The organism is Arcobacter cryaerophilus gv. crypticus (assembly GCF_002993025.1).
Classification (GTDB): domain Bacteria; phylum Campylobacterota; class Campylobacteria; order Campylobacterales; family Arcobacteraceae; genus Aliarcobacter; species Aliarcobacter cryaerophilus_B.
The window spans coordinates 1-57,671 of sequence record NZ_NXGI01000001.1 but is presented as its reverse complement, the minus strand read 5'-3'; the positions used below and the strand labels follow the sequence as shown (position 1 = coordinate 57,671).

Here is a 57,671-nt window from a genome sequence, read left to right as displayed (position 1 = left end):
ATAGAAGAGAAACAAGGTGACTATGATGTGTTTTGTATCACTGGAGATTTTTTAGAAGATTCTAAAAAAGAAACACTACCTAAACAAATAGAGTGGATAACAAATTGGATGAACAATTTTAAAAAGCCACTATTTGTATGTAGTGGAAACCATGATATAGAAGAGTTAGATAATGAAGAATGGTTAATTAAAATACCAAATATTTATAGTGACAATAGTATAAAAACAATAAATGGTATAAAATTTGGATGTATACCCTATATAGCACCTGATTTTATAGAGTTTGATGATTGTGATATTATCTTATATCATCTACCACCAGCTAAAACTAAAACAGCTATACATAAAGAAAGTGTCGATGATTGGGGTGATAAAGAATTATATAGACTGCTAAAAAATAAAATTATCACTCCAAAATATATTTTATGTGGACATATGCATCATCCAATTAATTCTAGTGATATAATAAATTCAACTACTATTAGTAATCCTGGAAGTAACAAAAATAAAATTACTCCAAACTATTCATCTTTTTCTTTAAAAGAATTAAACACTATTAACTATATTGATTGAGACTATTCAGCACTTTCTATAAGTCTCTGATAGTTCTAGATTTTAGCAGAGTTAATCTTACATATCTTTACATTTTGATCAATTTTTATCAAATAAGAGTTTTTCCACAAAGAGTAATTTTTGGAGCATATTCCAAAAGTAAGGTTTTTAAATTACATAACTCAACGTACTTTATTTTCTCTAAAGATGTTTAAACAATATAATTTAATATATTTTATATGCTTAATAATTTGATTTCTTTATTATATAGATAAATATTTTTTAGTACCAATTACTATATATAGCTATCTTTTGATTAAATAATCAGACTTTTAGTAGTGGTATAATTTTAAAATGATATTTTTCAAAATGTATATTTTAATAGACTAAAAATAAATATAAAATTTATTACTAATTAATTTTATTTAACCTAAAAAAGGTAGAATATAGTTCTACCTTTTTTTTTAATTTTATTAAAACTAATCAATCTCTAATTAAAGGAATAGAAATATTTATATTTTTATAGCCTTGTTGACCTTCTATTCCATCAATTGGATTTACATATTCAATTTTATTACTTATCAATGCCGAACGAATAAAAATATTTATATTTTTTAATTCTGAAGCATCATTAATAAAAACTGAAAAATTCATGGTTTTTATTTGACTTTGCTTCCAATCAGTTTCCCAACCTTCAATCATAAAATACTCAGATGAAATTGTTTGTTTGATATTTCCATTCCAAAGTTTACTTTTAGAAGGATAATTTTTTGTAGCTAAGGTCGAATTATTTTTGATTATATCTAAATTTTTATATTGAGGAAAGCCAATAGATATACCACCTTTTGTACCTAGATATGGTAGATTATTTGTAACAGTTATTTTAAAATCTACATAAGAATTAGGTATTATATTTGAAGGATATTCAATTTCCAATAGTATACCATTTTCATTATATTGTTTTTTTATAACACTGTTTTCAATCTTCTCAACAATTTGTTGACTACTTGAATCATTATATACTTCTTTATTTTGCCAAATAGCTTTTACTACAACTTTTGAAACACCATCAGCATTTGTATATCTGTATTCACCATCTCCTTTTACTATTATATCGATTAACGTACCTTTAGCAACTGTAGTTCCTTTTGGAATACCTTCAACATAAATAACTGTTTCTTTGGATACTGTTGAAATATTTTCAGTTCCTGAAACTAACATACTATTTGCATCAATCCTTTGAATAATTTTTCCAACTAACTGATAATACTTACCTTCGCTATTATATGGTAATTCGTTTAGAATAATTTCTGGAGGAGCGACTTTATTCCCGTTATATTCTTTCAAAGTTTCTGCATTTAAAAAACTATAAATTAGGAATAAACTGAAGATAATTTTTTTTAATTTCATTATTTTTTATCTTCTTCTTTTCTTGTATTTATTTCAATTTTAAATAACACCAAAATTATTGTAAGAAAAACAAAAACTCCAAATGCTATACCTACAAATGATAATAAAGTTAGAGCTTCAGCCTTTTCAAAGTTACTAGCAAATATTTCTGAGTTGATTCTATCTTTTTCGCTTTTAAGTTGCTCTAAATATTCATTATATAACCAATCAATATAACTTCCACATCTTAATGAATTATCTTTAAAATATTGATAATTTTTTACAATATTATTACTATCTTCTTTAAGAAGTTTGAAAAATTCAATAGCTTTATCCTCATCTGAAAGAGAGATAATGTTTTTTGAAAAATTATTTTTGAATATATCTTTTATTTGTGTAGTATTATAATAATTAACTAGCATTTCTGAATCTAATATTTTTGTTTCACAAATATTAAGATTTTTTACAGTTATTTCAGTAGCTTCTTCAATAATTTTATCAAGCTCAGATTGTTCCTTTTGTACAACAGTTTTATCATCATTTGTTGTTTGAATGTTTTGTTTTATTTCTTGCTTCTCTTCTTTTTTTGTAAAATAATCATTAGAATCTATTTTTGTAATTTTAATAGTTTCATCTGGAGAATTTGAAAACTTTGCTAATGCAACAAAAGCACCAATTAATACCGCTATAAATGCAAGACCTGTAAGAAAAAGAATGAATTTTCTAGAAATCGAAAGAAATTTATTTTCCAATGTAATACCCCTATTTTTATTTTAATAATATTGTATCAATAAATAAGTCAATTTTTTATTAATTATAATCTTTTAAAGTATTAGTTTTTATTTAGTATTTTAAAATTACAATTATCTAAATGTTGACATATAATACTTATAAGTACAAAAAAAGCAGAATTATCTGCCTTTTTTGTACTTATTATTTAATACATAAGTGAAATATGTTCTTCCATCATTTTGAAGAATCTTTTTGAATCTTCTATAAGTTTCATTTTATCACTTACATATGATATTTGTTCAAATTCAATATCATTTTTTCCTGCTATTGTATTCCATGTATCATCTTTTAGTATTTCAGCTTTAAATCTATAATCAAAGCCTAGTGGTGTTCCATTTCTATTATCATAAGTTAGTTTGAACTTTTTATTGTTATGTTCAATAAATCTAATAATAGCTGTATTATTAGTTACTTCTTTAATTGTTTTCATGGGAATTCTACTCCTTTTTCTTTTATTTCTATAATCAGTAGCTCTGGTACTTCAAACACTTTTGAAAGTGTTTGAATATCTCCTTTACTGTTAAATATATTTCTATATAAAGTTTTAGGGTCTAAGTTATATTGGTCATCTTCACAAATATCAATTATATGTTTTTGTAAAGATATCTCTAATTCCTCAAAATCTAACATTTTGATTCTCCTATAATTTTTTGTTTTATATAATCATTTATTAATTCCATAAATTCATCACATAATTCGTAATATTGATTATCTAATGCTCTTAGATAATCATAATTTAGAATTTCATCATCTTCTTCTTCAATTTCAAACTTTTTAAGTATCTTCAAAACTTTTAATGATAATTCATCTTCTTTAAGTTCAGTTTTTTCAAAAAGTTTTATTAATTCATTGTGTAATGGTATTGATGAGGAGTGTTTGTAAAAACACCCTCCATCTCCATTCGCATATCCATTATCAAAATATTGAATATGTCCTCCGTTACAAATTTGTTGATTGTATTTTCCAATCAACACAGCAAATTTTGCAAATGAATCATAAGTATCTTCAAACCAATCTAGAATCTCTTTATATGTATAGCCAATATAATTAGTCTGCCACTCTTGGTACATCATATTTAATGTAGCTTGGTGGAAATCATTATCATCAACTTCCATACAAAGTAATTTATCTATTAATTTTTTGCTTGGTACTATATTCATTGTAATTCCTTTATCTGTCCAAAAGGTTGTTCTTTAAAATGTATATCTCTTTCAATATGTAATCCTAGAGGTCCTTTTATTTGTTCTAATTCTTCTAGGCTAAAATATCCCCATTCAGGATAGTGTCCATTTACAAATCCAAAGAATATTTTTTCATTTTTGTCATACTCTACTGCATACCAAGTCCAATTACTATCAGGTGTGAAGAATTTAATCTTCACAATTTTATCTTTTGTTGCAATATTTTCAGTTGCATACAATGGTGGTAGTTTTTCTGCCTGCTCGTCGCTTAGTAGTTTCATTTAATCTCCTTTATTTCTTTAATTCAATTAAATAATATCTATGGAAATGTTGTTACTATAATAAATTAATTTGATAGAAATATCTTAGAAAAATCTATTGAAAATATCTTATTTGATATTTTTATTTTTATATAGAAATTAACAAAATATAGGATGTATAGGTAATATAAGTAAATTTTAAAATTGATAATATTTTTTATGTTTAATTATATAATTTAAGTTTTCATATTTTATAATGAATCATATTTAAAAAATATTCAAATAATATTTTTTAACGGTACTGGTTTTTTGACGGTACTGAATACGGTACTGTATTCCAAGAATTCCCTATTTTATAGTTACTCTATAGTTTTTCGAGTCCTTCACGACCACCAGCTATTAATTCTTCAAAATCCAAAAAATACTATAAAGTTTTAAACTTACCATAAAATAGGAATTCTTAAGTCCTATAACATTCATCAAAATACTACTAAATTCAGTTATAACAAAAAAATTGCGGTACAATTTACGGTATAAACTTTATTAATAAGATTTGTACCGTAAAAATGCCTAAACACATTAAAACACTTACTGATACTGAAGTAAAAAATTTAAAACCTAAAGAGAAAGATTATAAATTAAGTGATGCAATGGAGTGGTAAATTAATTTTCCATCTATTATTTTACTTACTTCCACAACATCCACTAGGTGTATTTTCACTTGTACTACAACAAGCTTCATCACCTTTTAAAAAACCAACTATCGCTTCAACACTTAAAATTTTTCCTGTACTTTTTACAACTCCATCAACAACAAGTGCTGGTGTACTCATAACTCCATAGTTCATAATTTCAACTATATCTTCTACTTTTTTAACTTCGTGAAATCCACCAACTTTTGCTACTGCTTGTTTTGTTGCCTCTTCTAAAGCCTTACATTTTGTACAACCTGTTCCTAAAATCTCTATTTTCATTTTTTCATCCTATTAAATAATTAAATAAATAACCAGCTAAAAGTATAGCTAGACCTACTACTGTAAAAAAGATTGCTATTAACTTCAAGCTTAAAACTCTTTTTAAAATCAAAGCTTCTGGAAGACTTAGTGCCACAACTGCCATCATAAAAGATAGTGCCGTTCCTAAAAGCATTCCTTTTTGAGTTAAAACTTCAACTAGTGGTAAAATACCAGCAGCATTTGAATACATAGGAATTCCCATAACAACAGCAACTATTGGAGCATACCAAACATCTCCACCTGCATATTTACTTATAAATTCAGCTGGAATATATCCATGAATAAATGCTCCAATTCCAACTCCAATAATTACATATAAATAAATCTTTTTAAATATATCAACTGTATATTCCCATGATTCTTTTAATCTTGAAGATATTAAAGCTGTATCTTCATTTGAATTTCCACAACAACTATTTATTGGTTTAACTTCAATTAAAACCTCTTTTTCTAAATTCATAGCTCCAATTATAAGTCCAGCTACAATTGCTATTAACAGAGCAAAACCTACATAAAGTAAAGTAATCTTCCAACCAAAAAGTGAAACTAGTAAGGCAATTACAACAGCATCACTAAGTGGTGCAGAGATTAGATATGAAAATGTAACTCCTAAGGGAATTCTTGCTTGCAAAAAACCTAAAAAAAGTGGAATTGCACTACAAGAACAAAATGGTGTTAATATTCCAAAAAAAGCTGCAAAAATATGTCCAATAAGTTTATGTTTTCCAACTAAATAATCTCTTATTTTTTCAACAGGAAAATAGCTTCGCAAAAATGTCACTAAAAAAATAATTGTAATTAAAAGTATAAATATTTTTATAGTGTCATAAATAAAAAAGTGTAAAGCCTCACCCAAATGGCTTCCCTTTTCAAGTCCTAAATTATCAAATACAAATATCGCACTTAAATTTACTAACCAGTCAAACATATTGACCTCCTAAAATCAAATTATCTTCAAATCATATCAGAATAAAAACTAAATATCAAGATATATTGATATATTTATATTATTTTGATACAATTCAAAAATTATTCACAAAGGACAAAATATGAATGAAACTCACATCTCAAAACTATGGTCTGTGTTACCAAATAAATTATATGGAATGCCTGTTCCAGAAGAAAAAGATTTACAAAATTTAGCTCAAGCGGGAATAAAATCAATAGTTTGTTTACTTGAAGATAATAGCAATATAGAAAACTACAATAAAAATGGTTTCAAAAACCTATGGCTTCCAGTTGCAGATGATAAAGCCCCTACTTTTGAGCAAGTAGAAAAACTTGTAGAGTTCATCGATGAACAAAACAAAAACAATAATCCAGTGGCAATTCACTGTCAAGGTGGAAAAGGAAGAACGGGAACTTTAATAGCTAGTTATTTAATAGCAAAAGGTGCATTTTTTGATGAAGCTATGGAAAAAATCGAAGCGAATCAACCAAATGCTATAAAAAAAGATTTTCAAATAAACTTCTTAAAAGAACTTTCTAATAAAGTGAAATAAAAGTTCAAATTTTGGACTTTATTGAATTTATTAGTTTAATTTATTCTATCAATCCAATAATCAGGATTTCTATGATGATGAGCTATTGCAATAACTAGAATGATATCACCTTCTATAGAATACAAAATATTAAAAGGGAATTTATTTATAATACATTTCCTAATATCTTTTTTAACTTTTATAAACATACTAGGAAATTTTTGGATTCTTTTTAAGGCATTATATACTTCACTTGTAAACTTATTACCTAAATTAGTTTGATGTTCTTCATAATATTCTTGGGAATCATAAAACTCTTGTTCAGCAAGTTCTAAAAATAAAACTTTCATTATTTAAAAATATTTTCCATAGGAACAGCTTTAAGTTCACCTTTTCTATAAGCTTCCAATCTTTTATCAGCTTCATCTGCCCAGATTTGCTCTATTTCTTCATCAGGCTTATCTATGCTTTTGAAAAGTTCATCGATAAGTTTTGTTCTTTCATTTACATTTAATGCTAAGGCTTGTTCTAATAATTCATTTATACCCATAATCTAACCTTTTATCTATTCATTATTCTAAATATATTATAACTAAATACTAAATTCAAATACAATTAAATAATTAATCTGCCACCCAAGGCTTAATCAAAGTCTTAGAACTCAGACTCTCTTTTATCTCTTTGATATATTTAATCTCATTTAAGGCTTTTTGGCAAAGCAAATTATTTGAACTATTTGTCAAAGCAAAACTTCTGTTTATTACCCAAGCATAGGGTTTTATTCCTGCTCTTTTTAAATCCTCTTGTAAATCTTTTGCTTCGTGTGTTGGTGTTGCTTCTGGAAGTGTTACAAGCAGGATTTTTGTATATTTTTCATCTTTTATTCTTGGTAAAAGTTCAATTAACTCCTCTTCTAAAGCATCATTTTTATTTTTTAAAACCTCTTTATGATAGGCTTGTGAAGCATCAAGTAAAAGCAAAGTATGTCCAGTTGGAGCGGTATCAAGTACCACAAAACTATTTTTTGCTTTTGATACAGTTTTTGCAAAGGCTTTAAAAACAGCTATCTCTTCAATACAAGGAGTACTTAACTCCTCTTTTAAAAGTGCCATATCTTCAGCAGATATTTTGCCTTCATTTTGTTCTATTACTTCATCGATGTGTTTTTGGGTTTCTATTTTTGGGTCTATTTTTTCGATTGACAGATTCTCATTTGTTTTTGAAACATACTCCAAATGTGATGCTGGATCTGTTGTAGAAAGTATTACTTTATGACCTCTTAAAGCTAGTGCTAAAGCAATATTTGAAGCTATTGTAGTTTTTCCAACACCACCTTTTCCCATAGTCATAATCAAACCATTTTTATCTTTTTCAAAATCATCTATTAAACTATCCCAAGAATAAGTATCTTCTAAAATATCTTTTAAAGAGTTTTGCAGTTTTTCTTTTGCATTTTCATACTCTTTTGGAGTAGTGTTATTGATGATATTATTTAGGGCTTCAAGTCCAACTGCACCGTTTGGATAAAATCCAATGGTTGTTTTTTCTAAAGTTTTTATAGTTTCATCAATATTTTGCAAAGCTTTATTTGATTTTTCTTCAAAACTTTTTGCAATACTATCTTCATCCTTTGCTTTGAAAACTCCATTTATGATTAAGTGTTGATTTTTTATTCCTTGATTTGCCAACTCAATTGATGCTTTTGAAGCTTCAATCAAAGATAATTCCTCAGCTCTTGAAACTAAAATCAAAAGAGTTTTATCTTTATTTTTTAGATTTTCAACTACATTTTCATACAGCTTTTTATTTTCACTAAGTCCTGAAACAGCTCCTAAACATGAACTTCCCGTGCTATTATCTTCAATAAAACTATTCCAAGCACTTGGAAGTTTTAAAAGTCTTAAAGTGTGTCCAGTTGGTGCAGTATCTAAAATAATATGGTCATAATTTTTTGAAATATCCGCATCTCCAACATATTTTGAAAACTCATTAAATCCTGCAATTTCCACAGTACAAGCTCCACTTAACTGCTCTTCCATTTGCTCAATTGCACTTTTTGGCAAAATTCCCCTAAAAGGTGCAACCATCTTTTCTTTATATTCATATGCAGCAACGACTGGATTTATATTCATAGCTTCAAGATTTTCTAAACCATTGACTTTTGTTGGAGTTGAATTTAGTTTTGTTTCTAATACTTCATCCAAATTTGAAGCAGGATCTGTTGAAATAAGAAGTACTTTTTTGCCCTTTTTTGCTAATGCCACACTAATGGCACAAGACATAGAAGTTTTTCCAACTCCTCCTTTTCCTGTGAAAAAAAGAAATTGTGGTATTTTTTTTATTAAATTTTTCATATTAAAACTTCACAACAAAAGAGCCTAAACCCATTTTTGAACTAAGCTGTGGAACAGTTGGATAATCACCTTTAAAAAGTAATTCATCATCTAAAAAAATCAAAGGCAAAGACTCAACTCCATCTTCATTTAGAAGTTTAGAGACTTCACTATTTGTTACATACTCTTGTGGATTTGTACTTAAACCAAACCGTTTTACTGTAAACATATTTTTATCTAAAGAGTTTAAAAAATTTGATAATTGAACTAACTTTGTATCAACACTTGTTCCACAAACTCCTGTTGGGCAACACATCGCTGGGTCATATATTTTTAAAGTTTTCATATTTTTTCCTTTTTATTTTTATTACAAATACTTTAGTTTAAAAATATTTGTAATAAAAACTCATAAGAGGAAAAACCTCTTATAATATTATTTTAAAGCCTCAAGAACTTTTGGAAGTAAAACTTCTTCAATCTCTTTATATGTAGCTTCAAATGCTTCAAAACCTTTTCCATCTGGGTCTTCAAATCCCACATGAATTTTTGCTACTGGTTTTGGAAACATTGGGCAAGTTTCATTTGCATGGTCACAAACAGTTACTATTAAATCATACTCATTGTCTATTACTGTATCAAGTGTTTTTGAGTGGTATTCTTCTTTCCAAATCCCTTTTTCTTCAAGAAGTTTTTTAGCATTTGGATTTACTCTTCCACTTGCTTTAACACCACTACTATGAGCGATAATTCCCTCTAATTTTGCATTTATTAGGGCTTCTGCAATAATACTTCTACAAGAATTTCCTGTACATAAAATCAAAACTCTTTTTTCTAAATTACTCATTTTTTTTCCTTTTTATTAAATTAAATTTTTATTCAAATTGCCAAAAGTACTATAAATAGTACAGGCGGTGTGATAATCAAACCAAATTTACTATATTGTGCAAATGATATTTTTACACCTTTTTTCGCTAAAACATGCAACCAAAGTAAAGTAGCAAGACTTCCAAATGGTGTCATTTTTGGTCCAAGATTACATCCAACTATATTTGCATAAATCATCGCTTGATTTCCTATGTCACTTAAGGCTATATCCATAATCATAATTGTTGGCATATTATTCATAATAGCACTTAAAAATGCTGCTATAAATCCTGTTCCAATTACTGCAATTGTGTCACCTCTTAGGCTTAAATCTTTTAAAACAATAGTTAAATAATCAGTAAGTCCTGCATTTTTAAGTCCATAAACCACAATATAAAGCCCAATACTAAACCAAACAACTTGCCAAGGAGCTTCTTTTATAATTGATATTGGTTTTACAGCTTTTGATAGTGTAGCAATCATTAAAAAAATCAATCCCCCACCCAAAGCAAAGAGTGAAACTGGTAAACCATAAATATCTCCAACAAAATAACCAATAAGTAAAATTGCTAAAAATACCCAAGAAAAATAGAATAATTTCATATTTTTAATAACACTTTTTGGCTCTTTCAAAAGAGATATATCAACAGTTTTTGGAATATCTTTTCGTAAAATCAACCATAAAAAAACAATTGAAGCAATAACACTTACGATAAAAGGAATTATCATATCAAAGAAATATTGGGCAAATCCGATATTAAAATAGTTTGCAGTTACAATATTTGTAAGATTTGAAAATACAAAAGGAAGCGATGCACTATCACTTATAAATCCACCTGCAAGTAAAAAAGCGACTATTGTTTTAATATTTAGCTGTAAAATTCTCATTTTTGCTAACAAAATTGGAGTCAAAATCAAAGCCGCTCCATCATTTGCAAAAAGTGCTGAAACGAACGCCCCTAATAAAATAGAATAAATAAACATCAAAATTCCATTTCCATTTGAAAACTTCGCCATTTTCAAAGCACACCATTCAAAAAATCCTATTTCATCTAAAACCATAGATAAAATAATAATTCCAATAAATGCCAAAGTTGCATCCCAAACAATATTGCTTACAATTAAAACATCATTTAAACTAACAACTCCAATAATTAAAGCAATTATTGCTCCAATTACAGCGGTTGTTCCTATTTGTAAGCCCTTTGGTTGCCATATTACAAAAATCAAAGTTATTAGAAAAATCAAACTAGCAACTAACATTTTACTCCTTTATTGTATCTGTATATCAAGATTTATTGATATATTAAAAATCAAAAAAAATTAACTCTCACAAGACTTTTTCAACTCTGGTAAATCTATATTTAGTGTCATAATCTCTTTTATAGCACTTTGCCTAAATTCATCCAGTGGTGTTCGTATACTATAATAAGCCCATCTTCCAACTCTTTCAACTTTTAAAAACCCTGCATCTTTTAAAATTTTTAAATGTCTTGAAAGTCTTGATTGAATCATATCAAATGAATTTTCCAAATCACAAACACAACAATCACCATTGATATTCAAAAACTTGATTATTTTAACTCTTGTTTCATCATTTAATGCACTTGATGTTTTTAAAAAAATATCCATTTTTTACCTTTATATTTTTTAATGGAAATTGTATCAAAAACAGAAGAATATATCAAGACATCTTGATATATTCTTCTAAAATATTAAACTTTATTAAATTTTCTAATATAAAAAACTTTAGGTTTAGTACCTTTATGTTCTTTTAAAACTTCTGCTGGATATTTTGCGAGTAGTTTACTTGGAGCTGAATTCTCATCATTTAAGTTACCAAAAATTCTTGCATCTGCTGGACATGAATCAACACAAAAAGGAAGTAATCCACCTTTTACTCTATGATCACAAAAATTACATTTTTCTACAACCCCTTTACTTCTAATAGCAGGATAAGTTTTACCTCTTTCTGCATTATAATATGGATAAGGAGTATTTGTTTTGTCTCCCATCTCTTTAGTAGAAAAAGTTCCACCTTCAACCAAAGAATTACTTGTTCTATGATTTGTGTGAGGCTGTCTATCATTGTACGAAATAACATCATAAGGACAAGCCAAAATACAACTTTTGCAACCAATACATTTATCAGCTGCATGTAAAGTCATATCAGTATCACTATCTTTATACATAGCAGCTGTTGGACATGATCTAACACATGGTGCATCTTCGCAATGATTACATAAAGTTGGCATATATTTATATGTTACATTTGGGAAAACTCCCGTTGTTTCATTTATATGATTTGACCACAAAATTCCATCAGGTGTATTATTTTCACTTTTACATGCTAAATCACAAGCTCCACAACCTACACATTTATGTAAGTCAATTACCATTCCATATTTTTGTTTCATACTACACCTCCTTTATATTTTATTTATTTTAACTCGTGCAGTACCACCGTGTCTTGCTGTACTTCCACTTAATCTATCATATTCATGAATATGTATTGCATTATTGTTTCCACCTCTTGGTTTTTGCCCAAAAACTTCACTTGCAACACTTCCATAAGCCCAATGTCCTTGACCATAGCATTTAATTACAATTCCTGGTCTTGTTCCTTCCCATAACTTCACAACACTTTCAAGACTTCCTTGAAGTGAAGTAATTTTAATTTTATCTCCATCTTTTAATCCATACTCTTTTGCAGTTATAGGATTTATTTTTGTAACATCTTCGTTTGAAACATCACCTGGATCCACATCTTTTATCTCATAATACCAAGGTACATTTTGACTTCTTCCCTCTCTATTAAGTCTTGATCTGTGTTCTGCAAAAACTAAAGGATACTCTTTTTCATCTCCATGTCTTACAATTGGTTCATAGTGAGGTACAAATACTTTATCACCACGTGCTGTTATATTTGCAAATTGCATTGCCTCATCAACACCTGATAATTTATTTTTTTCTGCATGTTCAATAAGTACTTTTTTTAGTGTTTCACTATAAAATTCAAATTTTTTAGTTTCTGTTGCAAAGTTATCAATTTTTTTACCAGGAGTATATTTTTTAGTATTCCAAACACCTTTTTCTAATAATTCTTTCCAACTATTAATAGTGTCACCTTTGTCATTGCTACTTCCATCCCAGATTGGTTTTGTTAAAGTTTTAACAGCATATAAATCAAACTCTTCAGCAGTTGTAGCTTCTTTTCCAGTTTCAGGGTCTTTGAAATTTTCTTTATAATATTTAAATGGTGTGTCATAACCTTTTTTAGCTAAAGATTCTGATAATAACCAGAATATTTCAGTTTCATCTGTTTTAGCTTCACCTAATGGTTTTACTAAAGGTTGTTGAATTGATAAATAACTATGAAGATTTTGTTTATTTTGAACAAATCCAAATCTCTCAAACATATGCATTTTTGCTGGAAGTACAATATCAGCAAACATTGAAGTCTCTGCTAGATTTGTCGTAATATGTGTAAAAAATGGAACTTTTGCCATTGCTTTTTCCCAAATATCACTTCCATTAATTGAAAATACAAAGTTATTCCAATATCCAATAACAACTTTTAAATCATATGGATCTTCATTTAAAATAGCATTTGCAATATTTGCAGTTACAACTCCTCCTCCACTTTTTTTATTTAGTGCTGGAAATGCAGGTGTTCCTCTTTGATCAATTTTTTTATTTTTAAGAGCTTTTTCTATTTTTTCAGTTAAGTAAGGTTTTACATCTGGTGCTTTTGCACTTGGAACTTTACTTCCTTGTAAAATCCCACCAACTGCATCAACAGAACCAACAAGTCCATTTAAAGCGTGTGCAGCCATAGATGAGTATGATCCTCTTACTTGCATAGCAGCACCTGGACTTGTCCAAGAAATTGCACGGCTTCCTGCATTTGCGAAATCAAGAGCAGTTTTAATAATATCTTCTGCACTAATTCCTGTAATCTCACTAGCCCATTGAGGTGTTTTATCAAATAGCTCTAAATTCCACCATTTAACAACCCCATTTGTATGAATTTCATTAAAAATTGTTTCATCTTTTATTTGAGTATTCACAATAAAATGATTTTGTTTATCAGCAAAATTACCAACAAACTCTTTATTCCAAACTCCATTTACAAGAATAACATGAGCAATTGCAACAGCTAATGCACTATCAGCACCTGGAATTATAGGAAGCCATTTGTTTGCTTTTGCAGCTGTTGCTGAAAGTCTTGGGTCTATTATTGTTACAGTTGCATTATCTAAAACATGTCCCCAAATATTAATAAAATGTGGAACTTGTCTATTAGAAGCCAAAGGATCAGCTCCCCAACCTAAAACATACTTTGTGTTTTCTAAATCAAAATCTGCATAATCCCAAAAACCTTCTGTGTAATATCTTCCAAATTTTTCAGCCTCTGCACAAATAGCACTATGAGAGATATTATTTGGACTTCCTATTAATTTTGGGAAAGTTTCATAAGGAATAGCATTCATTCCTGTATATCTTCCTCTCATTAAACAGAATTTATGAGATTCATCATTATTAATTAATTCCATTATTTTATTTGATATTGTATCAATAGCCTCTTCCCAAGAAATAGGAACAAATTGTGGGTCTTCATATCTTCCTTTTTTAGGATTTGTTCTTTTAAGTGGAGTTTTAACCCTATCTTTATCATAAACTTGTTGAATTGCTAAATGTGGTCTTGGACAGATATTTCCATGATTTCCTTTAGCATTTTCATTTCCTCGCACTTTTATAAGTTTATTATCTAAAACATATCCCTCTACACTACACCAACTTGTACATCCTTGACATGTTGTTGCAACCCAACGACCAAGTTCTCCTGCAACTTTTGTTTCATCTGCATTTACAAAAGGAACTTGAGCAATACCAATTGTACCAGCTGTTGCAGCACTTAGTTTTATAAAATTTCTTCTATTTATCTTTTCCATTTTTTGTTCCTTATTTCACTAAATATTCTAATTGACCTAAATAAACTACCACATATTTCAAAGCAAATACACCTACAAATGCTGAAATTGCAGTAAGTTTTAACTCAAAATTAGATAAATGAACTTTTGCAAAAAGTGATTTTATATAAATTATAATTGGTAAAATCATTCCAAAAATTATTGCAATTGATATTAAAATAAAATATTCATTCATCATATAAGCTAATGCTTCTTTTGATGTAGTATCTTGTAATTTAAGTCCATAAATCCATCCAATAATAGAAACAAATGAAAGTAATAAAAATACAATCATACTTCCTTTTACAAGTTTATTTGTTACATCTTCTTGCTTAAAAAATTTAGCTATAAACATCGTTGTTAAAAAACCTGTAACCAACGAAGTTGATAAAAATAGAACAGGAAGCGAAGAGTTCCAAGCAGATCTTCCAAAGCTTGATAATAAAGCTCCATGATAAATACCAACAATAAAAGCTAAAGTCATTGTTATAAATAACAATACATTAGAAACTGTTTGCTCTTTAAATATTTTAAAAGCAATAAATAAGCTTAAAAGTATAAAACCACCTTGTAAAAATCCACCCCAAGATAAAATAGACGTTGGATTAACAGAAACTAACATAATCACAGCATGTAAAGGTCTTCCTATTTCTAAAAGAAGAAATATTAACCCAATAGCAACAAAAACTGGCGCCATAAAAAACCCAGTTTTACATACAATTTTATATTTTTCATAATCAATTGTATATAAAATAGAAGCTAATACAAAAGCTCCAATTCCAATACCTCCTAAAAATAGGTCTAATACGACCCTAATATCCCATAATAAATGCATTTTTTAACCTCCTACAGTAAAAATGAAAACTTTTTATAAAAAAATCTTATAAAAGTTTAAAACTTTATATTATTAATTTTTAAAGAAAAAGAGTTTCCTCTTCTTCTTTATTAATATAAACGATTAAACTCTTTCTTGGAAAGTCATATCTTTAATTAAACTTTCACTTCTTTCAATTCTTATGATATTTGTATTTGATTGCCAAACTTCATTTATTCTTCCTGTATTTACCCATTAATTTGTTGAGTTGCAACTTGTTTTGGAATATTAGGTTGAGAGTTGAACCCCATTATTTCAAGCTGCTTTTAAAAAGCCTCTTCTACTTGATACATTTTCTTCCATTTTAACTCTCCTTAATTGAATAGAAATTACAATAATATATTTTAGTTAGATAGTAAGATAAAAATCAATTATTTTAATCTCTCTTAAATAATCCAACATATAGGGCTTTAGAGATGTTTATATCAAGAAATTTAAAATCAACTGGTCAATTTTTAACCAGCTTTTTGCAGAAATTGACCATCATTTTTTTACTATTTACAACAAATTCGCTCTATTGTAATGAAAAAATAACACTTGGTTTAACAGGAGTTACTCTAAAAGAAGATATTTTAACTATCATGAATTTCAAGGATTACTTAGCAAAAAATGCCAATATTGATTTGAATTTGAAATTTGCAAAAAGTTATTCAATAATGGAAAGTTTTATTATAAATGAGAGCGTTGATTTGGCATATGTTTGTGGTTCTACTTATGTAAATTTGGATAAATTAAACAAAGTAGAATTAATAGCAATTCCAAGTGTTAAAAATAAGACAACTTATAGTTCATTGATTATTTCAAAAAAAGATAAACCTTATACCAAATTATTTGATTTAAAAGGTAAAACTTTTGCTATGAGTGACCCTGATTCAAATTCAGGTTCATTAATACCAATATATGAAATTTTAAAAAAAGGCTACAATAAAGAAGAATTTTTTGAAAAAGTAATTTTTACCTATGACCATGGAGAGTCTATTCAAGCTGTTTTAAGTGGTTTTATACAAAGCGCTAGTGTTGATAGTATGGTTTATGAAGCTTATATAAATAAAAATCCACAAGCAGAAAAAGAGCTTAAAATTGTTGAAAGTTTTGATGATTATCCAATTCCTCCTTTTATAATAAGAAAAAATATAAATTCTAATATAAAAGATAGACTTAAAAAAGCTCTTTTAGAAATGCATAAAAATCCCCAAGGAGAACAAATATTAAAAGCCATGTCAATAGATAGTTTGATTGAACCTGAAAATATATCTTATGATAAAATCAAAGATATTAAAGAATTCATTATAAATCGTGAAAATAAAAATGTTAAATAAATTATATTTATTATCAATAAAAACAAAAATTACAATAACTCTATTTTTGATAATTTTTCTTTTTTCAACTGGTATCTTCTTTATGATAAAAAACTCTTTATCAAACAATATAAATACCCTAGCCTCAAATACAACAAAAGATTTAATAAAAGTTAATGAAGCTTTTTTTATAAAATCACTACTTGAAGATGATGTTTGGAGTATCTATAAATTTTTAGATTCACTTACAAAAATCAATCTAATAACATCTGCTGGTTTTATTGATTCTTCAAATAAAATTATTGCTCATACAAATAGTGCTGATTTTCCAATGAATAAAGAGATTGAAATCAAAAAAGAGGAGAATTTGGTTTTTATACCTTTGATTAATAATGGATTAGTTTTAGGTGTTTTTCTAATAGAACTAGATAAATTTTCTTTGGCTTCACTATTTGAAGATTTAAAAACCAACATAGCAATTTCAATACTTATAGCTACTATTTTATCTTTTTTAATTGCATATTTTATATCAAATAGCATATTAAATCGTCTTAAAATTCTTTCACATAATGCTTTGATGATTCAAAATAAACAGTGGGATAAAATAAAATATATAAACTCAAAAGAGAAAGATGAAATAACACTTTTTCAAAATAGTATGGAATTGATTTTAAAAAAATTGCATGATTCCATAAAAAATGAACAAAATCTAAGGGATTTTTACCATGATATTTTGGAAAGTTTAGATGAGTTTATTTTATTGTGTGATTATGATTTTAAAATTTTATATGAAAATTCTCATAGCTTAAGTAACTTGATAGTTAAAGAACACTCAATTAACAAAAAAATATTAAGTAGTATTGAGATGAATATATCAAGAAATAATAGTAATTTTATGATTGATATTGAAAATAAAGATGGTAAAACTATCTATCTTTTTGTGATAATAAAAAATCTAAAAGATTCTTTAGCCATATCTTTTTCAGATATTACACTACTAAAACATCTTCAAGAAAAACAGTGTTTTACGAACTCTTTTGAAATTGTTGGTGAAATATCTTCAAGTGTAGTTCATGAAATAAAAAACTATTTACAACCTGCGAAACTTCTAATCGAACAAGATGAACTTGATGATGAAGATAAAAAAAGAATTACAAATATAATCTCTAAAATAGACTTTTTAGTAAATGAATTTTTAAAAACAGGAAGACCAATAGATAAACTTTTAGCTGAGCAAATAGATATAAATTATCAAATAAATAATATTTTAAATATACTTCAAACTCAAATAAGAAATAAAAATCTAACTATAAAAAAAGATATTTTAACTGATTTAAAACTCTTTATTGCAATTACTGACTTTGAAACTATTTTGATAAATCTAATTGAAAATGCCATAGATGAATCTTCAATCAATGGCTTAATTTATATAAATTCATATATTAAAAATAGACATACCGTAATTGAAGTAATTGATTTTGGAAAAGGAATCAATAAAAATATTTTAAAAGATATTTACAAACCATTTTTTACCACAAAAGGTGAAAAAGGATCAGGAATAGGATTATATACCACATATAAAATAGTTTATATGTATAATGGTTTTATAGAAGTAGAATCAAAGCTTGGTAAAACAACCTTTAGTATAAATATTCCAATAAAGGAAGATAATGAATATAGCAATAATTGATGACCAAGATGATATAAAATATGCCATAGAAAAAATCTTAAAAAAAGATGGACACACTTGTTATGGTTTTAATGGAAATGAAGAAGATTTAATTGATGGTTTAAATGTTTTTGATGTGAATTTAATCATCTTAGATATGATGCTTGAAGATGGATTAAGTGGAATTGATGTAATTGAAAATATAAGAAAAAACTCTTTAAATATTCCAATTATTATGATAACAGCATATACAACTCCCTCAAATATGATAAAAGCTTCAAAAACTGGAATAATTGATATTATTCAAAAACCTTTTAGTGCAAGTGATATTATTCAAACTGTAAATAAATATAACTCTAAAAATATAGAAAAAGATTCAAAAATAAACAGCAAAGAGGATGAATTTATCGGTTCATTTGAAACTATGAAAGATATATATAAAAACATTGGACTTGCTGCAAAAAATGATTCAATTGTACTAATTATTGGTGATACAGGAACAGGAAAAGAGTTAATTGCTAAATTAATCCATAAAAATTCATTGAACTCAAATGAACCTTTTGTGGCGATTAACTGCTCAACAATTCCTGAAAATCTTTTTGAAAAACTAATGTATGGAAAAGTAGAAAACTTCTCAAAAAATCAAAAAGACCCACATATTGGACATATTCAAAAAGTAGGATTTGGAACACTTTTTTTAGATGAAATAAGTGAATTAGACCAAAACTTACAAGTAAAACTTTTGAGATTTTTGGAAACAAAAAGTTTTTATCCACTTGGAAGTGCAAATGAGATTAAATTTCAAGGAAGAATAATCTGTGCAACATCGAGAAAAAAAGATGAGCTAGAAAATTCAAATATTTTTAGAAGTGATTTATACTATAGAATCTCAACTTTTGAGATAATCGTTCCTAGTTTAAAAAATAGAAAAGATGATATAAAAGAGTTGGTTTTGCATTTTATAAAACTTTTTTGTGAAAATCTAAAAATTAAACCAAAAAATATTGAAGAAAATGCAATCTTATTTTTAAAAGAGTGTGAGTTAAAAGGAAATGTAAGAGAACTAAAAAATATCATCTATAAAACTATTTTATACTCAAGAAATGAAATAATTTCTATTGATGATATAAAAAATAATATAAGTTCTAAAGATAACAAAAAATCAGAGATTTTTAATAAAATAACCCAAGAATTAGTAAACATTTATGGTTTAGAAAACTCAAATTTGATTTTTGAAGATTTTGAAAAATATATGCTAAAAGCGATTTTAGAAAAAAATAGTAATATTTCAAAAGTTTCAACCTATCTTAGTGTTACTAGAAATACATTAAAAAGTAAAATCAAAAAGTATAATTTATAAAAATAAATATAATTCTTAATAATAGAAAAATTCTAAATTAGCTTTATTATAATATCTACAATAAGTTTTATAGCTAAAATTGTAAGTAGTGTTTTTAAAATAATTATAAATTTCTTACCATCTATCAAATTCCTTACTTTTGTTCCAACAAAACTTCCAAAAACAGCCCCAAAAATCATAGCAACAATAATCCAAATAAAATCAAAAAAGACAAAACCAAAATATATAAAAACAACAACTTTTAGTAAATGAGTTATACTCATCAAAGCAGCTCCAGTTGCTACAACTTTATCTTTATCTTCATAATCTTTAAATAATAGTGTCATAGTAAGTGGTCCAGTAGCACCAACAACCATAGAAAGCCCTGTTTGAAAAAATCCAGCTAAATAGTAGTTTTCATATCTTTTAATCTTTTCATTAAACTTTGCACTCCAAAGCGAAAGTAAAATATAAACTCCAATAAATAAAGGAACATATTCAAGAGAAATAAAACTCAAAACTCCAGCAAATAAGCCTATTCCTAAAATAGAACCTATTAAAAACTTTGGTATTACTTCATATTGAATATCTTTGTATCCAAAAAAAGCACGGCTTATATTACTACTTACTTGAGTAAGTCCATGAACTGGAATAAGTGCATTTAAAGGTAAGAATGATGGTAAAATTGCTATTAGCATCATTCCTCCTCCTATTCCAACAACAGCTGCGATAACTGATGTTAAAAAAGTAATAACGCCTAAAATAATTTCTGTTGAAGTTAAAATAGCAATAAATTCTGACATATATTTTCCCAATAAAAAGATTTCGTAAAATACCGAATAAAGGCTTTATTATTGAAATATAGTTATACTTTAAATTAAAAAAAAGGGAAGAATATGAAATTATTGCTTATTACTACTATATTTTTATCAAATTTATTATTTGCAGATTCAAACTATAATAAAAATTATAGTGGAAAAATAGATATGCACGGTGGAAAAAGTGAAAACCTTTTAAATGATAAAAACAGTTTATCAAATAAAGATTTTAAAAATATTGGTATAAATAAACCAACAACACCAACACAGCCAAAAGAGCCATCAAACTTAATAAAAGATGAAAAAAAAGATATAAAGGAAATTAGAAAAAAATGACAAAAAGATATAAATTTATCTCTTGGAATGTAAATGGAGTAAGAGCTGTTGATAAAAAAGAGGCTTTAAAATGGGTTGATGAGCATGATATTCATATTCTTGGATTGCAAGAAACAAAATCAATGAAAAATCAAATTCCAAAAACAATATTTAATAAAGAGTTTAAATTTTTAACAGCTAGTGAATCTGCAATTAAAGGAAGAAGTGGAACAGCCCTATTTTCAGATATTAACACTACTTTTGATTGCACTTGTCCTAGTGTAGATGTTTTAGATGAGGGACGAATAAATGAAGTTCATTTTAATTTAGGAAATAAAGATATAGCATTTTTTAATGTATATTTTCCAAATGGTCAAAGCAAAGAAGAAAGACTTGAATACAAAATGGAGTTTTATGATAGATTTTTAAATCATTGTGAAAATTTGAAAAAAGATGGAAAATCAATAATTGTTTGTGGAGATGTAAACACAGCTCATATGGAAATTGATATTGCACGACCAAAAGCAAATGAAAATACAAGTGGTTTTTTAAAAATGGAGAGAGATTGGATAACAAAGTTTCTAAATCACGGATATATCGATACTTTTAGACTAGTACATGGTGATTTAAAAGATAAATACTCTTGGTGGAGTTATAGAGCAAATGCTAGAGAAAATAATGTTGGATGGAGAATTGACTACTTTTATGTGAGTTCTGATTTAAAAGATTTTGTAAAAGATGCTTATATTTTAGATGATATTTTTGGAAGTGACCATTGTCCTATTGGACTTGAAATAGAGATTTAAAAATAATAATCAAATAGTTTTTAAAATGATACGATTAAGATAAATAATAGGCTCATTTTATGATACTATTATAGTAATTATTCGGCTCAAAGGTAAAATATGAAAGAAAATATTATAAAATGGATATGGCAACATAAAGATTATCCAAATTTTAAATATGACAAATCAAAGCTAACAGATTTACTTACTCAAATTGAGTACAATAGAGGACAACTTGATGGTATTTCAAAACTATTTAGTAGTGATGATATAACAAAAATTGAAATTGAAACATTAACTGATGAAGCTATTAATACTTCTTTAATAGAGGGTGAGATTTTAAAAAGAGAGAGTGTTCGTTCTTCTTTTAGGAAAAAACTTGATAAAGATTTTGATGCAAGAAATGATAAGTATTCAACTATTGCAACTGATAATTTAGTAGAAATTTTAATAGATTCAAATTTAAATAAAAATGATTTAAATGTAGATAGACTTCATGCTTGGCATAACTGCCTTTTTGAGCATACTCAATATAGTAAACTAAATAAAATTGATATCGCAAAATTTAGAAGTCATAGTGATATGGAAGTAATTTCAGGTGCAATTGGACATGAAAAAGTTCACTACAAAGCAATACCTGAAAAAAATATCAATGAAGATATTGAAAACTTTTTAAAATATTGTAATGAAAGTTCTGAAAATATCTATATAAAAGCAGCAATAGTTCATATTTGGTTTGTAATTATACACCCATATGATGATGGAAATGGAAGAATTGCAAGAGCAATTACAGATTATATTCTATCTAAAAATAGTTCAAATACAGAATTTAAACTCTACTCTATTTCTACTGCAATTAATAAAGATAGAAAAGCCTATTATGATATTCTAGATAAAACTACGAACTTATTTTTAAATAAAGAGTTTGATCTTACACCTTGGCTTATTTGGCATCTAAATATATTAAATAATGCTATGAAACAATCACTAATAAATATTGAATATTTTATACAAAAAACAAAATTTTGGGATAAACATAGAAGCAAAGCTCTAAATGAAAGACAAATAAAAGTTTTAAATAAAATACTTGATATGGGTAATGAAAACTTTGAGGGTGGACTTAATACAAAAAAATATATATCTTTAACAAAAGTTAGTAAAGCTACAGCAGTTAGAGATATAACTGCTCTTGTAGAATTTGGATGTATAAAACAAATAGATGGTACTGCTGGTCGAAATGTTAGGTATGAGATTAAGTTTTAAACAGTCCTTTCTACTAAGGTCTAAAAACCTTAATATTTGTATATTTTCCTTCATCTTTTAAATATTGTCCGTGAAGTTGACTTAAAACACCTTTATCACAATATAATAGGTAAGTTTTTGAATTATCTAATTTTTTAAACTCTTTTTTTAAATCATAAAAGGGTATTTTTAAAACTTCACAAGAAGCTTTTAAAATATCGTTACTTTGTCTTATATCAACTAATATTTCGTTTTCACTAACACTATTTACAACTTCCAAAGTCCCAACTTCACAAACATCATCTAATACCTCATCAATATTTTTGATTTTTGCATTTTTAATAGCTTCATCCAAAATAGTATAATCAAACTTTTTTGACTCTTTTTCAACTCTATCGAAACTGCCAGCAGTTACAGGATTTTGAGATATAACTCCACAATATTCAGGCATTGCTTCTGCAAATTTCTTCGTACCTATTTTTGTTGCAATATCAATAATATAAGGCTTACTCATCATAGCTAGCGGTCTTAAAATCAAAATATCACTTGCACTATCTATTAAGCTTAAGTTTCGTAAAGTTTGACTTGAAACTTGAGCAACACTTTCACCTGTAATCAAAGCATCAATTTTCATATCTTTTGCAACTTTTTGGGCTGCCATTATCATAAGTCTTTTTAACATAACACCCATATATGAGGGACTAATATCTTTGAAAAGTTGTCCTACAACATCTTCAAAAGGAATAGTAATAAATGAAACTCTGTGAGTTGAGGCAAATTTATTCCACAAATACCAAGATACTTGTTTAACACCTATTTCATGAGCAATTCCACCTAAATTAAAAAATATAAAATGTGTTTTAAGCCCTCTTTTAATAGATAAATATGAAGCAACAGTTGAATCAAATCCACCTGACATCAAAGATAAAATCTCACCTTGACTACCAAGTGGAAAACCACCCAATCCAGTATATCTTTGTGTAATAATATTTAATTTATTATGTTCTAAATCAAGTTTTATAGTAACTTCAGCATTTCTAAGGTCAACACCTTTAGTTTGATTGTGTGCTAGCATATAGCCACCAACAGTTTGCTCAATATCCATAGATTTAAAATCTTGAGTTCCAACTCTTTTTGCTCGTATTACAAATGTTTTATCAATTATCTCATTTGACATATATCTGTTTACTTCAACTTTTATCTTATCTAAACTATCCATATCATTTATTTGTATAGCTTCTAAAACTTGATCTATTCCAGGAGTTTGTAAAAGTTTCTCTTTAAGAACTAAAGAGAACTCTAAAGGAGTAACGAGTTCAATTTTATCAAAAAACTTTTTTAAAACTATCTCATTTGAAATATCTTTTGAAAGTTTATGCAAATTCATTAGAAGTTGATTTAACATCTGTTTTTTTGCTCTATCACCTTTTATCATAATCTCTGTAAAATATTTAACTATAAATTTTTGTGTTTTTATCTCTTTTTCTATCATTATTTACTTACCTATATTTTTTTAAGTTGCGATTATAACATTTTTTGAGATAATACAGCTTTTACAATATTTAAAAGGCGAAATATGGTTTTAGAAACTTTAGAAGATTTAGCAAAAGAGCTAAAAAATGAAGACAATAAAAATGTATATAAAATCTTTGATGATTTTGTAGAAAACTCAAATTTTAGTGCGGAAGAACTAGAACAAAAATTGGCAAAAGAGTACGACTGTTTTAAATGTGATAGCTGTGAAAAATTTTATTGCTATGAAGAGTACTCATTTTTTGATGAAGAGTGTATTTACTGCTTTGATAGTGAATCTGAAGAAGAAGATGAGTTTTAATCGTTAAACTCAGCTTCAAGCTCATCTTTTATAATCATAGCGTCTATTTGTCTTGATTTTACATTTAATACTTTTGACTCTCCAAAACACTTAACCAAAATTTCATTATCTACTTTTTCTAGTGTAATTTCACCAGCACCTTGAATCACAAAATCTGTAAAAATTCTATTTGCAACTCTTTTAAAACTAAATTTCTTTGGAAAAATAATAAATTTTGAAGATGTAATAATATATCTAGACTCTGTCACAAAAGAGCCTAAAAGTTTATCTCTTAAATCCTCTGTTGTTTTACCTTGTATTAAATCGCATTTCAAATCTTCATGTAAAAGACAAATTCTATCACTATTTAATTTTACAAAACCAAACTCATTTGGTTTTACTTTTTCTTTATAAAACTTTTTAAAAACTTCAATGTGGTCAAATGCATTTGAAAAAACTATCAAACTCTTATTTGTCCTTGCAAATTTAGCAAAATTACAAACCATTTTTTATTATCCTTATAAAAATATAAAACATAAACTAGAAATTATTGTAGGGACTAATGCTCCTAAAAATAAAAATCTAGGGTCAATAGAGTTATCTTGAAAATGACTTTTTAGTATTGCAGCCCCTGCTGGATTTGGTGCATTTGCAATAATTGTCAATCCACCACCAGTAACAGCTCCAGCAACTAAATAATACTTAAACTCATCGCTTAACCCTTCAACTAAAGAACCTAAATACGTAATAGCAGCATTATCAGTAAATGCTCCTAATGTTATTGCTCCTAAAAATGCTTCTGGGTTACTCAAATTTGATATAATATCTTTTAGCCACCACTCTTGCTGACCACCCAATATTACCAAACCACCCAAAAAGAATGCAACCAAAAGACCTTCTCTTAGCATCAGTCTATCTTGATATTGTTGATAAGCATATGTAACTCCCAAAAATAGCAAAAATATACTCATAAAAAATGCTGGATAATGCCCAAAATATACCACTAAAAAAAGAAATATAAAGTGAACTAGAATTATAGCAAAAGGTATCTTTTCTCTATCACTAACTGTTGTTCTTATATTAATATTTGAAAGTTCTTTATAAAACACAACTATAATCAAAACTGTATTAATAAAAGTAATAATGATTGCCTTCCAACCAAAAGTTGTAAACATAAAAATTGTATCCCAATCCCAAGTTTTTGCAACCATTAAAATAGGAGGAGCTGCAAAATTTGTCAAAGTCCCTCCAACAGATATATTTACAAATAAAGCTCCCAAAGTTATATATTTCAATTTGTTTGAAATACCTTGTGAAAATAGTTTATCACTTAAAATCAGTGCTGCTAAAGTCATAGCAGCTGGTTCTGTAATTAGTGAACCCAAAAGTGGAACTAAACACATTACAACAAAATAAAATGCAGTAGCTCCTTTGAGTGGCAAAATATTTGATACTTTTTTTACCAAAGACAAGACTGTATTTAAAATAGGTCTAGTTGCTGCAATAACCATGATTACGAATACAAACATTGTCTCTTCGTAATTTCTGTTATTTACATAGTCCATTGTCTCTTCTTTTCCCAGAAATATAAACATAAATAAAACTAAAAGCATAGCCCAAATACCAAATACAACCTCTATTTCTCCAAGAAGATGGAAAAGTCCAGAATGTTTTTCGCTTCTGTGTGCTAAATGTTCAAAATATTTAACTGAAAAAATATGAATAATTGCTAGTGCAAAAATAGTAACTGCGATAATCTGCAGTGTTGATGGTGACATATTTTGATCCTTAACGCAAATTTTGTTCGATTTTACAAAAAAAATATTAATAGTAATTAAACAAAATATATTTTTTTATCTTTTTCTAAAATTTAGACTTTTTAATAAATCACTTTTAGATATAAATTCATTATCATTTATATCAGCAATTGTTCTTGCTACTTTTAAAACTTTATTTATACTTCTAAATGATAAAGAATAATTTACTCTAGCTTTTTCAAGTATATCAGAACTCTCATTATCCAAAATACAATATTTTTTTATATCTTTATCACTTAGTTTTCCATTTAACTCTTTTTGCCCTCTTTGTTTTTGTCTTATAAAAGCTTTTATTACACTTTCGTGAAGCTCTTTTGAACTTACGATATTTTTATTATCACTAAAACTATCATTCATAACTACATATAAATCAATCCTATCTAAAAATGGCTCACTAAGTCGGTTTTTATATCTTTGTACTTCAAAATCACTACATCTACACTCTTTCATACTTGAAAGTTTATTTCCACAAGGACATGGATTCATAGCACTTACAAATATAAATTTTGTCTCATATAATATCTTACTATTTACTCTTGATATTAATATTTTATTATCTTCAAGTGGTTCTCTTAAAGCTTCTAAAATATTACTAGGAAAGTGGGGTAATTCGTCAAAAAACAAAACTCCATGGTTACTCAAAGCAACTTCACCCATTTTTGCATTTGAACTTCCTCCACCAAATATAGAAGATTTTGTACTTGAATGATGTGGATTTCTAAAAGCTCTTATAGGACTAAAATCAACATCTTTTAAATCCAATGCCTGAAGTTTTGCTTTTTCAAGTATCTCTTCAAGATTCATAGGTGCTAAAATATATTGCAACCTTTTTGCAATCATTGATTTTCCACAACCTGGACTTCCTTCCATCAAAAAATTATGATTTCCAGCTGCACAAATAAGTGCCGCATATTTCGCCATATCTTGACCTATAACATCTTTAAAATCTTCATCATACTTTTTATCATAAAAATATTGTTCATTGCTTAGATTTAAAACTTCGTACTTAATTTGCTCTTTTTCATATAAATAATTCTCTTTATCTTTACTTTTTATAAACTCTATTGCATTATTTAATGTATTTACAACATAAATATTAATATTTGGAATATTTCCTAATTTTTTTGCACTATCCAAAGAAGTTACAACTCTTTTTAACTCTCCTTTTTTTGCCAAAGATAAAACTATTGCAAAAATATGACTTGTATCTTTTATTGTTCCATCAAGTGCTAGTTCACCAAAAAAGAAAAAATCATCAAAACCTATTTTGCTCTCATCAAATAAAGCAACTTGCAAAGCAATTGGTAAATCAAAGTGTGAACCTTTTTTATTTAATTCACTAGGTGATAGATTTATTGTTATTTTTAGTGGTGGAAATTTGAAATCATTCAAAAGTAGCGAGGACTTTACTCTGTCTTTTGATTCATTTATACTAGTACTAACCATCCCAACTATTGTAAAACTTGGCATTCCTTTTGTGAATGTTGCTTCAACATCAATAATTGTGGCTTCAATACTATCAAGTGTGGCAGATTTTATGATTTTCATAGTCACTCTTTATCTTTTTTTAAAATAGTACAATAATTTATTATATTATTGCAAAAAAACAAAATAATTATGATAAAATTTATTTTATGTCTTAATTCGGGGGAAAACAGATGTCTACAAGCAAAAAATTATTATTAACTATGTTTTTTAATGTTATTAGTTTAATCTTTATAATTTCAGTATCATTTTTTATTGCTAAAAAAAATATTGAAATTTTAATCAATAAAGATTTGGAAAGCATAGGATTATCAGTTTATAATCTAAGCTCTTTTTATGCAAAAAGTAATCCTAAAGGATACGAATCAAAAGAGTTTAAAGATGCAATAAAAGAGATCAAAATTGGAAAAAGTGGTTATATATATTTTGTTGATGAATCTGGAAATATAATAATTCATCCAACAATAGAGGGTAAAAATCTAGCTTCATTAGATTTTATTCAAAAAATTATCTCAAGCGGTGATAAAAGTGGAATAATTGAATACTACACTGATGTAACAAATCAAGATAAAATAATATACTATAAATATATTCCTGAATGGAAAATGTGGCTTGTTCCAGGAATAAATAAAGAAGATTATGTAAAAGATATATATGTTGAATTCTTCTACAAAATTGTTCTTCTAGGTGTATTAATAATTATTTTACAACTAATAATCTTCTACTTAATAACAAGAGGAATTACAAAAAGAATAAAAGAGTTTTCTTCTCATTTTAGTGAATTTTTAAGTTTTATTACATATAAACAAAATAGAATTGAAAAGAAAAAACTTGAAGGTAATTGTGAATTTTCAGTTATGACAAAAGATATAAATATTGCAATTGATGAATTTGATGATAAATTCAAACATGATATGAGAGTAATAGGAGAGAGTGTTTTAACTTTTGATAAACTCAAAAAAGGTATTTTCAAATGTAGAGTAAACTCAAGTAGCTCAAATCCTATGATAAATACTCTAAAAAATACAATAAATGATGCTTTAGATGACTTAGAAAAGTATATGATAGATATAGAAAAAACTCTTACTTCTTACACTAGAAACGAATATAAAGATAGAATTGATATTAACGATAAAATTGCAAATCCATCAAGACTTTTAAAAGTTATTCAAAGCGTAAACTCTTTGGGTGATACTTTGGCAAGCCAAGCAAAAAATAGTTTGGAAAATGGTAGCTCTTTAGAAACTAATTCTAAAACTCTAAAAAGCTCTATTGAAAATCTTACTTCAAAGATTACAAAACAGATTGAAAGTCTTGAAGAGACAACTTTGGCTGTAGAAAAAATATCTGAAATAACAAATAACAACTCAAAAAATACTACTTCTATGTCAAATTTAGCAGAAATAGTAAAACAAGCTGTTGAAGATGGCTACAAACTATCAAACAAAACAACACAATCCATGGATGATATAAATGAAAAAGTTATAGCTATAAATGAAGCTATAACTATAATAGACCAAATAGCATTTCAAACAAATATTCTTAGTCTAAATGCAGCTGTTGAAGCTGCAACTGCTGGTGAGGCTGGAAAGGGATTTGCTGTTGTTGCAGGAGAAGTTAGAAACCTTGCAAATAAAAGTGCAGAAGCAGCAAATGAGATAAAAAAACTTGTAGAAATAGCAAATCAAAAAGCCTATGAAGGGAAAAATATATCAAACGAGATGCAAAACGGGTATAAAAATCTTCATACTCATATTACTGAAACTTTACAAATTATTCAAAATGTAAGTGATGCAGCAAATGAACAGATGGCAGGAATAAATCAAGTAAGCCAGACAATAGTAAGCTTAGATAAAATCTCAAAAGATAATCAAAAAGAGACGAATTTAATAAATGACATTTCAAATGTAGTATCCTCTATGGCAATAGAAGTTTTAGAAGATGCAAAAAATAAAAAGTTTTAAAATATAAAAAAATATAGGGGCATTTATTATGGATGAAAAAGAGACAATTTTAAATGATTATGCTTTTTTGGTTAGTGAAACCGACGAAAAAGGTATTATAAGATTTGCAAATAGAGATTTTTGCGATATTGCTGAATACTCTTTAGAGGAGTTAATAGGAAAACCTCACAATGTTGTAAGACATAAAGATATGCCAAAAACTGCTTTTAAAGATTTGTGGGAAACTGTTAAAAAAGGTGAGATTTGGACTGGATATGTAAAAAATGCAACAAAAAATGGTGGATATTATTGGGTTTTTGCAACTGTTTACCCTTTTTCATCTTGTGATGGAACAAATGGATACTTATCTTGTAGAAGAAAAGCATCAAAAGATGAGATAAAAAAAATATCAAAACTATATGAAGTTTGGATAATTGAGGAGACAAAATAAAAAATTCATTCTCTTAAATTTCTGTTGATTAAAAAACTTATTGCTATAATGCAACAAAAATTTAGGAATATCTATGTCTGAACTTATTAATTGTCCAAGTTGTAATAATAAAATTTTATCAAGAATGGGTACAATTTGCCCAAATTGTAGTTATACAGTTGGTTATTTTAATGGAGAAAAAAGAAGAAAAGGATATGGAAGACTTTTTGCTCTTACTATATTTTCACCATTTTTCTCATTTTTTACACTTGTTTTTGCTCAAATTAATTTTTATAGTTTTATTTTAGCTATTCTTTTAGCAATTTTTTTGGCAATTAAATCTTGTCCTATAAATTTCAAGAATGTTTTTGCTACAAATTTTGAAAGATTGTTTTTTTGGAATATTTGGATTTTTTCAAATATTTTTTTAAGTGTGATTATTTTTAATATTGTCTCAAAAAGTATATAAGAAAAAATCTATTTTTTAGATTTTTTCTTATTTTTCCACTCTTTTTCAAACTTTTGTCGTTTTGTAAAAGATAGATTTTCTATAAAAACATGTCCATCTAAATGCTCCATTTCGTGTTGCCAAGCAACTGCTAAAAAATCTTCACATTCCATAGTTTGTTTTTCTCCAAATCTATTAAAATACTCTACAATAATATGCTTTGCTCTTGTAATATCTTCATAAAAACCTGGTACACTAAGACATCCTTCTTGATATACTAACTCTCCATCTTTATGAGTAATTATTGGATTAATTGCTTCAATTAAATCATCTTTATCTTGAATATCATATTCATTTACAGCATTTATTATTAAAACATTTAGTGGTACTGCTATTTGAATGGCTGCTAACCCTACTCCAGAAGCTGTTATCATAGTTTCATACATATCGTCCAAAAGAGTGTGAAGTTCGCTATTAAACTCTTCAACATCTTTTGATTTTGTTCGAAGTAATTTATTTGGATATGTAATAATCTCTCTAAGCATTGTTCTTCTTATTTATGCTTTTCAATAACTTCATCTATAAGACCATAAGTACAAGCTTCAGCTGCGCTCATAAAATTATCTCTATCAGTATCTTTTTCAATAGTTTTTACATCTTGTCCAGTTTGAGATGCTAAAATACTATTTAAAGTATCTTTTAATCTTTGAATTTCACGTGCTTGAATTTGAATATCTGTTGCTTGACCTCGTGCACCACCTAAAGGTTGGTGAATCATAATTCTAGAGTTTGGAAGAGAATATCTCTTTCCTTTTGTTCCGCTACTCAATAAAAAAGCACCCATAGATGCAGCTTGACCTATACAAATAGTACAAACATCTGATTTGATATAATTCATAGTATCAAAAATAGACATCCCAGAAGTTACAACTCCACCTGGAGAGTTGATATACAAATAGATATCTTTTTCAGAATCTTCAGCTTCTAAAAATAGAAGTTGAGCCACCACAGTTGAAGCAACTGCATCGTTGATTTCACCACTTAACATGATAATTCTATCTTTTAGAAGTCTTGAATAAATATCGTAACTTCTCTCTCCTCGACCTGTTTTTTCAACTACATATGGTATATAACTCATTTTCTATCCTAAAATTATTTTTCTAATTTCTCATCAAATAGTTTAGAGATAACTTTCTCTTCAATAATTGACATTTTAATTGCAGGTAAATATCCAGCTTCTTGGTATTGTTTAATAACATCTTGCGGATTTTGACCCATTTGAAGTGCTTCAAAATATAAAAGTTGAGTAACTTCTTGATCATTAACTTCAATACTCTCAGCTTTTGCTAAAGCATCAATAATAAATGTAGCTTTTACAGAGTTTGTAGCATCTGCTTTTAACTCTTCTTTAATCTCTTCTATTTTAGAAGGATTCTCTTTTAATTCATTTATTTCAGCTTCGCTCATAGATCTTATTTTACCATTTAGTGCAAAATTAATCTCTTGTTCAACTACAGTTTTTGGTAAAGCAAAATTGATTTTTTCAACTAATGTATCTAAAAATGTTGGTTTTAATTCTTCTCTATAATAAGTTGCTTTTTCATTTGCTACCATTTGCTCTTTTATTTTTTCTCTTAAAGTATCAATAGTCACATCTTTTTCATTTGGAAGCATTTGTTTTGCAAATTCATCATTTAATTCACCAGCTTTTCTCTCTTGAATTTCATGTAAAGTTACTTTAAATACAGCATCTTTTCCAGCTAAATCTTTTGCTTGATAATCTTTTGGGAATTGAACAGTAATATCTTTTTGCTCTTCATATTTCATACCAATAACTTGCTCTTCAAATCCTGGAATAAATGAACCAGAACCTATTTGAAGTGGATATTTTTCAGCTTTTCCACCTTCAAATGCTACACCATCAACAAAACCTTCAAAATCAATCACAGCAAAATCACCATCTTTTGCAGCTCTTTTTCTAGTAATTTTTTCTAATGGTGCTGATTGACTAGCAATTTCAGTAAGTCTAGCATCTATTTTTTCAATTCCAACTTCAATAGCTTTTACTTTTGGAACTAAAGATTTATAGTCACCTAAATTAATTTGTGGTTTACAAGCTACTGAAATTTCTAACTCAACACTTCCATTATCTTTTTTCTCAAATTTAGAAATAGTAGGCTCTCCTATTAAATCTTCATTTTTAACATCAAGTTGTTTTAAACCTTCATCTAAAACTTTTCTAATAGCCTCACCTTGTGCATCTTCAAGTAATTTATCTGCATATCTTTGTTTTACAACTGCAACAGGAACTTTTCCTTTTCTAAATCCTTGAACATTCATAGTTTTAGCAGCTTGAGCAGCTACTTTATCTAAGTTTTTTTCTATTAACTCTTTTGAAATTGTTGCTTTAATCTCAACATTTGCTTCATCAACTCTATTTGCTTTAAATTCCATCAAATTTACTCCGAATTTTAATTTTAGCAAATATTTTATCTAATTTTTAATAAGGATTTTCTTTAAGTAAGTATTTTATTTTCAAACAAAAGATTAATAATCTTTTGTTTTTCTCATTTGAAGTAACTCTCTTTGAACAGAGATGTTTATATCTTCATTTGCTTCAAAATTTAATGAGTAGTTTCTACCATCATAATCAACAGAATTTAAAATTATTTTCAAAGCTTCAAAACGAGCAAGTTGTTTATCATCACTTCGTATTATATGCCAAGGTGCACTTCTAGAAGTTGTACGTCTAAGCATCTCATATTTTTTTTCACTAAACTCATCCCACAAATCTTGAGCTTGCATATCAACTTCAGAAAACTTCCACTGTCTAAGTGGATCTTGTATTCTTCTATCAAATCTTCTTTTTTGCTCCTCTTTTGAAACAGAAAAGTATAATTTAATCAAAATCATACCTTGTCGCACCAAATCCTGCTCAAAATTTACAATATCTTCCATAAAAATTTCATGCTCTTCAGGTGTACAAAATCCAAAAATTGGCTCAACCATAGCACGGTTATACCAAGATCTATCAAATAAAACTATCTCTCCACCTGTTGGAAAATGCTCAATATATCTTTGTAAAAACCACTGATTTCTTTGTGTTTCTGTTGGTTTACCAAGAGCTACAACTCTATAATGCTTGTTATTCATATATCTTGTAATTCTTCTTATTGCGCCACCTTTTCCAGAAGCATCTCTTCCTTCAAAGATAATAATCATTCTTTTATTCTCTTTTTCTAACCAATTTTGAAGCTTTATTAATTCAATCTGATATGATTTTAAAGATTGTAAATCATATATTTTTTGAATACCTTCAATTAAATCTTCTTGTTTTAGTTTTTTATAATCACCCACAATAGATTTTAAATAACTATTTTCTTCTTTTAGTTTTTTTAACTCATCAGCATCAATATTACTACTTTTAGAAGTTATTTTAGCAATTGGTTTTTTATCATCCTTAATTTCAATCTCATCTGAGTTTTTAGAGATAGAAAGTTTGAATTTTTCAATTAAGTTAATTGCCTTACTTAGTGTAATGTTATCTCTTTTTTCATAACCCAAAACTTTAACATATCTTTTTTTGTCGTACTGAAATCTAGCAATATATTTTTTCCCAAAAATTGGATGCTCATCTTTTGAAATATATAATCCACTATGAGTTGTTATGTCAAAGTCATTTAAATTCATTTTGTATTCCTCATTTTTTCGCTTCCTTCTTGCATATTTTCTATTTCAACTGCACCATTGATTATAATTTTTCTGTCAATTTTAAATATTGAATCATCTTTCGATTTTTTTCCATAATCTATTCCATTTAAAAGATGTCTAATACAATTTATTCTAGCTTTTTTCTTATTATCACTTTTAACAACAGTCCAAGGAGCTATTGGAGTATGAGAAGACATAAGCATTGAAAACTTTGCATTTGTATATTTATCCCAAACTCTTTGAGCCTCTTTATCTATTGGAGATAATTTATATTGTTTTAAAAGATCATCTTCTCTTTTTTTAAATCTTCTCTCTTGCTCTTTTTTAGATACAGAAAAGTAATATTTAAATAATATAACACCAGTTTCTACAAGCATTTTTTCAAACTCTGGAACATCTCTTAAAAATTGTTCATGTTGTTCTTTTGTACAAAATCCCATAACAGGTTCAACTCCTGCTCTGTTATACCAACTTCTATCAAATATAACTATCTCTCCAGCACTTGGAAGATGGCTTACATATCTTTGAAAGTACCATTGAGTTTTTTCTTGTTCATTTGGTTTTTCCAAAGCAACAATCCTTGCACCTCTTGGATTTAAGTGTTCTGTTATTCTTTTTATTGTTCCACCTTTTCCAGCTGCATCTCTTCCTTCAAAAATAATTAAAACTTTTAAACCCTTCTCTTTTACATGATTTTGGAGTTTCAAAAGTTCAATTTGAAGCAAAGTAAGTCTTTTTTGATACTCTAAAGTCTCTTTTTTAACCCAAATTTGAACTTTTTGCTCACCATCTTCTTCTTTTTCTTTTAACTCTTTTCTAGGTCTAGTTTTATCCATTCCATGAGGAATATCATCTTGTGTATCTATCTCTGAATTATCGTCTTCAAAAGCGTGTCTAACTAAACTTCTATCATGTCCCATATGCTATCCTTATGTAATTTTTATCAAGATAATTTTGATTTATAGTCATTATAACAAAAGTTTTTTATAACTTTATAAGAGCTATCTTTATTTTTTATAACAATTGATGGTAATTTTATACCATTAAAAGTTGTTGTTTTTACCATTGTATAATGAATCATATCTTCTAAAATGATTCTATCCCCTACTTTTAAAGGTTCATCAAAAGAGTAATCTCCAATAATATCTCCAGCTAAACAAGTGTTTCCACCCAATCTATATGTATATTTTTTTTCTAAAGCATTTGCACTATTTCTAATCATTGCACGATATGGCATAGCAAGAGTATCAGGCATATGAGCTTCTGCACTAGTATCAAGAATTGCTAAATCCATACCATTATTTACAATATCTAAAACAGTTGCCACTAGGTAACCAGTTTGCCAACCAACAGCTTCACCTGGTTCCATATAAACCTTAAGATGTGGGTATCTTGCTTTAAAATCTTTTAAAAGTTTTATTAAACCCTCAACATCATAATCAGCTCTTGTAATATGATGACCTCCTCCAAAATTTACCCATTTTAATTGAGAGAAATATTGAGAGAAATTTTTCTCAAAATTTCCTAAAGCACCTTCTAAAGCATCTACATTTTGTTCACAAAGTGCATGAAAATGAAACCCTTCTAAATATTGTAGTTGAGATTCATCAAAATTTGCTTTTGTAATACCAAGTCTTGAATTTGGAGCGCAAGGATTATATAAATCTACTTCAACACTTGAATACTCAGGATTTAATCTAACACCTAAAGATACTTTTTTAAAAGCTTTATCTTTATATCTTTTTAGTTGATTAAATGAGTTAAAAACTAGATGATTTGAAATAGATATAATTTCATCTATCTCTTCATCTTTGAATGCAGGACTATATGTATGAACTTCTCCTCCAAACTCTTCTTTTGCCAAAAGAGCTTCATGAAGACCTGAAGCACAACAACCTTGAAGATATTTTTTACATAAATCAAAAGTTGAATACATAGCAAAACCCTTCAAAGCTAAAAGGATTTTAACTCCAGTTTCATCTTGAACTCTTTTTAAAAGCTTTAAGTTATTTTCTAAAAGTTCCTCTTCGCATACATAAGCTGGACTTGGAAGTTTTTCAAAGCTATCAACCATTTCATAATTTTTATTCATAACTATTTCACATCAAGTTCAAGAATTTTCCAAGGAAGACCTTGAGTCATTAACTCATCCATAAATGGTTTTGCATCAAACTCTTCTATGTTAAATACACCTTTGTTTTTCCAAATACCTTTGTAAAGTAATTTTGAACCAATCATTGCAGGAACTCCTGTTGTATAGCTAACAGCTTGTGCTCCTGTTTCTTTGTAACACTCTTGGTGGTCACAAATATTGTAGATGTAAACTTTTCTTGGTTTTCCATCTTTAAGCCCTTCAATAATACATCCAATATTTGTTTTTCCAACAGTTCTTGGACCTAAAGATGCAGGATCTGGTAAAAGTGTAGTTAAAAACTCTATTGGAGTAATCATTACACCTTTGTGATTAACAGGCTCAATTCCAAGCATTCCAACATTTTGTAAACAATTCATATGTTGAATATAAGAATCTCCAAAAGTCATAAAGAATCTAATTCTTTTTAAACCTTTAATATTTTTAGATAAAGATTCTAACTCTTCGTGATAAAGTAGATATGAAGCCTTTACTCCAATTTCTGGATAATCATGGTCAACTCTAATTTCAAGAGGTTTTGTTTCAATCCACTTTCCATTTTCCCAATATCTTCCATTTGCACTTACTTCTCTTAAATTAATTTCTGGATTAAAGTTTGTTGCAAATTTATACCCATGGTCACCTGCATTACAATCCATAATATCTATATAGTGAATTTCATCAAAAAGATTTTGTTGTGCATATGCACAAAATACTCCAGTAACACCTGGGTCAAATCCTGAACCTAAAAGAGCCATAATTCCAGCTTCTTTAAACTGCTCATCTCTTTCCCATTGAAGTTTATATTCAAACTTTGCTTCATCAGGATGTTCATAATTTGCAGTATCAACATAATCAACTTTACATTTTGTACAAGCATCCATAATTGTTAAATCTTGATATGGTAAAGCAACATTTAGAACTAATTTTGGATTTACTTTTTCAATTAATTTTACTAATTCATCAACACTATTAGCATCAACTTTCGCAGTATCTATTTTTACGCCTTGATTTTTAAAAATATAATCTGCTATTGCATCACATTTGCTAACTGTTCTTGAAGCCAATGTAATTTTTTCAAAAGTGTCAATATTCATAGCACATTTTACAGTTGCAACTTGACTAACTCCACCAGCACCTATTATTAAAATTCCTTTTTTACTCATTTTTAAAACTCCGATATTATTATTTTATTCTTTGATTATACAATTTTTAAATAAAAAAATTGATGAAATAAATTAAATATTATATTTAGCAACAATTTGATTACAATTAACATAGTTTTAATAATTGCTTATGTAAAATTCGCTTTCGAGTTATGGGGAAGTCCTGGCTTCGATTGGAGTGTTTCGGTTTTAGTTGCATGTCGGTATGAGCATATCGTTAAAAGGCTCAAAAATGTTTAAATGCAAACAATACAAATTACGCACCTCAAAGGGTAGCAGCTTAATTGCTCTACCCCCGCTCTCTGAATAGAGGCGGGTGTTGCTTCACCTACAGATTATTCTGTTAGAGTAGGATTCGAAGTATAACCAACAAACAGATATATCTTAATTATTATCTTTTAAGTTAAGACTAACGCATAAAAGACAGTTTTATTAAAGTTTAATTGTACTTTTCTAAAATTAAATCGAACAATTAAAAAAGCATGTATAGATACTAAGGTCAAGCATTTTAAGACACGGGTTCGACTCCCGTCTTCTCCACCAAAAATTATAACTTTGATTTCATAACATTAAAATATCAAATCTCTCCTCTTAAAATCAAATCTCTCCTCTTAAATATGAATACAAAATACCTAAATACTCATGAAATGCTAACTCAACTTTTTTTATATTTGTTCCACTAAAATATGATGATGGATATGTGCTTGTAAAGTATTTGTGATTTGTTGGACTTTCTATAATATTTAAGCCCTCTTTTTTAAATAACATTGATGCTCTTTTCATATGGCTTGCAGTTGTTACAAGAATTAACTTTTTACTTTCTACTATTTTTTTACTCTCTATAGCTTCTTCTTTTGTATCTTTTGGAGTATCAAGTGTAATAATATCTGCTTCATTTACACCTAAAGATATAGCCAATCTTTTTTGCATTTGAGCATGAGAATTTGGGTCATCAAAACTATATCCACTAACTATAAGTTTTACATTTTCTTGATTGTTTTTTAGATTTTCATAGTGTCTTATACCTTCAATTAATCTATTTATAGCTGTAGTATTTAACTCTGAAGTAATAGCGAAATTTTCGTTTGTTTTATGTCCATTTCCCAAAACTAAAATGTACTCTATATCTTTTGGTGTCTCTTTTAAAGCTTGATGAGCATTTTCAAGTGGAGAAATTATCATATTTGATATAGTTTGATTTGATATTAATGCAAACCACAAAAAACTTAAAAATAAAAATATTTTTGCTTTTTTATAAGAATTTTTTAGTAAAAAAAATAAAGCCAAAAGCAATAAAAAAAGTCCTATTGGCACAGGCATTAAAAAAGCTGCAATAATTTTTTTTAATACAAACATCTATTCTCCTATTATTGCGGATGTATATCCAACAACTCTTGTTTTATCATCTGAAATATCAGCACTTGTACAATAATGCAAAAGTTTTGTTTGAAGATTATTTTTAATTGAATATTCAATAATAGCTTCTAATCCAACTTTACCACAAGCCTCACAATCTTCAAAAGCTTTTAAATCTTTGTTTATTATTGCATTTAGACAAATTAAATCTAGTTTCATAGCATCTTGTTGTGAATAAAAATGGCTTAAATCAGTGCTTATAACCAAAAGAGTATCTTTGGATTGTAAAATATAATCAAAAACTTTTTCCAAACTCAAATAATCAATATCACCATAAACAATCTCTACAAAATCAATATTTCCAAAATAATATTTTATAAAAGGAGCTTGAACTTCTGTTGAGTGCTCAAAGCTACACTCATCTTCAAATCTCAAAAAGTCAAATTTGTTTAATAACTCTTTTGAATATTCTAAATCTATTTTTAAATTTCCAAAAGGTGTTTCATATTCATTATAAAAACAAACACTAGCTCCTCTAAACCAAATTTTATGTGAAGGTCCTACAACAACAACTCTTTTGTAATTATTCAAACTAGCCATTTTGTAAGCTTTGTTCGCTGTAAATCCACTATAAATATATCCAGCATGAGGAACAATAATTGCATTTATACTTTTAAAACTATTTTTATCATCTTTTATTTGATTAAATTTTTCAAAATACTCTAATAACTCTTTTTTAGTATCTGGATAAAAACTACCACTTACAACCGATTTTCTTATGCTCATTTTATTTTTTCTACCTCATATTTATATACTTTTGGTTTAAAACTCTCATCTATTTCAAATCCACCTTTATAACATAAATGGGCAAAAAAATCATCAAACTTCGGTAACATATCCCAAACCTGTGGCAAAAAAGTACTTCTTTTTCCATCTTGCTCGATAATAACTCCATCTATATATGGTCTTATTTTTGATTTTAAATCTTCTAAATCTTTATACTCTACTATACTTGGAGGTGTTAAAATAGATATTTCAATCTCTATTTTCTTAAATTCTTCAAGACTTAACTCTAAAAATCTTGGATCCTCAAAAGCTGCCATATATGAGTTGTTTATTAAATCATCAAACAAAGTTCTATTTGCTTCTAAACTTCCTATACAACCTCTTAATTCCTTATTTAAAGTAAGAGTTACAAAGCTTGCCCTCTTTTCATTTAAAAAATTATTATTTTTTAATAACTCATCTTTATCGATATTTATTTTATTATTAAATTTTCTCTCAATTGATTTTTTTGCTATATTTATTAATATATCTTTATTCATTGTTATCTCCTATTTCTTTATAAAGCACTTGGAATCTTAGTATAAATATGATTGATTATAATCAATATAGCAATATTTTTTCTCGTATATAATGCATTTAGATAAAAATATTTGAAGTAATAGGAGTCAAAAATGTTCGGTGAAGTAGTTAGGAATAGACCTGAAATTGCCTTGGATGATTTTTTACCTATATTTTTATCATCGTCTTTAGTGCTTATCTTTGGTGCTTTTTTTGTAGGTATTTATACTTTAGTAAAAATGGGTTATCTAAAAAAGTTTTATATGCCTTTTGCATATCTTTTTTGGTGTCTTCAAGCTTACTGTATGTATTTTATGGCTACAAGGCTTCAAGTAGGAGATTTTGTTGGGAAAGTTTTATTTATCACTATGATAGCTTATCTTACTTTACCTCATCTTTATTACTATTTGAACAGCAAAGCAGAAGAAGAGTATGAAAATTAATAAAAAAGGGGGAAGGTAGCAATGTCTAAAAAAGTGTCTGTATGGACAGATAATCGTTTTTGGCAAAGATCAGCTGCTTGGGTTACTGGTGTAGCTGCCATGTTACTAATTTGGCTAACTTTTGACAGTATGAGCCAAATTAAAATGGGTTCACAAGAGGATCTTAGTAGTGGAATAACAAAAAGAGTTCCATCTCCAACTGTTATTAACTATAAGGTTTCTTATGAATTTAGCGAAAAAAGAGGTCATGAAGTGCCTGTAATTGGAGAAAAAGAGAAATTCTTTGGAAGAGATGATTACAGTGAGGAAGAAGCAATGGCTTTATTAAATTTGGGTAAATTAGCTTCTCAAACTAAAAACTGTATGAATTGTCATACTTTACTTGGAAATGGTGCATACTATGCTCCTGATTTAACTAAAGCTTGGCTTGATCCTATGTGGGATTCATATATGCTTAGAATGGGTAAAGCTTCAAAAGAAGAAGCTATAGCTGAATTTTTACAACATCCATCTGATAATCCATCAAATGAGAGAATGATGCCAAATCTTGGTATTACAGCAGATGAAGCAAAAGGTTTAGTGGCATTTTTAAAACATATGTCATCAATAGATACAAATGGTTTCCCTAGAAACTTTGGGAAAATCGAAGGAGGAATTCATGGTAGATAATATGAAATCTCAATCTAAACAGTTAGGAAAAATGTATTTTACAGTTGCAGCAATACTTTTTGGTGCACAAATACTATTTGGTCTAATTGCTGGGACTCAGTTTGTATATAGTGGATTTTTATTTGAACTATTGGATTTCAATGTTGCTAGAATGGTACATATAAATGCTTTAGTTGTTTGGCTTTTATATGCAATGATTGGTTCTGTTTACTATTTACTTCCTGATGAAACAAAAATAGAAACTGTTGGAATTGGTTTAGGAAAACTTGGATTTTATGTATTAACTTTAGCTGTTACAGTTGTAGTTTTGGTATATATTATAATACAAGTAGGTCCTGCAAATGAGATGTCTATTTGGCTAATTCACGAAGGAAGAGAGTATATTGAAGCTCCTAGATGGGCTGATATTGGTATTGTTGTTGTTGTTTTAATCTTTTTATCAAATGTTTATTTAACTGCTATAAAAGGTGAAAGAACAGGAATTATTACAGTTTTAATGGCTGACTTACTTGCTCTTGCTGGATTATATCTAGCTGGAATGTTTTATACAAATAATATTTCAATTGATCAATACTGGTGGTGGTGGGTAATTCACCTTTGGGTTGAAGCTACTTGGGAAGTATTTGTTGCAGCTGTTATTGGTTGGGCATTGATTAAAATAATTGGTGCAAATAGACAAATTGTTGAAATGTGGTTATGGATTGAAGTAGCGATGCTATTTGGTTCTGGGATTTTGGGAATCGGTCATCACTATTTCTGGATTGGAACACCTGAATATTGGTGGGAAATTGGAGCATTATTCTCAGCACTTGAACCAGTACCTTTGGTTGCAATGTTTGTGCATGTTATGTATGACTGGGGAAAAGAGCAAGGGATGCAAAAAGCATCTGGTAATAAAGCCATGATGAATAACACACCAGCGTTTTTATGGTTTGTTGGAAGTGCATTTGGTAACTTCATTGGTGCTGGGGTTTGGGGATTTTTTCACACACTACCACAAATGAATATTTACACTCATGGTACACAATTTACATCAGCACACGGTCACCTAGCTTTCTTTGGAGCTTTTGCAATGGCAATGATTGCAATGTTTTATATGGGAGTTCAAGGTAATAAAAAAGAGTTAAAGATGACAAGCCTTACAAAATATGGTTTTGTTTTCATTACTATGGGTGTTGTTGGAATGACAGTAGCTTTAACTATTGCTGGATATGGTCAAGTTATGATTGAAAGAGCGCAGTTTGGTGCGACTTGGGAAGCATACTTTATTGGTCAAAGCAGTGTTTGGTTTAAACAAGCTATGGGTTGGAGATTAGCTATGGGACTTGTTACATTTGTAGGTTTCTTATTTTTAGTAATTGATTTACTAACAATAAAAAATGCAAAAATAAATCAAGAATCATAAAAGGAGGTAATTATGTTTACAGAATTTACAGATGTTGTTCCAAGTTTTTTTGGATGGTTAAATCAAGGTCCTATGACTTTGACACTATTTTTACACAGTGCAATAGTTCTTCCAATGTATTTTATATACAAACAAGAGAAGAAAAGACTTGAGAGTGAAAATAAAGGCAAGTAAAGTTTTATAGTGGTTAAGCACTATAAAACTTACTAAACTATTGTTTGCTTGTATATCTATTTTATTAAAAGGGAGAAAAAGATGAAATTAACAAAAGTTTTAAGTATGGTAGCAATTGCTAGCTTGGGGTTGACAAGTGTTTCTATGGCTGAAGAGATAAAATTAACTGAAGAACAGATGAAAGATGCCAATCAAGTATATTTTGATAGATGTGCTGGTTGTCATGGAATGCTAAGAAAAGGAGCTTTAGGTCCTACACTTGAAGCAAAAGAGATGAAAACTAGAGGAACTGAGTATCTAAAAACAATAATTCATGAAGGAACTCCTGGGGGAATGCCAGATTGGGGAAAATCTGGTGAATTAACAGTTGCTCAAACTGAATTGATGGCAAAATATATTCAAGTAGAGGCTCAAACTCCACCTGAAAAATCTCTTGCTGATATGAAAAAATCTCATAAAGTTGTTATTCCTGTAAAGGATAGACCAAAAAAACCAGAAGCTGGTGCTGAAAATTGGAAAGATTACTTCTCTGTAATCTTAAGAGATGTTGGGCAAATTGCTATTATTGATGGGAAAACAAAGGAGATTAAATCTGTTGTTCCATCTGGATTTGCAACACACATCACAAGAACAGGTGCAAGTGGAAGATATATGTATGTAATAGGTAGAGATGGAAAAGCATCTATGATTGATATGTGGATGAAAGAGCCTAAAAATGTTGCAGAAATTCAAGTATGTAACGATGCTAGAGCAATTGATACTTCAAAACATAAAGATTATCTTGATAAATATGCCGTTGTTGGTTGTTATTGGCCACCATCAATTGTTACTTTAGATGCCGATACACTTGATCCATTAAAAATTGTTTCAACTGCAAGTTATACTTATGATACAAATGAGTATTTAAGAGAAGCTAGAGTTGCTGCAATTATTGCATCTCATGATAAGCCAGAGTGGATTATTAACATTAAAGAAACAGGTCAAGTTTGGTTATATGACTACTCAAATGTTAAAAATCCAAAAGTTACAATGGTTGAAGCTGAAAGATTCTTACACGATGGTGGTTGGGATTTATCAAAAAGATATTTCATGACAGCTGCAAATGCTAGAGATGTTATCTCTGTTATTGATACAAAAGATGGTAAATTAGTTGCTAATATTCCATCTCAAGGAAATAAACCACATCCAGGACGTGGTGCAAATGTTGATCATCCAACTTATGGTCCACTTTGGGCATCTGGACATATTGGTTCAAATGATATAATATTTATTGGAACAGACCCTGTAAAACATCCAAAAAATGCTTGGAAAGTTGTGAAAAAAATTCAACTACCAGGTGAAGGTGGAGGAAACTTGTTTGTAAAAGGACATCCAAATTCACCATATATCTTTGCTGATAGACCTGTTCATCCTGATAGAAAGATACAAACATCATTTTATGTAATTGACAAAAACAAACTTGAAGTTGTAAAAACTATACAAATACCTGAAAAATATCTTCCTTCTGTAAAAATTGGAGATAAAACAATTGAATCAAGAGGACCTGTTCACTTTGAATTCAATGCTGATGGTAGCGAAGTTTGGACTAGTATTTGGGGGAACAAAGAGGTTGCAACTGCTATTTTAATTTATGATGCAAAAACATTAGAACTAAAAAAAGCGATTGAAGACCCTAGACTTAAAACACCTACTGGTAAGTTTAATGTTACAAACACTATGAACGATGTTTACTAACAAAACTATATCAAGCCTTCGGGCTTGATATTTTTATATCTATTTTCTTTGGGGGCTTTTATGAAATTTTTATCAAATGTATCAAAAGTATCAATTTTTACAATCTTTTTTTTAAGCAATGTTTTTGCACAAATAGATGGAGCTACAGCACATATGACTGAAGCATTACCTAAAAAAGAGATAGGAAAAGAGTTGTATAATAAATATTGCTCAACTTGTCATCATGAAAAAAGAGTTGGAATAGATGGTCCTCCACTTCTTCCAGCAAATTTAAGAAAATATGATGAAAAAGATTTAGCAGCTAAAATAAAAGATGGTTTTCCACAAACTTTAATGCCAAAATATGATTTTTTATCTTTATATGAATTGCATCAAATAGCAAGATATATAAAATCACCTATTGATGAAGATTTTTCTTGGGATTTAAATGATATAAATAAATCTATAACATCATTTAAAGACCCTATAAATCTCTTAAATATAAAAGATAAAGAGCAGATTTTACCAGTTGTTGAAAGAGAAGGAAATCAAACTTGGATTATGGAAGATACAAGAGTTTTGAGTAAATTTCCACTAAATAATATACACGGTGGAATAAAATTTACTATGGATGCAAAAAATATTTATGTTCCAACAAGAGATGGTTGGATACAAAATTATTCACTTGAAACTGGTCAAAGGATGAATAAAACAAGAGCTTGTATAAACCTTAGAAACATATCTTTAAGCCGTGATGAGCAAAATTTATTCGCAACTTGTCTTTTACCAGAACAATTAGTTGTGATGAATCCAAAAACTATGGAAGCAAAAGATATTTTAAAAATAGATGGAAAAATATCTGCTTTATATGAATTGTATAGTAAAGATGAAGCTATTTTTACTTTTAGAGACAAACCATTAATTGGTAGATTAAATACAAAAACAAATGAAATAAAATATATAGATATTAAAGAACCTATTGAAGATTTTTTCATAGATCCTTTTGATGATTTTTTAATAGGAACAGCAAGAGGTGGAGATGTCTTAAGAGTTTATAGCTTAAAAGACAATAGTGTAGTTTTTGAACATGAAATGAAAGGTATGCCGCATCTTTTTTCTGCAACATATTGGTATAAAGATGGAAATTTCTATTTTGCAACTCCACATATAAAAAAATCTTACATAACTATTTGGAAAATGTATGATTGGGAATTTGTAAAACAAGTAGATATTAAAGGAGATGGTTTTTTTGTAAAAACACATCCAAATACACCATATTTATGGGCTGATAATGGAAGTGATAAATTAATTCTAATAGATAAAAATAACTATAGTTTAAAAACAATCACTCCTAGAGTTGGTAAAAAATATATTCACACAGAGTATAGTGGAGATGGAAAATATGCATATTTGAGTATTTATGAACAAAAGGGTGAAATAATAGTAATTGATACAAATAGTTTTAAAGAAGTAGCAAGTTATGATGCAAATGTACCTGTTGGAAAATATAACTTTATCAATAAAAATAGAGAGTTTTATCCAAGACTTTTTGGAATAGATATTTTTAAACAAAACTGTAACTCTAAGCTACCTTGCGACAGTTCAAACTTTAATTACTATGAAAATAAAAGTTTTGAAGATTTTAAGAAAATTATAAAATAAGGAAAAATATGAAAAAATTTATAACAGCCTCAATACTTCTAGCTATAAGCTTAAATGCTCAAACTTTAGCAACAGTAAATAATCAAGAGATAAAAGTTGAAGATGTAAACAACTTTTTAAAATCAACAAATCAAGATATTGATTATAATAAACTAGATAATAAAGCAAAAAATCTAACTCTTCATCAAACAATAGAAAAAACTCTTTTAATTCAAGAGGCACAAAAAGAAAATCTTGACAAAACAAAAGAGTTTAAAGAAACTTTAGAAGAGTTTAGAAACTCTTTATTGGTAGAATTTTTTATGAAAAATGAGTTTTCAAAGATAGAAATATCAAAAAATGAAGTTGAAAATTACTATAACTCACATTTATATGAATTTCAACAAGATAAAAAATTAAAAGCTAGACATATTTTAGTTGAAAATATTAAAACAGCTTCAGATATTATAAAAGAGCTTGAAAAATCAAAAAACAAAGAACTTACATTTGTAGAACTTGCTAGCAAAAACTCTATTGATGGTTCAAGAGATACTGGTGGAGAGTTAGGTTGGTTTTCAAAAGGTGATATGATAGATGAATTTTGGGATGCAACTTTGAAGTTAAAACCTAAAGAGTTTACAAAAGAGCCTGTAAAATCGATGTTTGGTTACCATATCATATTTTTAGATGAAATTCAAGAACCTTTAACAATTAAATTAGACCAAGTTTATAGTAACATTGAAAATCAAATAAGAATGGATAAATTTCAAGCTGTAATTGATGAGAGAATTAAAAATATAAAAAAAGATGCAAATATTATAATTAAATAAATTTGTATAAAAAAGGGGTTTATTGTGAGATATTTTTTTATATTGGTTTTACTATTTTGTATAAATCTACAAGCTTCACAAAATGATGGAGAGAAACTTTTTAAAAAGTATTGTTGGGGTTGTCATCATGAAACCTCAATGGCTTTTGGACCATCTTTTAATCAAATTGCAAACCAAAGAGATAGTGGACAAATTATTGCACATATTGTAAATCCAAAAAGTAACTATCAATCTTTAGGCTACAAAAGAACTGCAATGCCTGCATTTACACAACTAAATGCTAAAGAGCTTCAAGATTTGACAAACTTTATTCTAAGCTTCAAGGATAAATAATGTTTAGATTATCAAACCTTATAAAATCGACTTTGCAAGATCAAAAAAGTAGAAGTTTAGATGGTAGTATTATAATTTGGAATATGACAAATCGTTGCAATTTACTCTGTCATCACTGTTATAGTAAAGCTAGTGCAAATGAAAAAGAGAGTTTATTATTAGAAGATATTTTAAAAACTATTCCAAAACTTAAAATTGCTAATATTAATTTTGTAATCTTTAGTGGAGGTGAGCCACTTTTAAGAAAAGATATTTTCGAAATTGCACAATGTATGAAAGATAATAAAATTATGACTTATCTTTCAACAAATGGTACATATATAAGCCAAAAAAATGCAAAACAAATAGTTGATACATTTAACTATATAGGTATTTCAATAGATGGAATAGGAGAAGTTCATGACTATTTTAGAGGACAAAAAGGCTCATATGCTAAAAGTATTGAGGCTATAAAAACTATTCAAAAAATAGGTGGAAATGCTGGTATTAGATTTACGATTACAAAAGAGACTGAAAGTAGTTTTTATGATATTTTTACTCTTGCAGAAGAGTTAAATGTAAACAAAATATATATCTCTCATCTTGTATATTCAGGTCGAGGAAAAGAGAACCTTGAGATTGATATAAGTAAAGAAAAAAGAAAAGAGTATGTAAACTTTATGATAAATAAAGCATTTGAGTATTATGAAAATGGCAAAGATATAGATATTGTTACAGGAAATATGGAGATGGATGCCATAATACTTTTAAAAGAGTTTGAAAAAAAATATCCAGATTTTGTGAACTCTTTAAAAAATAGATTAAAATCTTGGGGTGGAAATAGTGCTGGAAAAAGACTTGGAAATATGGATTGGAATGGTTTTGTAAAACCAGACCCATTTTTCCCTATGACTATTGGAAACTATTTAGAAAAAGATTTTAATAAAATTTGGCTAGATGATAAGAATGAACTACTAAATAAACTAAGAGAGTTTCCACGAAATATAAAAGGAAAATGTAGCTCTTGCAAATATATAGATATTTGCAATGGTGGTTCAAGAAGTAGAGCTTATGCAATAAGTGGTGATTTATGGGATGAAGATCCATCTTGTTATTTAACTTTAGAAGAGATAAAGGGGTAAAAATGTTAAAAAAAATAGCTTTAAGTCTAGTAGTAGCTAGTAGTTTGTTTGCTAGTGAGAAAATATTTGTAGTTGAAAGAGAGAGTTCTAGTTTGGCTGTTATTGAAAATAATAAATTCAAAAATAGAATGGAAAACTTTAGAAATACAAACCACTCAGTTGTAAAATTTTATAAAGATGAAGCTTATGCAATTTCAAGAGATGGTTATGTAATAAAGTTTGACCCAAAAAAAGAGATTATAGAAGCTGAATACAAAACTAGTAAAAGTGCAATAGGCTTTGAAATATCAGAATACTTCGTAGCCGTTGCAAATTATGATGATAAAAGTGTTGATGTTTTAACAAAAGATTTAAAACCTCTAAAAAAAATAGTTACAAACTCACGAAATGTGGGGATAAAATTATATAAAAACTATATGATTTTTTCTCAAATGGATAGTGACATAATATCTGTTTACAAAGATTTAAATGAAGGGAAAAAAGAGCCAAATTTTGTTTTACATAAAGAGTTTAAAAATGCAGGAGAAATGCCTTTTGATGCTATGCTTCAAGAACAAAGTTATATAATGGGCTTTTTTAACTCTCCTTTTTTTGGAGTTGTTGATTTAGAGAAAATGGAGTATAAAAAAATAGATGTTTTTTTAGATGAAAAAAAACAACAAGTTTTAAAAGTACCTCACTTTGGTTTTTGGAGTTTGAGTAAAGATGAGATTTTTATACCAGCAGTTGGAGATAATAAAGTTTTTGTTTATGACAAAAAGTTTAAATTTTTAAAATCAATAGATATAAAAGGAATGCCTGTTTTTACAAGTCTTAGTCCAAATAAAGATTTTTTAGCAGTAACTTTTTCTGGAGAAGATTTTCCATATTTACAAATTCTTGATACAAAAACTTTTAAAATTATAAAAGAGTATAAATTTGATGGTAAAGTATTGCATATAAGATGGTCAAATGATAAAAATGAACTATATGTAAGTGTAAATGATACAGATAAAATAGAGGTTTTAGACACAATTACTTGGAAAAACATTAAGACTATAAATGATATTAAAAAACCTTCTGGTATATTTATTTTTGAGGAGAGATAGAGTATGAAAAAAGTATATTTAACTGGTGCAGGACCAGGTGATATTGAGCTTATGACTTTAAAAGCAGCAAGAGTTATAAAAGAAGCAGATGTAATTATATATGATAAACTCGCTAACCCTGAGATATTACAGATGGCAAAAGATGGAACAGAGTTTATATTTGTAGGTAAAGAGTTTGGAAAACACTTAATACCACAAGATGAGATAAATGAGATAATATATCAAGCTTCTCTTAAATACAATATTGTAGTAAGACTAAAAGGTGGTGACCCTTTTGTATTTGGTAGAGGTGGAGAAGAAGCTCTTTATTTAAAAGAGCGTGGAGTTAAGTTTGAGATAATTCCTGGAATTACTTCAAGTATTAGTGTTCCTGCCTATGCTGGAATTCCTGTAACTCATAGAGGAATTACTTGCTCTTTTAGAGTAGTAACGGGTCATGAAGCACCAAATAAAAAAGATACTCAAATAAATTGGGATAGTTTTATTACAGACGAAACAATAGTCTTCTTAATGGGAATTCATAATATAAAATTAATATCAAAAAAACTAATCAAAATTGGGAAACCATCTACAACTCCTTGTGCTGTTATCTCAAAAGGTACAACAAAAGAGCAAAAAGTGGTTACTGGAACACTTGAAGATATTGTAAATAAAGCAAAAGATATTCCAACACCTGCAATAATTGTTGTTGGAGAAGTTGTAAAATTAAGAGAAGAGTTAAAGTGGTTTGAAGAGTAGGAAATCCTACTTTTTAAATTTTAAATTCCAAAAAAATCTTTAACCCAAACTAGTTCTTGACTACTTAAATCCAATCTTTTTAGCTCTTGTTTATCTTTACTTAAAACTATTAAAACATTTCCATCTAGTCTTAAACTCTCTTTTCCCCACTCTTTATCAAGTTTATCAGTTATATGAAAAATCTGAGAGTTTTTTGGTTTCTCTTTTTCTCTTCCATCTTTATAAACTATTGCCAAACCACCTGTTCTTTTCTCTATTTTATATGGAAGATACTCTTGTAAAATACCATACACTCTTTCATTTTTATTTTCAGGCAATGAACTTTTAAATCCAATAAAACCAACTACAAAAAATATAACAACTAGCAATATCAATAAAATACTTTTCTTATTTTTCTTCACTTTTTTTCTCCCATGAATTTATATAATCTTTTACTTTATTGTCAAAAAATTTCATTCGCTCTTTTCCTTTTGGAATTGTGCTTCTCAAATCTTTTAACTCTTTTAAAAAATCTTCAACTCCTTCTGGAATTAAATTGGAAAGAAATATTTTAAAATTTTTCGCAAAAGCAGGAGAGCTTCCACTCGTAGAAATTGCTAGAGTCAAATCCCCTCTTTTTATATATGAAGGAAAAATAAAATCGCAATATTGCTGTAAATCTACACAGTTACAAAGAATTTTATACTCTCTTGTTTCAAAATATATATTCTCTTGTAACGAAAAATCATCTACAGCAACAATAACTATATCATAACCTTTAGAATCGCCTTTTTCATACTCTTTTTGAAAAATTTTAAGACCATTTTTATCTATTAAAGATTCTATTTCTTCGTTAAAGTTTTTTGAAATCAAAGTAATATTTGAAGAAAAATTCAAAAGGTGTTCCAACTTTTCTAAAGCTATATTACCACCACCAACTATCAAAATAGTTTTATCATCAAATTTTAAAAAAGCTGGAAAATATGTCACTAAAAATCCTTTTTTTATATATTTTATTCTAGCAAAGATTAGGTTATTCTATCTTAATTCAAGTCAATCTATAAAAAACATTATTAAGTTAAAATTTTTTTAATTTCAAATAGGAGAGAAAGATATGACACAAATTCCGCAACTAGAACTAAAAAATGAAGTTCTACTTAGAATCCAGAAAAATTTTCCACTTGCAAAAAAACCTTTTCTTTATATTGCAAATGAACTTCATACAACAGAAGAGAGAGTTTTAGAAATTTTAAATGAAGCAAAAAAAGATGGCATTATAAGACAAACATCTGCTATTTTTGATACAAAAAAGCTAGGATATAAGTCATCTTTAGTGGCATTTGAAATTAAGGATGAAGATATTCCTAATGCTGTAAAAATTTTAAACTCTCACCCTGGAATTTCTCACAACTACGAAAGAAATCACTCTTTTAATATTTGGTTTACTATTGCTGTAGCTCCAAATTCAAATTTAGGACTAGAAAAAAGTATTGAGATTTTGGCTAAAAGAACAAATGCAAAGAATTATATAATCCTTCCAACTTTAAAACTATTTAAAATTTCAGTAAAACTAGACACTACAAATAAAGAAGAAAAACAAGAAGAGTTAATCCAAAAAACTTTTACAAATCTTGATTTATCAGAATACCACTACAAATTTATCAAACTTTTACAGCAAGATATAGAGTTTAAAAGTGAGCCTTTTAAATTTATAGTTGATCAACTAAATATTAGCTATGATGAACTTTTTAAAATTATTCAAGAATTTATAAACTCTGGTGTCATGAGAAGATTTGCATCAATTTTAAATCATAGAAAAGCTGGTTTTAGTGCAAATGCTATGGTTGTTTGGAATATTGATGAAAAAAATTCTCAAAGTATAGGAGAAATAGCAGCATCTTTTAGTGCTGTAAGTCACTGTTATTTAAGACCTCAATATCCAAACTGGAAATATAATCTTTTTACAATGATTCATGGAAAAACCGAAGATGATACTCAAAAAACGATAGAAGATATAGCAAATAAAATCCAATATCGAGATAAAATGGCACTATACTCAAGTAAAGAGTTTAAAAAAGTAAGAATTATTTATTTTAGTGATGAGTTTGAAGATTGGGAAAAAGAGAATAATAATTAATAAATGGAGTATAAAATGAAACTTTTTTTTGAACTTGAAATTGCCTATATTTTTATAGCTATATTTTTTCTTATTGTAACAACTATTGTAACTACAAGAAAATTTTCTCCACCAAATAGCTTTAAAAAAGTTTTTCCACTAGTTTTAATATTTCTAATTATTGCAATTTTTGCTCATTTTAAAGTTACAACTTCACGAATGGCTGAAGTTGAAAATGAGTTTTTAAAAGGTGAAACAGTTCTTTGTGAAAATAGAACAAAAAAAGAAGTTTCAAAATCAATTATGATAAACGATAAATTAGGTTGGAATTTAAAAGATAATATATTTTCAAATCCTGAATATTTTAAAAATTTTCATAGCGCAAGATGTGTAAAAATGCTTGAAAGCATGAAAAAAAACGAGATAAGATAAGCAACTAAATTGCTTATCTTATTAAAATTAATTTTTATCTATTATATCTTTTATAGCCTCTATAAAATCATCATTATAATTCACACATTTACAAACTTTGTAATCTAATATTCCTAAATCTTTTGCAATATGTCTATATTCAATATCCAGTTCAAAATCTGTTTCAGAGTTATCAACTATAAAAGATAGTGGATAAATAATAACTTTTTGCTCTTTAAAATTTTTTAACATATCTTCAAGCGATGGTTCAAGCCACTTCAAAGGACCAACTTTTGATTGATATGCAAGATTGATTGATTTGAAGTTTATATTTTTATTTTGTAATTTTTTACTTAAAATCTCAACATGCTCAATCATTTGCTTTTCATAAGGATCACCATTGTCTACAATTTTTTGAGGTAAGCCATGAGCTGAAAATATTAGATTAAAATCATCTTTTCCATCTTGAATTCTTTCTATTTCATCTACAATACAATTATTAAATTTATCATTTCTATAAAAATCATATATAGATTTTATTTTAAAACTATTTTTTGCAAACTTAATAAAATCTTCCAAAGATGATTTTGTAGTTGTTGTAGAGTATTGAGGATATAAAGGAAGAAGCAAAACTTCATTTATCCCATCTTTTTTTAAATTTTCAATCACATCTTTTGCAAAAGGAGGAGTATATCTCATTACTTGATATGTTCTAAAATCTTCTATTTTTTCATTACATTTTTCTACTAATTTTTCACTCAAAGGGTTTATAGGAGAACAATTTCCTATAAGCTCGTAGTTTTTCCAAGCTTCATTTAATCTTTTATTTACAATCAAAGAAGCTACTATTTTTCTTATAAATGAACTTTTTATAGTCAAAATATTTTCATCATTAAACATATTTGTTAAAAACATTTTTAACTCATTTTTATTTCTAGCTCCACCCATATTTAGGAGTATCAAAGCTCTTTTTTTATTTTCCATTTTCCAACCTTATTATTTCATTACTACACCACAAAGCCATATCTATATCGTGAGTCACAAGCAAAATTGCACAATCACTTAAAAGATTTACTATTAATTTCATTGTATCATAAGCGATTATATTATCAAGTGCAGAAGTTGGCTCATCTATCAAAAGTAAATCTGGTTTTAATAAAATTGCCCTTAAAATAGAGCATCTTTGAAGCTGTCCACCACTTAACTCATATGGTTTTTTGTGTAAAAGTGATTCTTCTAGGCTTAATTTAGACAAAATATTATCAATTTCATCTTTAAAATCTCTATTTACTACATCTTTTATCTGCTCAAAAATTGTATATGTTGGATGAAAAGATGAAAAGGGATCTTGAAAAATCATAGCTGTTTTACTTTTTTTTATCTCTCCACTTTGTTGTTTTAGGTTTCCTAAAATAAGCTCAAAAAGTGTTGTTTTACCACTTCCACTTTTTCCAAAAATTGTTTTTAATTCACCTTTTTTAAGCTCTAAGTCAAAATTTTCAAATATAAAGCTATTTTTTTTGTATCCAAATGTTAATTTTTTTATCTCTAATACCAAATAAAACCTCAATTTTTTAATTTTTGAAAACATTATACAATAAATAAGATAGGTAATTTGGAAAACTTGAAAAAGATATTTTGTGGAGGTAGTATATTTTTATAACAGAGTTAAAGGATCTTAAGTGAAACTTTAAAACTATTTAACACTAAAATTTTGATTTATTTAAGAAATTTATTTATTTATCTTGTAGATATTCTTTTGCAATTTTAATACATAAACCAGATTTTGAACTAGCATCTATTAGGCTTTCACCATTGCTTATAAGTCTTAGCAGTACTAACTGTTTTATTTGCATACTAATATTTATTATTGACATTTTTCTCCTTCGTAATATTTATATCTGTGGATATGGTTTATAAATAAACCATATTACACTAGATAGCAGCAACATTTTTTGCTTGAGGACCTTTTTCATTTCTACCAATTTCAAAAGATACTTTTTGACCTTCAACCAAATTAACTCTTCCATAACCTGAAGAGTTAACTTCACTATGATGAACAAAAAACTCGTCATTTTCATTTTCTAATTGGATAAATCCAAAACCTTTTTCTGTGTTGAACCATTTTACTGTTCCAATATTTTGAGTTGCCATTGCAATTCCTTGAATTTAATTTACTTCTTAATCGAAGCATGTGTTGTATAATGAGGAGTTATATTATTAATAGATGTTTGTATTAATTTTGTAAGTATCAATAAAAGCAAACTAAAGATGTCGTAAAACTCTAAATCATCTTTAACAAAACCATTGTATCTGAAAAAATAAATAATAGCAAGTTATTATGTTAAATTTATAAAATTATTGTAATTAACCTTCACAAATAATATATAACTATATACCAATCTACACTTTTTCTAAAAAGTCAAGACAATTTTTTCTAAATCCTTATTCTTGTAAACACCTGTTACTCTATGCAATATTTGGAGTACACTATCTTGCCCAATAAAAATATTTTAGATGAATTTGAGCAAGATTATAAACAAGCCTTTGAATATTTATCAAAAGTTGCAGACACTGGATACTCAAATGCATTATATCTTTTAGGTGATATGCATTCAAAAGGGCTTGGAGCTAATCAAGATAATAAAAAAGCTGAAGAATCTTATAATAATGCATGCGGTGAAAAAGATAAAAAAAGTTGTTACGCTTCACTTTTTGATGAAAGTTTTAAAGAGGATTTTGAGTGAACTTTTAAGCCTCTTTTTTATAGCAACAACCTAAATCTATTCCACAGCTAAATTCATTTATTTTTGGCTCTTCAAAAATTGTATGTCCATAAACATTAAAAATCTCTTTTATATTTATACTAGGTTTTCTACTCCATAAAATATGAGATTCAAAAATATCTTCATCAATTTTATCTTGACTATCTTTTAATTCCCAAACTGTACCAATAGTTGAGTGACTTACAACTAAATATCTATTATCTTTTGTTCTATAATCTTTATATTCTATATATAAAGGTAGAGAGTTTAAAAAATCATAATGTTTAAAATAGGTTTCTTTACTTTCATATGATTTTAAAATTATATGCTTTAACTGAAATTATTTTATTGTGTAGGTAGAAGTGTAAGAAATCTTAGATAGAATTTTAAATATATAATTTTTATGGGATTTTAATAATGGAAAATAATCAACAAAAAAATATTGCAATGTTTATTGATTGTGATAATGTTAGTTCAAAATATATAGATAGTATTTTTAAAGATTTATCTCAATATGGAAAAATAAATATCAGAAAGGCTTATGGAGATTGGTCAAGTAAATATCTTCATGGTTGGCAGAATGTTTTATTAGACTATAATATTCAGCCTTATCAACAATTTGCTTATACAAATAATAAAAATGCTTCTGATATTGCAATAGTAATTGATGTTATAGATTCAATATATACAAAAAATATAGATATTGTTGCTTTAATAACAAGTGATAGTGATTTTACACCACTTGTTTCTAGGATTATATCTGATGCGATAACTGTACTTGGTTATGGAGAAGAAAAAACACCTGATTCATTAGTAAAAGCTTGTTCTCAATTTATCTATGTAGAAAAATTTATTCATATTGAAGAACAAAGCCAAGATTTTGATGATAGCAACAAATACGCATATGATTTTAAAATCACTTATAAAGGTAATGATTATGATGCTAGAAAAGATTATAATCTTAATAAATTTCTTCTAAATGCTGTAGAGCAAGTATCAGGAGATAATGGTTGGGCTGATTTAAAAAATGTAGGGTTATATATTAGTCAAACTAGCTCTTTTTCACCAATTAATCATGGGTTTAAAAAATTAGGAGCACTTATTAAATATCTTGATATTTTTGAAGTTAAATATATTAATGATAACCTAACAATGCTAGTAAAACCTAGTAAAAAAGCTTTTGATAAATATTGATTAAATTCAAGTATTTTTGTAACGAGGAGTACTTATATTAGTTTTCTATGTCCTATTTCTTATGATACTATTTCTTTTAGTAACTCAACTTTCGCACATAAAAAATCTTCAATTTCTTATATATAAAAGCTATAATAAAGCCCATAAATAGGCACTTTTTGATATAATTTCATCACTACAATCAACTATATAAAGGGCTTTTTTATGGGACTTGATGATTTTATCC

General features: G+C 27.6%; 66 protein-coding genes and 1 other RNA gene (1 of these 67 running past the window's edge). 28 read left to right on the top strand and 39 right to left on the bottom strand.

Features of this window, described 5'->3' with window-relative positions; all coding sequences use genetic code 11:
- A protein-coding gene (locus CJ670_RS00325) for a metallophosphoesterase family protein (protein WP_228154177.1) crosses the window boundary here: on the top strand, positions 1-573 show its 3' portion. 54 nt of this gene lie to the left of the window's left edge; 573 of the gene's 627 nt are visible here — the last part of the coding sequence; its start codon lies beyond the left edge, outside the window; its stop codon occupies positions 571-573.
- Positions 574-1,035: 462 nt separating this feature from the next.
- Here CJ670_RS00325 and CJ670_RS00320 read toward each other — a convergent pair whose 3' ends face one another.
- The 8 genes from CJ670_RS00320 to CJ670_RS00285 form a co-directional block, all read right to left on the bottom strand.
- The gene (locus tag CJ670_RS00320) at positions 1,036-1,899 is read right to left on the bottom strand and encodes a hypothetical protein (RefSeq protein ID WP_133161055.1); all 864 of its coding nucleotides are present in this window, start codon (positions 1,897-1,899) and stop codon (positions 1,036-1,038) included.
- Positions 1,900-1,961: 62 nt separating this feature from the next.
- Positions 1,962-2,693, bottom strand: a complete 732-nt coding sequence (locus CJ670_RS00315; RefSeq protein ID WP_105938427.1) for a hypothetical protein — start codon at positions 2,691-2,693, stop codon at positions 1,962-1,964.
- Between the two features lie 185 nt (positions 2,694-2,878).
- Complete coding sequence (locus CJ670_RS00310; RefSeq protein ID WP_105938426.1) at positions 2,879-3,163, bottom strand: immunoglobulin-like domain-containing protein; 285 nt, start codon at positions 3,161-3,163, stop codon at positions 2,879-2,881.
- Positions 3,160-3,363, bottom strand: coding sequence for a hypothetical protein (locus CJ670_RS00305; RefSeq protein ID WP_105938425.1), 204 nt, complete (start codon positions 3,361-3,363; stop codon positions 3,160-3,162). Before CJ670_RS00305 ends, CJ670_RS00310 begins: the two co-directional genes overlap by 4 nt.
- Complete coding sequence (locus CJ670_RS00300; RefSeq protein ID WP_105938424.1) at positions 3,357-3,893, bottom strand: DMP19 family protein; 537 nt, start codon at positions 3,891-3,893, stop codon at positions 3,357-3,359. The genes CJ670_RS00305 and CJ670_RS00300 overlap by 7 nt, the downstream gene beginning before the upstream one ends.
- Entirely contained in the window at positions 3,890-4,195 is a 306-nt protein-coding gene (locus CJ670_RS00295) for a DUF2958 domain-containing protein (RefSeq protein WP_105938423.1), read from the bottom strand. Before CJ670_RS00295 ends, CJ670_RS00300 begins: the two co-directional genes overlap by 4 nt.
- A gap of 662 nt (positions 4,196-4,857) precedes the next feature.
- On the bottom strand, positions 4,858-5,148 hold the full coding sequence (locus CJ670_RS00290; RefSeq protein ID WP_105938422.1) for a thioredoxin family protein: 291 nt from the start codon (positions 5,146-5,148) through the stop codon (positions 4,858-4,860).
- A 4-nt stretch (positions 5,149-5,152) separates the two neighbouring features.
- Positions 5,153-6,118, bottom strand: coding sequence for a permease (locus tag CJ670_RS00285; RefSeq protein ID WP_105938421.1), 966 nt, complete (start codon positions 6,116-6,118; stop codon positions 5,153-5,155).
- Positions 6,119-6,239: 121 nt separating this feature from the next.
- Here CJ670_RS00285 and CJ670_RS00280 point away from each other — a divergent pair, with 121 nt between their 5' ends.
- Positions 6,240-6,692 carry a protein-tyrosine phosphatase family protein gene (locus CJ670_RS00280; RefSeq protein ID WP_105938420.1) on the top strand — a complete coding sequence of 151 codons (453 nt, stop codon included), beginning with the start codon at positions 6,240-6,242 and terminating at the stop codon, positions 6,690-6,692.
- A 35-nt stretch (positions 6,693-6,727) separates the two neighbouring features.
- On the opposite strand, the gene CJ670_RS00275 is transcribed toward CJ670_RS00280, so the two are convergent.
- The 10 genes from CJ670_RS00275 to nrfD all read right to left on the bottom strand — a co-directional run bounded on the left by CJ670_RS00275 (position 6,728) and on the right by nrfD (position 15,676).
- Positions 6,728-7,021, bottom strand: coding sequence for a type II toxin-antitoxin system RelE/ParE family toxin (locus tag CJ670_RS00275; RefSeq protein WP_105938419.1), 294 nt, complete (start codon positions 7,019-7,021; stop codon positions 6,728-6,730).
- A complete protein-coding gene (locus CJ670_RS00270; protein WP_105938418.1) occupies positions 7,021-7,221 on the bottom strand; it encodes an addiction module protein in 201 nt (66 codons plus the stop codon). Before CJ670_RS00270 ends, CJ670_RS00275 begins: the two co-directional genes overlap by 1 nt.
- Before the next feature lie 73 nt (positions 7,222-7,294).
- A complete protein-coding gene (gene arsA, locus CJ670_RS00265; RefSeq protein WP_105938417.1) occupies positions 7,295-9,025 on the bottom strand; it encodes an arsenical pump-driving ATPase in 1,731 nt (576 codons plus the stop codon).
- A gap of 1 nt (position 9,026) precedes the next feature.
- Complete coding sequence (arsD, locus tag CJ670_RS00260) at positions 9,027-9,350, bottom strand: arsenite efflux transporter metallochaperone ArsD (RefSeq protein ID WP_105938416.1); 324 nt, start codon at positions 9,348-9,350, stop codon at positions 9,027-9,029.
- An 87-nt stretch (positions 9,351-9,437) separates the two neighbouring features.
- Positions 9,438-9,848 carry an arsenate reductase ArsC gene (locus tag CJ670_RS00255; RefSeq protein ID WP_105938415.1) on the bottom strand — a complete coding sequence of 137 codons (411 nt, stop codon included), beginning with the start codon at positions 9,846-9,848 and terminating at the stop codon, positions 9,438-9,440.
- A gap of 32 nt (positions 9,849-9,880) precedes the next feature.
- Positions 9,881-11,131 carry an arsenic transporter gene (locus CJ670_RS00250; RefSeq protein ID WP_105911175.1) on the bottom strand — a complete coding sequence of 417 codons (1,251 nt, stop codon included), beginning with the start codon at positions 11,129-11,131 and terminating at the stop codon, positions 9,881-9,883.
- A gap of 60 nt (positions 11,132-11,191) precedes the next feature.
- A complete protein-coding gene (locus CJ670_RS00245) occupies positions 11,192-11,500 on the bottom strand; it encodes an ArsR/SmtB family transcription factor (RefSeq protein ID WP_105938414.1) in 309 nt (102 codons plus the stop codon).
- An 83-nt stretch (positions 11,501-11,583) separates the two neighbouring features.
- Positions 11,584-12,285 (bottom strand): 4Fe-4S dicluster domain-containing protein, encoded by a 702-nt coding sequence (locus CJ670_RS00240; protein WP_105911177.1) that lies wholly within the window; start codon positions 12,283-12,285, stop codon positions 11,584-11,586.
- 12 nt (positions 12,286-12,297) lie between these two features.
- Complete coding sequence (locus CJ670_RS00235) at positions 12,298-14,823, bottom strand: molybdopterin-dependent oxidoreductase (RefSeq protein ID WP_105938413.1); 2,526 nt, start codon at positions 14,821-14,823, stop codon at positions 12,298-12,300.
- Between the two features lie 10 nt (positions 14,824-14,833).
- Positions 14,834-15,676 carry an NrfD/PsrC family molybdoenzyme membrane anchor subunit gene (nrfD, locus tag CJ670_RS00230; protein WP_105938412.1) on the bottom strand — a complete coding sequence of 281 codons (843 nt, stop codon included), beginning with the start codon at positions 15,674-15,676 and terminating at the stop codon, positions 14,834-14,836.
- 515 nt (positions 15,677-16,191) lie between these two features.
- On the opposite strand from nrfD, the gene CJ670_RS00225 reads away from it, so the two are divergent.
- Genes CJ670_RS00225 through CJ670_RS00215 form a run of 3 tightly spaced genes read left to right on the top strand, consistent with a single transcriptional unit; the run spans position 16,192 to position 20,042 of the window.
- Positions 16,192-17,034, top strand: coding sequence for a phosphate/phosphite/phosphonate ABC transporter substrate-binding protein (locus CJ670_RS00225; protein WP_165785159.1), 843 nt, complete (start codon positions 16,192-16,194; stop codon positions 17,032-17,034).
- On the top strand, positions 17,024-18,703 hold the full coding sequence (locus CJ670_RS00220) for an ATP-binding protein (RefSeq protein WP_133161054.1): 1,680 nt from the start codon (positions 17,024-17,026) through the stop codon (positions 18,701-18,703). Before CJ670_RS00225 ends, CJ670_RS00220 begins: the two co-directional genes overlap by 11 nt.
- Positions 18,684-20,042: a sigma-54-dependent transcriptional regulator gene (locus tag CJ670_RS00215; protein ID WP_105938409.1), complete on the top strand. Its 1,359-nt coding sequence runs from the start codon at positions 18,684-18,686 to the stop codon at positions 20,040-20,042. Before CJ670_RS00220 ends, CJ670_RS00215 begins: the two co-directional genes overlap by 20 nt.
- Before the next feature lie 32 nt (positions 20,043-20,074).
- Here the strand turns inward: CJ670_RS00215 and CJ670_RS00210 are convergent, their stop codons facing one another.
- Positions 20,075-20,824: a sulfite exporter TauE/SafE family protein gene (locus CJ670_RS00210; protein ID WP_105938408.1), complete on the bottom strand. Its 750-nt coding sequence runs from the start codon at positions 20,822-20,824 to the stop codon at positions 20,075-20,077.
- Between the two features lie 93 nt (positions 20,825-20,917).
- Here CJ670_RS00210 and CJ670_RS00205 point away from each other — a divergent pair, with 93 nt between their 5' ends.
- From CJ670_RS00205 to CJ670_RS00195, 3 genes are all read left to right on the top strand, one after another.
- Positions 20,918-21,175: a hypothetical protein gene (locus CJ670_RS00205; protein WP_105938407.1), complete on the top strand. Its 258-nt coding sequence runs from the start codon at positions 20,918-20,920 to the stop codon at positions 21,173-21,175.
- Positions 21,172-21,960 carry an exodeoxyribonuclease III gene (locus CJ670_RS00200; protein ID WP_105938406.1) on the top strand — a complete coding sequence of 263 codons (789 nt, stop codon included), beginning with the start codon at positions 21,172-21,174 and terminating at the stop codon, positions 21,958-21,960. Before CJ670_RS00205 ends, CJ670_RS00200 begins: the two co-directional genes overlap by 4 nt.
- 99 nt (positions 21,961-22,059) lie before the next feature.
- Positions 22,060-23,202, top strand: coding sequence for a Fic family protein (locus CJ670_RS00195; protein WP_105938405.1), 1,143 nt, complete (start codon positions 22,060-22,062; stop codon positions 23,200-23,202).
- 13 nt (positions 23,203-23,215) lie between these two features.
- Here the strand turns inward: CJ670_RS00195 and thiI are convergent, their stop codons facing one another.
- The gene (gene thiI / locus CJ670_RS00190) at positions 23,216-24,673 is read right to left on the bottom strand and encodes a tRNA uracil 4-sulfurtransferase ThiI (protein ID WP_105938404.1); all 1,458 of its coding nucleotides are present in this window, start codon (positions 24,671-24,673) and stop codon (positions 23,216-23,218) included.
- Between the two features lie 84 nt (positions 24,674-24,757).
- Between thiI and CJ670_RS00185 the strand changes: the two genes are divergently transcribed.
- Entirely contained in the window at positions 24,758-25,015 is a 258-nt protein-coding gene (locus CJ670_RS00185) for a hypothetical protein (RefSeq protein ID WP_105938403.1), read from the top strand.
- On the opposite strand, the gene CJ670_RS00180 is transcribed toward CJ670_RS00185, so the two are convergent.
- From CJ670_RS00180 to CJ670_RS00170, 3 genes are all read right to left on the bottom strand, one after another.
- Complete coding sequence (locus tag CJ670_RS00180) at positions 25,012-25,500, bottom strand: hypothetical protein (protein ID WP_105912537.1); 489 nt, start codon at positions 25,498-25,500, stop codon at positions 25,012-25,014. The genes CJ670_RS00185 and CJ670_RS00180 overlap by 4 nt on opposite strands.
- A 12-nt stretch (positions 25,501-25,512) precedes the next feature.
- On the bottom strand, positions 25,513-26,772 hold the full coding sequence (locus CJ670_RS00175; RefSeq protein WP_105912538.1) for a putative Na+/H+ antiporter: 1,260 nt from the start codon (positions 26,770-26,772) through the stop codon (positions 25,513-25,515).
- A gap of 75 nt (positions 26,773-26,847) precedes the next feature.
- The gene (locus CJ670_RS00170) at positions 26,848-28,359 is read right to left on the bottom strand and encodes a YifB family Mg chelatase-like AAA ATPase (protein ID WP_105938402.1); all 1,512 of its coding nucleotides are present in this window, start codon (positions 28,357-28,359) and stop codon (positions 26,848-26,850) included.
- Positions 28,360-28,469: 110 nt separating this feature from the next.
- Between CJ670_RS00170 and CJ670_RS00165 the strand changes: the two genes are divergently transcribed.
- The 3 genes from CJ670_RS00165 (at position 28,470) to CJ670_RS00155 (ending at position 31,138) form a co-directional block, all read left to right on the top strand.
- Entirely contained in the window at positions 28,470-30,260 is a 1,791-nt protein-coding gene (locus CJ670_RS00165; protein WP_105938401.1) for a methyl-accepting chemotaxis protein, read from the top strand.
- A gap of 28 nt (positions 30,261-30,288) precedes the next feature.
- Entirely contained in the window at positions 30,289-30,690 is a 402-nt protein-coding gene (locus CJ670_RS00160) for a PAS domain-containing protein (RefSeq protein ID WP_105938400.1), read from the top strand.
- Positions 30,691-30,763: 73 nt separating this feature from the next.
- Positions 30,764-31,138, top strand: a complete 375-nt coding sequence (locus CJ670_RS00155) for a hypothetical protein (RefSeq protein WP_105938399.1) — start codon at positions 30,764-30,766, stop codon at positions 31,136-31,138.
- 8 nt (positions 31,139-31,146) lie between these two features.
- On the opposite strand, the gene def is transcribed toward CJ670_RS00155, so the two are convergent.
- From def to CJ670_RS00120, 7 genes are all read right to left on the bottom strand, one after another.
- Positions 31,147-31,662, bottom strand: a complete 516-nt coding sequence (def, locus tag CJ670_RS00150; RefSeq protein ID WP_105938398.1) for a peptide deformylase — start codon at positions 31,660-31,662, stop codon at positions 31,147-31,149.
- Positions 31,663-31,670: 8 nt separating this feature from the next.
- Complete coding sequence (gene clpP, locus CJ670_RS00145) at positions 31,671-32,255, bottom strand: ATP-dependent Clp endopeptidase proteolytic subunit ClpP (RefSeq protein ID WP_105912404.1); 585 nt, start codon at positions 32,253-32,255, stop codon at positions 31,671-31,673.
- Between the two features lie 14 nt (positions 32,256-32,269).
- Positions 32,270-33,571, bottom strand: a complete 1,302-nt coding sequence (tig, locus tag CJ670_RS00140) for a trigger factor (protein WP_105912405.1) — start codon at positions 33,569-33,571, stop codon at positions 32,270-32,272.
- Positions 33,572-33,664: 93 nt separating this feature from the next.
- On the bottom strand, positions 33,665-34,807 hold the full coding sequence (gene ppk2, locus CJ670_RS00135; RefSeq protein ID WP_105912406.1) for a polyphosphate kinase 2: 1,143 nt from the start codon (positions 34,805-34,807) through the stop codon (positions 33,665-33,667).
- A complete protein-coding gene (ppk2, locus tag CJ670_RS00130) occupies positions 34,804-35,748 on the bottom strand; it encodes a polyphosphate kinase 2 (protein ID WP_425352253.1) in 945 nt (314 codons plus the stop codon). Before ppk2 (CJ670_RS00130) ends, ppk2 (CJ670_RS00135) begins: the two co-directional genes overlap by 4 nt.
- A 23-nt stretch (positions 35,749-35,771) precedes the next feature.
- Positions 35,772-36,920, bottom strand: coding sequence for a carboxynorspermidine decarboxylase (nspC, locus tag CJ670_RS00125; protein WP_105938397.1), 1,149 nt, complete (start codon positions 36,918-36,920; stop codon positions 35,772-35,774).
- A gap of 2 nt (positions 36,921-36,922) precedes the next feature.
- Positions 36,923-38,125: a saccharopine dehydrogenase family protein gene (locus tag CJ670_RS00120; protein WP_105938396.1), complete on the bottom strand. Its 1,203-nt coding sequence runs from the start codon at positions 38,123-38,125 to the stop codon at positions 36,923-36,925.
- A gap of 154 nt (positions 38,126-38,279) precedes the next feature.
- Here CJ670_RS00120 and ssrA point away from each other — a divergent pair.
- Positions 38,280-38,668: a transfer-messenger RNA gene (gene ssrA, locus CJ670_RS00115) on the top strand.
- 54 nt (positions 38,669-38,722) lie between these two features.
- On the opposite strand, the gene CJ670_RS00110 is transcribed toward ssrA, so the two are convergent.
- The 3 genes from CJ670_RS00110 to amrA are packed head-to-tail and all read right to left on the bottom strand — an operon-like array spanning position 38,723 to position 40,806.
- The gene (locus tag CJ670_RS00110) at positions 38,723-39,481 is read right to left on the bottom strand and encodes an ElyC/SanA/YdcF family protein (RefSeq protein WP_105938395.1); all 759 of its coding nucleotides are present in this window, start codon (positions 39,479-39,481) and stop codon (positions 38,723-38,725) included.
- Positions 39,482-40,267 (bottom strand): AmmeMemoRadiSam system protein B, encoded by a 786-nt coding sequence (gene amrB / locus CJ670_RS00105; protein WP_105938394.1) that lies wholly within the window; start codon positions 40,265-40,267, stop codon positions 39,482-39,484.
- Complete coding sequence (gene amrA, locus CJ670_RS00100; RefSeq protein WP_105938393.1) at positions 40,264-40,806, bottom strand: AmmeMemoRadiSam system protein A; 543 nt, start codon at positions 40,804-40,806, stop codon at positions 40,264-40,266. Before amrA ends, amrB begins: the two co-directional genes overlap by 4 nt.
- A 132-nt stretch (positions 40,807-40,938) precedes the next feature.
- Here amrA and CJ670_RS00095 point away from each other — a divergent pair, with 132 nt between their 5' ends.
- From CJ670_RS00095 to cobA, 11 genes are all read left to right on the top strand, one after another.
- A complete protein-coding gene (locus tag CJ670_RS00095; RefSeq protein ID WP_105912412.1) occupies positions 40,939-41,268 on the top strand; it encodes a hypothetical protein in 330 nt (109 codons plus the stop codon).
- A 21-nt stretch (positions 41,269-41,289) separates the two neighbouring features.
- Positions 41,290-41,937 (top strand): c-type cytochrome, encoded by a 648-nt coding sequence (locus tag CJ670_RS00090; RefSeq protein WP_066359070.1) that lies wholly within the window; start codon positions 41,290-41,292, stop codon positions 41,935-41,937.
- A complete protein-coding gene (locus CJ670_RS00085; RefSeq protein WP_105912413.1) occupies positions 41,927-43,342 on the top strand; it encodes a cbb3-type cytochrome c oxidase subunit I in 1,416 nt (471 codons plus the stop codon). Before CJ670_RS00090 ends, CJ670_RS00085 begins: the two co-directional genes overlap by 11 nt.
- 12 nt (positions 43,343-43,354) lie before the next feature.
- A complete protein-coding gene (locus tag CJ670_RS10770) occupies positions 43,355-43,516 on the top strand; it encodes a hypothetical protein (protein ID WP_165785158.1) in 162 nt (53 codons plus the stop codon).
- Between the two features lie 81 nt (positions 43,517-43,597).
- Positions 43,598-45,250: a nitrite reductase gene (locus CJ670_RS00080; RefSeq protein ID WP_105912414.1), complete on the top strand. Its 1,653-nt coding sequence runs from the start codon at positions 43,598-43,600 to the stop codon at positions 45,248-45,250.
- 60 nt (positions 45,251-45,310) lie between these two features.
- A complete protein-coding gene (locus CJ670_RS00075; protein ID WP_105938392.1) occupies positions 45,311-46,891 on the top strand; it encodes a nitrite reductase in 1,581 nt (526 codons plus the stop codon).
- An 8-nt stretch (positions 46,892-46,899) separates the two neighbouring features.
- A complete protein-coding gene (locus CJ670_RS00070) occupies positions 46,900-47,700 on the top strand; it encodes a peptidylprolyl isomerase (RefSeq protein ID WP_105938391.1) in 801 nt (266 codons plus the stop codon).
- Positions 47,701-47,724: 24 nt separating this feature from the next.
- On the top strand, positions 47,725-48,033 hold the full coding sequence (locus CJ670_RS00065) for a c-type cytochrome (RefSeq protein ID WP_105912417.1): 309 nt from the start codon (positions 47,725-47,727) through the stop codon (positions 48,031-48,033).
- Positions 48,033-49,154 carry a radical SAM/SPASM domain-containing protein gene (locus CJ670_RS00060; RefSeq protein WP_105938390.1) on the top strand — a complete coding sequence of 374 codons (1,122 nt, stop codon included), beginning with the start codon at positions 48,033-48,035 and terminating at the stop codon, positions 49,152-49,154. The genes CJ670_RS00065 and CJ670_RS00060 overlap by 1 nt, the downstream gene beginning before the upstream one ends.
- A 2-nt stretch (positions 49,155-49,156) precedes the next feature.
- On the top strand, positions 49,157-50,242 hold the full coding sequence (locus CJ670_RS00055) for a cytochrome D1 domain-containing protein (protein ID WP_105938389.1): 1,086 nt from the start codon (positions 49,157-49,159) through the stop codon (positions 50,240-50,242).
- Between the two features lie 3 nt (positions 50,243-50,245).
- Entirely contained in the window at positions 50,246-50,980 is a 735-nt protein-coding gene (cobA, locus tag CJ670_RS00050; protein ID WP_105912420.1) for a uroporphyrinogen-III C-methyltransferase, read from the top strand.
- A 20-nt stretch (positions 50,981-51,000) separates the two neighbouring features.
- On the opposite strand, the gene CJ670_RS00045 is transcribed toward cobA, so the two are convergent.
- Both CJ670_RS00045 and CJ670_RS00040 read right to left on the bottom strand, forming a co-directional pair.
- The gene (locus tag CJ670_RS00045) at positions 51,001-51,381 is read right to left on the bottom strand and encodes a hypothetical protein (protein WP_105938388.1); all 381 of its coding nucleotides are present in this window, start codon (positions 51,379-51,381) and stop codon (positions 51,001-51,003) included.
- The gene (locus CJ670_RS00040; protein ID WP_105938387.1) at positions 51,368-51,949 is read right to left on the bottom strand and encodes a precorrin-2 dehydrogenase/sirohydrochlorin ferrochelatase family protein; all 582 of its coding nucleotides are present in this window, start codon (positions 51,947-51,949) and stop codon (positions 51,368-51,370) included. The genes CJ670_RS00045 and CJ670_RS00040 overlap by 14 nt, the downstream gene beginning before the upstream one ends.
- Before the next feature lie 124 nt (positions 51,950-52,073).
- Here CJ670_RS00040 and ahbA point away from each other — a divergent pair, with 124 nt between their 5' ends.
- Together ahbA and CJ670_RS00030 are read left to right on the top strand one after the other, a co-directional pair.
- On the top strand, positions 52,074-53,096 hold the full coding sequence (ahbA, locus tag CJ670_RS00035) for a siroheme decarboxylase subunit alpha (RefSeq protein ID WP_105938386.1): 1,023 nt from the start codon (positions 52,074-52,076) through the stop codon (positions 53,094-53,096).
- Between the two features lie 15 nt (positions 53,097-53,111).
- A complete protein-coding gene (locus tag CJ670_RS00030; protein WP_105910956.1) occupies positions 53,112-53,507 on the top strand; it encodes a hypothetical protein in 396 nt (131 codons plus the stop codon).
- A 27-nt stretch (positions 53,508-53,534) separates the two neighbouring features.
- Here CJ670_RS00030 and hemH read toward each other — a convergent pair whose 3' ends face one another.
- From hemH to CJ670_RS00015, 4 genes are all read right to left on the bottom strand, one after another.
- Positions 53,535-54,470 carry a ferrochelatase gene (hemH, locus tag CJ670_RS00025; protein WP_105938385.1) on the bottom strand — a complete coding sequence of 312 codons (936 nt, stop codon included), beginning with the start codon at positions 54,468-54,470 and terminating at the stop codon, positions 53,535-53,537.
- Positions 54,460-55,077, bottom strand: coding sequence for an ATP-binding cassette domain-containing protein (locus CJ670_RS00020; protein WP_425352251.1), 618 nt, complete (start codon positions 55,075-55,077; stop codon positions 54,460-54,462). Before CJ670_RS00020 ends, hemH begins: the two co-directional genes overlap by 11 nt.
- Positions 55,078-55,222: 145 nt before the next feature.
- Complete coding sequence (locus tag CJ670_RS10765; protein ID WP_165785157.1) at positions 55,223-55,363, bottom strand: hypothetical protein; 141 nt, start codon at positions 55,361-55,363, stop codon at positions 55,223-55,225.
- A 58-nt stretch (positions 55,364-55,421) separates the two neighbouring features.
- Entirely contained in the window at positions 55,422-55,640 is a 219-nt protein-coding gene (locus CJ670_RS00015; RefSeq protein ID WP_105910954.1) for a cold-shock protein, read from the bottom strand.
- A 341-nt stretch (positions 55,641-55,981) separates the two neighbouring features.
- Here CJ670_RS00015 and CJ670_RS00010 point away from each other — a divergent pair, with 341 nt between their 5' ends.
- On the top strand, positions 55,982-56,233 hold the full coding sequence (locus tag CJ670_RS00010; RefSeq protein ID WP_105938384.1) for an SEL1-like repeat protein: 252 nt from the start codon (positions 55,982-55,984) through the stop codon (positions 56,231-56,233).
- Between the two features lie 435 nt (positions 56,234-56,668).
- Complete coding sequence (locus CJ670_RS00005; RefSeq protein ID WP_105938383.1) at positions 56,669-57,445, top strand: NYN domain-containing protein; 777 nt, start codon at positions 56,669-56,671, stop codon at positions 57,443-57,445.
- Positions 57,446-57,671: the final 226 nt, after the last annotated feature.

Bases quoted from the DNA above. Each gene is read 5' to 3' on its own strand.
- ppk2 (WP_105912406.1), bottom strand. From the start codon at position 34,807: ATGAATTTAAATGACTTTGACATAACAACTCATAGTGGATTATATATT.
- CJ670_RS00280 (WP_105938420.1), top strand. From the start codon at position 6,240: ATGAATGAAACTCACATCTCAAAACTATGGTCTGTGTTACCAAATAAA.
- CJ670_RS00070 (WP_105938391.1), top strand. From the start codon at position 46,900: ATGAAAAAATTTATAACAGCCTCAATACTTCTAGCTATAAGCTTAAAT.
- CJ670_RS00060 (WP_105938390.1), top strand. From the start codon at position 48,033: ATGTTTAGATTATCAAACCTTATAAAATCGACTTTGCAAGATCAAAAA.
- CJ670_RS00285 (WP_105938421.1), bottom strand. From the start codon at position 6,118: ATGTTTGACTGGTTAGTAAATTTAAGTGCGATATTTGTATTTGATAAT.
- CJ670_RS00095 (WP_105912412.1), top strand. From the start codon at position 40,939: ATGTTCGGTGAAGTAGTTAGGAATAGACCTGAAATTGCCTTGGATGAT.
- CJ670_RS00005 (WP_105938383.1), top strand. From the start codon at position 56,669: ATGGAAAATAATCAACAAAAAAATATTGCAATGTTTATTGATTGTGAT.
- CJ670_RS00055 (WP_105938389.1), top strand. From the start codon at position 49,157: ATGTTAAAAAAAATAGCTTTAAGTCTAGTAGTAGCTAGTAGTTTGTTT.
- CJ670_RS00170 (WP_105938402.1), bottom strand. From the start codon at position 28,359: ATGAAAATCATAAAATCTGCCACACTTGATAGTATTGAAGCCACAATT.
- CJ670_RS00220 (WP_133161054.1), top strand. From the start codon at position 17,024: ATGTTAAATAAATTATATTTATTATCAATAAAAACAAAAATTACAATA.
- ahbA (WP_105938386.1), top strand. From the start codon at position 52,074: ATGACACAAATTCCGCAACTAGAACTAAAAAATGAAGTTCTACTTAGA.
- CJ670_RS00195 (WP_105938405.1), top strand. From the start codon at position 22,060: ATGAAAGAAAATATTATAAAATGGATATGGCAACATAAAGATTATCCA.
- CJ670_RS00165 (WP_105938401.1), top strand. From the start codon at position 28,470: ATGTCTACAAGCAAAAAATTATTATTAACTATGTTTTTTAATGTTATT.
- CJ670_RS00245 (WP_105938414.1), bottom strand. From the start codon at position 11,500: ATGGATATTTTTTTAAAAACATCAAGTGCATTAAATGATGAAACAAGA.
- CJ670_RS00235 (WP_105938413.1), bottom strand. From the start codon at position 14,823: ATGGAAAAGATAAATAGAAGAAATTTTATAAAACTAAGTGCTGCAACA.
- CJ670_RS00240 (WP_105911177.1), bottom strand. From the start codon at position 12,285: ATGAAACAAAAATATGGAATGGTAATTGACTTACATAAATGTGTAGGT.
- CJ670_RS00275 (WP_105938419.1), bottom strand. From the start codon at position 7,021: ATGAAAGTTTTATTTTTAGAACTTGCTGAACAAGAGTTTTATGATTCC.
- CJ670_RS00180 (WP_105912537.1), bottom strand. From the start codon at position 25,500: ATGGTTTGTAATTTTGCTAAATTTGCAAGGACAAATAAGAGTTTGATA.
- arsD (WP_105938416.1), bottom strand. From the start codon at position 9,350: ATGAAAACTTTAAAAATATATGACCCAGCGATGTGTTGCCCAACAGGA.
- amrA (WP_105938393.1), bottom strand. From the start codon at position 40,806: ATGAATAAAGATATATTAATAAATATAGCAAAAAAATCAATTGAGAGA.
- CJ670_RS00175 (WP_105912538.1), bottom strand. From the start codon at position 26,772: ATGTCACCATCAACACTGCAGATTATCGCAGTTACTATTTTTGCACTA.
- CJ670_RS00085 (WP_105912413.1), top strand. From the start codon at position 41,927: ATGGTAGATAATATGAAATCTCAATCTAAACAGTTAGGAAAAATGTAT.
- CJ670_RS00015 (WP_105910954.1), bottom strand. From the start codon at position 55,640: ATGGCAACTCAAAATATTGGAACAGTAAAATGGTTCAACACAGAAAAA.
- CJ670_RS00200 (WP_105938406.1), top strand. From the start codon at position 21,172: ATGACAAAAAGATATAAATTTATCTCTTGGAATGTAAATGGAGTAAGA.
- CJ670_RS00250 (WP_105911175.1), bottom strand. From the start codon at position 11,131: ATGTTAGTTGCTAGTTTGATTTTTCTAATAACTTTGATTTTTGTAATA.
- CJ670_RS00290 (WP_105938422.1), bottom strand. From the start codon at position 5,148: ATGAAAATAGAGATTTTAGGAACAGGTTGTACAAAATGTAAGGCTTTA.
- ppk2 (WP_425352253.1), bottom strand. From the start codon at position 35,748: ATGGGACATGATAGAAGTTTAGTTAGACACGCTTTTGAAGACGATAAT.
- CJ670_RS00210 (WP_105938408.1), bottom strand. From the start codon at position 20,824: ATGTCAGAATTTATTGCTATTTTAACTTCAACAGAAATTATTTTAGGC.
- arsA (WP_105938417.1), bottom strand. From the start codon at position 9,025: ATGAAAAATTTAATAAAAAAAATACCACAATTTCTTTTTTTCACAGGA.
- CJ670_RS00090 (WP_066359070.1), top strand. From the start codon at position 41,290: ATGTCTAAAAAAGTGTCTGTATGGACAGATAATCGTTTTTGGCAAAGA.
- CJ670_RS00255 (WP_105938415.1), bottom strand. From the start codon at position 9,848: ATGAGTAATTTAGAAAAAAGAGTTTTGATTTTATGTACAGGAAATTCT.
- CJ670_RS00030 (WP_105910956.1), top strand. From the start codon at position 53,112: ATGAAACTTTTTTTTGAACTTGAAATTGCCTATATTTTTATAGCTATA.
- CJ670_RS00020 (WP_425352251.1), bottom strand. From the start codon at position 55,077: ATGTTTTCAAAAATTAAAAAATTGAGGTTTTATTTGGTATTAGAGATA.
- CJ670_RS00160 (WP_105938400.1), top strand. From the start codon at position 30,289: ATGGATGAAAAAGAGACAATTTTAAATGATTATGCTTTTTTGGTTAGT.
- CJ670_RS00185 (WP_105938403.1), top strand. From the start codon at position 24,758: ATGGTTTTAGAAACTTTAGAAGATTTAGCAAAAGAGCTAAAAAATGAA.
- tig (WP_105912405.1), bottom strand. From the start codon at position 33,571: ATGGAATTTAAAGCAAATAGAGTTGATGAAGCAAATGTTGAGATTAAA.
- CJ670_RS00295 (WP_105938423.1), bottom strand. From the start codon at position 4,195: ATGAAACTACTAAGCGACGAGCAGGCAGAAAAACTACCACCATTGTAT.
- hemH (WP_105938385.1), bottom strand. From the start codon at position 54,470: ATGGAAAATAAAAAAAGAGCTTTGATACTCCTAAATATGGGTGGAGCT.
- CJ670_RS00120 (WP_105938396.1), bottom strand. From the start codon at position 38,125: ATGAGTAAAAAAGGAATTTTAATAATAGGTGCTGGTGGAGTTAGTCAA.
- clpP (WP_105912404.1), bottom strand. From the start codon at position 32,255: ATGAGTTATATACCATATGTAGTTGAAAAAACAGGTCGAGGAGAGAGA.
- def (WP_105938398.1), bottom strand. From the start codon at position 31,662: ATGCTTAGAGAGATTATTACATATCCAAATAAATTACTTCGAACAAAA.
- CJ670_RS00155 (WP_105938399.1), top strand. From the start codon at position 30,764: ATGTCTGAACTTATTAATTGTCCAAGTTGTAATAATAAAATTTTATCA.
- CJ670_RS00300 (WP_105938424.1), bottom strand. From the start codon at position 3,893: ATGAATATAGTACCAAGCAAAAAATTAATAGATAAATTACTTTGTATG.
- CJ670_RS00215 (WP_105938409.1), top strand. From the start codon at position 18,684: ATGAATATAGCAATAATTGATGACCAAGATGATATAAAATATGCCATA.
- CJ670_RS00205 (WP_105938407.1), top strand. From the start codon at position 20,918: ATGAAATTATTGCTTATTACTACTATATTTTTATCAAATTTATTATTT.
- nrfD (WP_105938412.1), bottom strand. From the start codon at position 15,676: ATGCATTTATTATGGGATATTAGGGTCGTATTAGACCTATTTTTAGGA.
- CJ670_RS10765 (WP_165785157.1), bottom strand. From the start codon at position 55,363: ATGTCAATAATAAATATTAGTATGCAAATAAAACAGTTAGTACTGCTA.
- amrB (WP_105938394.1), bottom strand. From the start codon at position 40,267: ATGAGCATAAGAAAATCGGTTGTAAGTGGTAGTTTTTATCCAGATACT.
- CJ670_RS00270 (WP_105938418.1), bottom strand. From the start codon at position 7,221: ATGGGTATAAATGAATTATTAGAACAAGCCTTAGCATTAAATGTAAAT.
- CJ670_RS10770 (WP_165785158.1), top strand. From the start codon at position 43,355: ATGTTTACAGAATTTACAGATGTTGTTCCAAGTTTTTTTGGATGGTTA.
- CJ670_RS00075 (WP_105938392.1), top strand. From the start codon at position 45,311: ATGAAATTTTTATCAAATGTATCAAAAGTATCAATTTTTACAATCTTT.
- cobA (WP_105912420.1), top strand. From the start codon at position 50,246: ATGAAAAAAGTATATTTAACTGGTGCAGGACCAGGTGATATTGAGCTT.
- nspC (WP_105938397.1), bottom strand. From the start codon at position 36,920: ATGAATAAAAATTATGAAATGGTTGATAGCTTTGAAAAACTTCCAAGT.
- thiI (WP_105938404.1), bottom strand. From the start codon at position 24,673: ATGATAGAAAAAGAGATAAAAACACAAAAATTTATAGTTAAATATTTT.
- CJ670_RS00110 (WP_105938395.1), bottom strand. From the start codon at position 39,481: ATGTTTGTATTAAAAAAAATTATTGCAGCTTTTTTAATGCCTGTGCCA.
- CJ670_RS00080 (WP_105912414.1), top strand. From the start codon at position 43,598: ATGAAATTAACAAAAGTTTTAAGTATGGTAGCAATTGCTAGCTTGGGG.
- CJ670_RS00310 (WP_105938426.1), bottom strand. From the start codon at position 3,163: ATGAAAACAATTAAAGAAGTAACTAATAATACAGCTATTATTAGATTT.
- CJ670_RS00305 (WP_105938425.1), bottom strand. From the start codon at position 3,363: ATGTTAGATTTTGAGGAATTAGAGATATCTTTACAAAAACATATAATT.